General features: G+C 43.0%; 33 protein-coding genes, 1 tRNA gene and 19 pseudogenes (1 of these 53 running past the window's edge). 31 read left to right on the top strand and 22 right to left on the bottom strand.

The window, feature by feature from the left end; genetic code table 11:
* Nucleotides 1-642 precede the first annotated feature (642 nt).
* The 4 genes and pseudogenes from thrS (at nucleotide 643) to rnr (ending at nucleotide 7173) form a co-directional block, all read left to right on the top strand.
* Nucleotides 643-2576: pseudogene (gene thrS, locus TT11_RS09710) on the top strand (threonine--tRNA ligase).
* Nucleotides 2577-2599: 23 nt separating this feature from the next.
* A complete protein-coding gene (infC, locus tag TT11_RS09715; protein ID WP_057762155.1) occupies nucleotides 2600-3103 on the top strand; it encodes a translation initiation factor IF-3 in 504 nt (167 codons plus the stop codon).
* Between the two features lie 406 nt (nucleotides 3104-3509).
* Nucleotides 3510-4756, top strand: a pseudogene (locus tag TT11_RS09725) (toxic anion resistance protein).
* Nucleotides 4757-4895: 139 nt separating this feature from the next.
* Nucleotides 4896-7173, top strand: a pseudogene (rnr, locus tag TT11_RS09730) (ribonuclease R).
* Nucleotides 7174-7291: 118 nt separating this feature from the next.
* Here rnr and TT11_RS09735 read toward each other — a convergent pair.
* From TT11_RS09735 to hisA, 3 genes and pseudogenes are all read right to left on the bottom strand, one after another.
* On the bottom strand, nucleotides 7292-7573 hold the full coding sequence (locus TT11_RS09735) for a hypothetical protein (RefSeq protein ID WP_261870249.1): 282 nt from the start codon (nucleotides 7571-7573) through the stop codon (nucleotides 7292-7294).
* Between the two features lie 81 nt (nucleotides 7574-7654).
* Nucleotides 7655-9281 (bottom strand): annotated as a pseudogene (locus tag TT11_RS09740) (mechanosensitive ion channel domain-containing protein).
* 89 nt (nucleotides 9282-9370) lie between these two features.
* Nucleotides 9371-10105: pseudogene (hisA, locus tag TT11_RS09745) on the bottom strand (1-(5-phosphoribosyl)-5-[(5-phosphoribosylamino)methylideneamino]imidazole-4-carboxamide isomerase).
* A gap of 1098 nt (nucleotides 10106-11203) precedes the next feature.
* Here hisA and TT11_RS09755 point away from each other — a divergent pair.
* From TT11_RS09755 to TT11_RS09840, 18 genes and pseudogenes are all read left to right on the top strand, one after another.
* Nucleotides 11204-12551: pseudogene (locus tag TT11_RS09755) on the top strand (Na(+)-translocating NADH-quinone reductase subunit A); the annotation flags it as partial.
* Nucleotides 12552-12561: 10 nt separating this feature from the next.
* Nucleotides 12562-13797: an NADH:ubiquinone reductase (Na(+)-transporting) subunit B gene (locus TT11_RS09760; protein WP_057762164.1), complete on the top strand. Its 1236-nt coding sequence runs from the start codon at nucleotides 12562-12564 to the stop codon at nucleotides 13795-13797.
* Nucleotides 13778-14681, top strand: a pseudogene (locus TT11_RS09765) (Na(+)-translocating NADH-quinone reductase subunit C). Before TT11_RS09760 ends, TT11_RS09765 begins: the two are co-directional and overlap by 20 nt.
* 1 nt (nucleotide 14682) lies before the next feature.
* On the top strand, nucleotides 14683-15354 hold the full coding sequence (locus tag TT11_RS09770; protein WP_101204727.1) for an NADH:ubiquinone reductase (Na(+)-transporting) subunit D: 672 nt from the start codon (nucleotides 14683-14685) through the stop codon (nucleotides 15352-15354).
* Nucleotides 15354-15962 carry an NADH:ubiquinone reductase (Na(+)-transporting) subunit E gene (gene nqrE / locus TT11_RS09775; protein WP_011281361.1) on the top strand — a complete coding sequence of 203 codons (609 nt, stop codon included), beginning with the start codon at nucleotides 15354-15356 and terminating at the stop codon, nucleotides 15960-15962. Before TT11_RS09770 ends, nqrE begins: the two co-directional genes overlap by 1 nt.
* Nucleotides 15963-16084: 122 nt before the next feature.
* Nucleotides 16085-17319, top strand: a pseudogene (gene nqrF / locus TT11_RS09780) (NADH:ubiquinone reductase (Na(+)-transporting) subunit F).
* Between the two features lie 174 nt (nucleotides 17320-17493).
* Nucleotides 17494-18294: an SDR family NAD(P)-dependent oxidoreductase gene (locus TT11_RS09785; protein ID WP_261870256.1), complete on the top strand. Its 801-nt coding sequence runs from the start codon at nucleotides 17494-17496 to the stop codon at nucleotides 18292-18294.
* Nucleotides 18295-18554: 260 nt separating this feature from the next.
* A complete protein-coding gene (locus tag TT11_RS09790) occupies nucleotides 18555-19571 on the top strand; it encodes an FAD:protein FMN transferase (protein WP_261870258.1) in 1017 nt (338 codons plus the stop codon).
* A gap of 201 nt (nucleotides 19572-19772) precedes the next feature.
* A complete protein-coding gene (gene nqrM, locus TT11_RS09795) occupies nucleotides 19773-20018 on the top strand; it encodes a (Na+)-NQR maturation NqrM (protein ID WP_102091068.1) in 246 nt (81 codons plus the stop codon).
* Between the two features lie 473 nt (nucleotides 20019-20491).
* Nucleotides 20492-20692, top strand: a complete 201-nt coding sequence (locus TT11_RS09800) for a hypothetical protein (RefSeq protein WP_261870260.1) — start codon at nucleotides 20492-20494, stop codon at nucleotides 20690-20692.
* Entirely contained in the window at nucleotides 20689-21531 is an 843-nt protein-coding gene (locus tag TT11_RS09805; RefSeq protein WP_261870262.1) for an MFS transporter, read from the top strand. Before TT11_RS09800 ends, TT11_RS09805 begins: the two co-directional genes overlap by 4 nt.
* Nucleotides 21485-21646, top strand: a complete 162-nt coding sequence (locus TT11_RS09810; protein WP_261870264.1) for a hypothetical protein — start codon at nucleotides 21485-21487, stop codon at nucleotides 21644-21646. The genes TT11_RS09805 and TT11_RS09810 overlap by 47 nt, the downstream gene beginning before the upstream one ends.
* Before the next feature lie 295 nt (nucleotides 21647-21941).
* Nucleotides 21942-22778, top strand: a complete 837-nt coding sequence (locus TT11_RS09815) for an arylesterase (protein WP_261870266.1) — start codon at nucleotides 21942-21944, stop codon at nucleotides 22776-22778.
* Nucleotides 22779-22822: 44 nt separating this feature from the next.
* The gene (locus TT11_RS09820) at nucleotides 22823-23239 is read left to right on the top strand and encodes an ABC transporter ATP-binding protein (RefSeq protein ID WP_261870268.1); all 417 of its coding nucleotides are present in this window, start codon (nucleotides 22823-22825) and stop codon (nucleotides 23237-23239) included.
* Nucleotides 23240-23247: 8 nt separating this feature from the next.
* Nucleotides 23248-23319 (top strand): annotated as a pseudogene (locus TT11_RS09825) (ABC transporter); the annotation flags it as partial.
* Nucleotides 23320-23325: 6 nt separating this feature from the next.
* Nucleotides 23326-23541 (top strand): hypothetical protein, encoded by a 216-nt coding sequence (locus TT11_RS09830; RefSeq protein ID WP_261870269.1) that lies wholly within the window; start codon nucleotides 23326-23328, stop codon nucleotides 23539-23541.
* A gap of 77 nt (nucleotides 23542-23618) precedes the next feature.
* A complete protein-coding gene (locus TT11_RS09835; protein WP_261870270.1) occupies nucleotides 23619-26204 on the top strand; it encodes an ABC transporter permease in 2586 nt (861 codons plus the stop codon).
* 81 nt (nucleotides 26205-26285) lie between these two features.
* Complete coding sequence (locus TT11_RS09840) at nucleotides 26286-26981, top strand: hypothetical protein (protein WP_261870272.1); 696 nt, start codon at nucleotides 26286-26288, stop codon at nucleotides 26979-26981.
* Between the two features lie 44 nt (nucleotides 26982-27025).
* Here TT11_RS09840 and TT11_RS09845 read toward each other — a convergent pair whose 3' ends face one another.
* Nucleotides 27026-27742, bottom strand: a complete 717-nt coding sequence (locus TT11_RS09845) for a hypothetical protein (RefSeq protein WP_261870273.1) — start codon at nucleotides 27740-27742, stop codon at nucleotides 27026-27028.
* A gap of 239 nt (nucleotides 27743-27981) precedes the next feature.
* Here TT11_RS09845 and TT11_RS09850 point away from each other — a divergent pair.
* Nucleotides 27982-29318: pseudogene (locus tag TT11_RS09850) on the top strand (valine--pyruvate transaminase).
* Between the two features lie 631 nt (nucleotides 29319-29949).
* Here TT11_RS09850 and hisH read toward each other — a convergent pair.
* Together hisH and hisB are read right to left on the bottom strand one after the other, a co-directional pair.
* Nucleotides 29950-30584: pseudogene (hisH, locus tag TT11_RS09855) on the bottom strand (imidazole glycerol phosphate synthase subunit HisH).
* Between the two features lie 188 nt (nucleotides 30585-30772).
* Nucleotides 30773-31438 (bottom strand): imidazoleglycerol-phosphate dehydratase HisB, encoded by a 666-nt coding sequence (hisB, locus tag TT11_RS09860; protein WP_057762189.1) that lies wholly within the window; start codon nucleotides 31436-31438, stop codon nucleotides 30773-30775.
* Nucleotides 31439-31859: 421 nt separating this feature from the next.
* Between hisB and TT11_RS09865 the strand changes: the two genes are divergently transcribed.
* Both TT11_RS09865 and TT11_RS09870 read left to right on the top strand, forming a co-directional pair.
* Nucleotides 31860-32249 (top strand): PanM family protein, encoded by a 390-nt coding sequence (locus TT11_RS09865; RefSeq protein ID WP_261870277.1) that lies wholly within the window; start codon nucleotides 31860-31862, stop codon nucleotides 32247-32249.
* A 123-nt stretch (nucleotides 32250-32372) separates the two neighbouring features.
* Nucleotides 32373-32448, top strand: a tRNA-Phe gene (locus TT11_RS09870).
* Between the two features lie 124 nt (nucleotides 32449-32572).
* On the opposite strand, the gene TT11_RS09875 is transcribed toward TT11_RS09870, so the two are convergent.
* The gene (locus TT11_RS09875) at nucleotides 32573-32926 is read right to left on the bottom strand and encodes a hypothetical protein (protein ID WP_261870278.1); all 354 of its coding nucleotides are present in this window, start codon (nucleotides 32924-32926) and stop codon (nucleotides 32573-32575) included.
* Between the two features lie 210 nt (nucleotides 32927-33136).
* Between TT11_RS09875 and TT11_RS09880 the strand changes: the two are divergent.
* Both TT11_RS09880 and TT11_RS09885 read left to right on the top strand, forming a co-directional pair.
* Nucleotides 33137-33638: pseudogene (locus tag TT11_RS09880) on the top strand (DUF4385 domain-containing protein).
* A 117-nt stretch (nucleotides 33639-33755) separates the two neighbouring features.
* The gene (locus TT11_RS09885) at nucleotides 33756-34439 is read left to right on the top strand and encodes a phosphoglycolate phosphatase (protein WP_261870280.1); all 684 of its coding nucleotides are present in this window, start codon (nucleotides 33756-33758) and stop codon (nucleotides 34437-34439) included.
* Between the two features lie 51 nt (nucleotides 34440-34490).
* Here the strand turns inward: TT11_RS09885 and TT11_RS09890 are convergent, their stop codons facing one another.
* Nucleotides 34491-36071, bottom strand: coding sequence for a YifB family Mg chelatase-like AAA ATPase (locus TT11_RS09890; RefSeq protein WP_261870282.1), 1581 nt, complete (start codon nucleotides 36069-36071; stop codon nucleotides 34491-34493).
* 353 nt (nucleotides 36072-36424) lie between these two features.
* Here TT11_RS09890 and hemN point away from each other — a divergent pair.
* Nucleotides 36425-37995, top strand: a pseudogene (gene hemN / locus TT11_RS09895) (oxygen-independent coproporphyrinogen III oxidase).
* A 79-nt stretch (nucleotides 37996-38074) separates the two neighbouring features.
* Here the strand turns inward: hemN and TT11_RS09900 are convergent.
* From TT11_RS09900 to TT11_RS09910, 3 genes are all read right to left on the bottom strand, one after another.
* Nucleotides 38075-38935: an SPFH domain-containing protein gene (locus TT11_RS09900; protein WP_057762202.1), complete on the bottom strand. Its 861-nt coding sequence runs from the start codon at nucleotides 38933-38935 to the stop codon at nucleotides 38075-38077.
* 16 nt (nucleotides 38936-38951) lie between these two features.
* On the bottom strand, nucleotides 38952-39431 hold the full coding sequence (locus tag TT11_RS09905) for an NfeD family protein (protein WP_261870284.1): 480 nt from the start codon (nucleotides 39429-39431) through the stop codon (nucleotides 38952-38954).
* 229 nt (nucleotides 39432-39660) lie between these two features.
* Entirely contained in the window at nucleotides 39661-40179 is a 519-nt protein-coding gene (locus TT11_RS09910) for a porin family protein (RefSeq protein WP_261870327.1), read from the bottom strand.
* 327 nt (nucleotides 40180-40506) lie between these two features.
* Between TT11_RS09910 and TT11_RS09915 the strand changes: the two genes are divergently transcribed.
* Together TT11_RS09915 and TT11_RS09920 are read left to right on the top strand one after the other, a co-directional pair.
* The gene (locus TT11_RS09915) at nucleotides 40507-41739 is read left to right on the top strand and encodes an 8-amino-7-oxononanoate synthase (protein ID WP_261870286.1); all 1233 of its coding nucleotides are present in this window, start codon (nucleotides 40507-40509) and stop codon (nucleotides 41737-41739) included.
* A gap of 70 nt (nucleotides 41740-41809) precedes the next feature.
* Entirely contained in the window at nucleotides 41810-42619 is an 810-nt protein-coding gene (locus tag TT11_RS09920; RefSeq protein WP_261870287.1) for a methyltransferase domain-containing protein, read from the top strand.
* Nucleotides 42620-42737: 118 nt separating this feature from the next.
* Here the strand turns inward: TT11_RS09920 and dnaK are convergent.
* Both dnaK and grpE read right to left on the bottom strand, forming a co-directional pair.
* Nucleotides 42738-44680 (bottom strand): annotated as a pseudogene (gene dnaK / locus TT11_RS09925) (molecular chaperone DnaK).
* Between the two features lie 183 nt (nucleotides 44681-44863).
* Nucleotides 44864-45463, bottom strand: a complete 600-nt coding sequence (gene grpE, locus TT11_RS09930; RefSeq protein WP_057762215.1) for a nucleotide exchange factor GrpE — start codon at nucleotides 45461-45463, stop codon at nucleotides 44864-44866.
* Between the two features lie 486 nt (nucleotides 45464-45949).
* On the opposite strand from grpE, the gene TT11_RS09935 reads away from it, so the two are divergent.
* On the top strand, nucleotides 45950-47311 hold the full coding sequence (locus TT11_RS09935; RefSeq protein WP_261870289.1) for an alpha/beta hydrolase: 1362 nt from the start codon (nucleotides 45950-45952) through the stop codon (nucleotides 47309-47311).
* Nucleotides 47312-47363: 52 nt separating this feature from the next.
* Here TT11_RS09935 and TT11_RS09940 read toward each other — a convergent pair whose 3' ends face one another.
* The 9 genes and pseudogenes from TT11_RS09940 to fmt all read right to left on the bottom strand — a co-directional run.
* Nucleotides 47364-48419 (bottom strand): metallophosphoesterase, encoded by a 1056-nt coding sequence (locus TT11_RS09940; protein WP_261870291.1) that lies wholly within the window; start codon nucleotides 48417-48419, stop codon nucleotides 47364-47366.
* A 163-nt stretch (nucleotides 48420-48582) separates the two neighbouring features.
* Entirely contained in the window at nucleotides 48583-48693 is a 111-nt protein-coding gene (locus TT11_RS09945) for a DUF1731 domain-containing protein (RefSeq protein WP_261870293.1), read from the bottom strand.
* Nucleotides 48694-48704: 11 nt separating this feature from the next.
* Nucleotides 48705-49592, bottom strand: coding sequence for a TIGR01777 family oxidoreductase (locus tag TT11_RS09950; RefSeq protein ID WP_261870295.1), 888 nt, complete (start codon nucleotides 49590-49592; stop codon nucleotides 48705-48707).
* Between the two features lie 1435 nt (nucleotides 49593-51027).
* Nucleotides 51028-51641, bottom strand: a pseudogene (locus TT11_RS09955) (L-threonylcarbamoyladenylate synthase); the annotation flags it as partial.
* A 117-nt stretch (nucleotides 51642-51758) separates the two neighbouring features.
* Nucleotides 51759-53010, bottom strand: a pseudogene (dprA, locus tag TT11_RS09960) (DNA-processing protein DprA).
* Between the two features lie 75 nt (nucleotides 53011-53085).
* Nucleotides 53086-54072: a LysM peptidoglycan-binding domain-containing protein gene (locus TT11_RS09965; RefSeq protein WP_261870296.1), complete on the bottom strand. Its 987-nt coding sequence runs from the start codon at nucleotides 54070-54072 to the stop codon at nucleotides 53086-53088.
* Nucleotides 54073-54509: 437 nt separating this feature from the next.
* A pseudogene (gene thrC, locus TT11_RS09970) lies at nucleotides 54510-55934 on the bottom strand (threonine synthase).
* A gap of 45 nt (nucleotides 55935-55979) precedes the next feature.
* Nucleotides 55980-57553: pseudogene (locus TT11_RS09975) on the bottom strand (transcription antitermination factor NusB).
* A gap of 65 nt (nucleotides 57554-57618) precedes the next feature.
* A pseudogene (gene fmt / locus TT11_RS09980) lies at nucleotides 57619-57671 on the bottom strand (methionyl-tRNA formyltransferase); it runs 1017 nt beyond the window's last position.

The raw sequence follows: 57671 nt of genomic DNA on the forward strand, positions 1-57671 counted from the left end.
AGTAGATAAAGAAATCTGTATTTCTTTCAATGGGTTATAAAATTGAGGTTGTTTATTTTCTTAAATACTAGTGTGCAATATTATTTAGCTCATCAATTTTTAATGAAGATGAGCTTATTTGTTCCTCATAACTGGACTTATTCATCCTATCATTCTTGAGTATTTTCCTTAAACAAATTATCTCTTATATTTTTGAATGTTGATATTCATATAATTACCACTATATAGGAGCTAAGTTATTCGGGGTTATATGACGCTTTCAATATACTGTTCTATATAGTGCAGTATATAACATTACCTTTAATAATAAGATATGGCTCTTATAAATTAGTCGCCGCGCAATCCCTTGATATCTAGTGTTGAGAGACGGTTTTTGCTATAATAGGTATTTTGCTGCATTACTTATATATGTTAGCTGTTATATTACTTCTATAGCGAAATGCATTTTGCTGCAATGCTATTGCTTAACTGGCTTTAAGCCTTATATCAGTTCTAGTATATATAGTCATAGTAACACTCTAGGTAATGCATCCCTTTCACAACATATCACGATGATTAGATATAATTGATGTGGTCTCACGGTTATATGATTGATGGTTGCAATCATCACTGCCAACGGACCCAATAATAGGCGAATAGATTATGGTAGCGATTACTTTACCCGATGGTAGTGTAAAAGACTTTGAAGGTCATACAACAGTCATGGAAGTGGCGCAAAGTATTGGGACAGGACTCGCTAAAGCGACGGTTGCTGGACGTGTAAATGGTCATCTAGTAGATGCACATGATCCTATCGTTGCTGATGCCAATGTTGAAATCGTAACGCCAAAAGACGACGACGGTGTTGATATTATCCGTCACTCATGTGCTCATCTATTAGGTCATGCTGTTAAGCAGCTATACCTGATGTGAAGATGGTCATTGGTCCTGTCATTGATGATGGTTTTTATTACGATATCTTTAGTGAAACGCCATTTACGCCTGAGCATATGGAAGCGATTGAAAAACGCATGATGGAGCTGATCAAGCAAGATTATGACGTTATTAAAAAAATGACGCCACGTGCCGAAGCGATTGAGATATTTAAATCACGTAACGAAGACTATAAGTTAAAACTTATTAATGATATGCCAGGTGAAGAAGCGTTTGGCTTGTATCATCACCAAGAATACGTCGATATGTGCCGTGGTCCGCATGTGCCAAACACGCGCTTTTTGAAAGTATTTAAACTGACCAAAATGTCAGGTGCTTATTGGCGCGGTGATGCCAAAAACGAGCAGTTGCAGCGTATCTATGGTACTGCGTGGGCTGATAAGAAACAGTTGAAAGCTTATATCCAGCGTATTGAAGAAGCAGAAAAACGTGACCATCGCAAAATTGGTAAAGCGCTGAACCTATTTCATATGCAAGAGCAAGCGCCAGGTATGGTGTTCTGGCATGCTAATGGTTGGACGATTTATCAAGTACTTGAGCAATATATGCGCAAAGTACAATACGATAATGGCTACGAGGAGATTAAAACACCTCAAATTGTTGATCGCAGCTTGTGGGAGCGTTCAGGACATTGGGGCAACTATGCGACCAATATGTTCACGACTTCTAGTGAAAACCGTGATTATGCGGTAAAACCGATGAACTGCCCTTGTCACGTGCAAGTGTTTAACCAAGGCTTAAAGTCTTACCGTGACTTGCCATTGCGTATGGCTGAATTTGGTTCTTGTCATCGTAATGAGCCATCTGGTTCTCTACATGGTTTGATGCGCGTACGTGGTTTTACTCAAGATGATGCGCATATCTTCTGTACGCAGGCACAAATTCAACAAGAAGTCGCTGACTTTATTAAGCTAACGCTTGCTGTCTATGAAGACTTCGGTTTTGACAATATTATTATGAAGCTCTCTACCCGTCCTGAAAAACGTGTTGGTAGTGATGAGTCTTGGGACTTTGCAGAAAAAGCGCTAGCAGATGCGCTTGATAGCTCAGGACTAGACTGGGATTACTTACCTGGCGAAGGTGCATTTTATGGTCCAAAGATTGAGTTCAGTCTAAAGGATTCTTTAGGACGTATTTGGCAGTGCGGTACCATTCAGGTTGATCCAAATATGCCTGAGCGTCTCGATGCTGAGTTCGTCAATGAGCAAAACGATCGTGAAGTACCTATTATGTTGCACCGTGCAATCTTAGGTTCATTTGAACGTTTCATCGGTATTTTGATCGAAAACTATGCTGGTTGGATGCCAGTATGGCTAGCACCGCAGCAAGTTGTGGTCATGAATATCACCGATAAGCAAGCTGATGCATGTGAAAACGTGGTTAGCGAGCTCAAAAATGCAGGTTTGCGCGCTATTAGCGACTTGCGTAACGAAAAGATTGGATTTAAGATACGAGAGAAAACATTAGAACGTATTCCCTATATGCTAGTATTAGGGGATAAAGAAGTCGAATCGGGCAGTGTTAACGTCCGAACTCGCGAAGGTGAGAACCTTGGCGTGATGAGTGTTTCTGAATTTATTACATTAGTACAGACCGCTGTCAGTAAAAAAGGCCGACAGACCCCAAAAACAGATGAGGAGTAATACCTATTAAACAGTCCAACCGTTTGAACATCAACGAAGATATCAATGTCAAAGAAGTCCGTCTCGTTAAAGAAGATGGCGAGCAAATGGGCGTGGTTGATATCGCAACCGCGATGAAAGCGGCACGTGATGAAAATCTAGATTTGGTTGAATTAGTTCCTGAAGCTAAGCCGCCAGTATGTAAGATCATGGATTATAAGCATTTCCTCTATGATCAAAAGCAAAAGGCTAAAGAAGCTAAGAAAAACCAAAAGCAGACTCAGCTTAAAGAGATGAAGCTACGTCCTAGTACCGAAGAGGCCGATTATCAGGTTAAACTGAGAAAAATCGTGAGCTTCTTGGAAGATCAAGACAAAGTTAAAATTAGCATCCGTTTCCGCGGACGTGAAATGGCGCACCAAGATATCGGTCGCAAACAACTTGATCGTATCATTGAAGATACTGCTGATATCTCAAACGTCGAACAGTACCCTAAGATGGAAGGTCGTCAGATGGGTATGCTGCTTGGACCCACTAAGAAAAAGTAATCTGTCTATTGGATTGCTTTGAGTGGTGGCTGTTAGTCTATATAGCTATTTATAACTCTAACCATCAATATGCTGCGGGATATTGATGGTTTTTTATTATTTGGACTCAAAAACTGCTGTAATGAACATAGCTATGCTGAACATAAATAGCCTAGCATCATTGACTGACGCTATTTTACAAAATCTACCTTCTCAACTTTCTGATTACACGGTAATCTAAAGATCTAGTTATATTTACTAGTCAGTATTTAGCAGTAACTAGTGATTATTTGATAGAAGCTAGTATGAGCTAAAGATAATTTATAAGTGTAAAAAAGCTAAGTGTATAAATAAAAACAATGTACATCACGACTGTCAGAGTCGTTGACAAAAAACACTTCCCTTCTCCGATATCAGAGGATATTTCATGCAAGAATTGACGCCACCAGAAAACGCTACAACTCCCAGTATCTCTCTAACAGCACCTGAACCTGTCAAAGAAATACAAAAAAAGTGAAGCAGATCAGATGGTCAAATTGGATGAAAGCCAAATTCCTGAGCTCGATGCCAAGGTTGATGCTTTTGTTGATCATGTGATTACCAACTCTGTGCATAGCGATGAGTTTCGACAGAACGTGCAGTCTATTCATAATCTAGGTACAAAAGAGATTCGCGAGTCTGCACAAGTATCTAACCGAATGTTAGATTTGCCCGCAAAAAGTCTTAATGACAGTTTATTCGACAACTCTCCTATTGCTAAATCGCTAACGGAACTACGCGGGATTGTCGAAGACTTAGATCCGAGCAAAAAAAGAGCTGACCAGCTCACGTAAGCTATTCGGTCTGATACCATTCGGTAATAAAGTACAAGATTATTTCCGCCAATATGAATCAGCACAATCACATATCAATGCGGTCGTTACCAGTCTCTATAATGGTAAAGATGAATTGCTCAAAGACAATGCGATGATTGAGCAAGAAAAAGTCAATATGTGGGAGCTGATGCAGTCTATTCGCCAATATGTCTACGTTGGCAAAAAGATTGATGAACAGCTAGAACAAAAAGTTTATGCGATAGAAGCAACAGATCCAGAAAAAGCTCGCATTATTAAAGAAGAGATGTTGTTTTATGTCCGTCAAAAAAACACTGACTTTTTAACTCAGTTAGCAGTGAATGTACAAGGCTATTTGGCGCTTGATACCATTCGCCGCAATAACTTAGAGCTGATTAAAGGGGTCGATCGTGCAACCACGACTACTGTGTCTGCATTACGCACGGCTGTTGTCGTCGCCCAAGCAATGACCAATCAAAAACTGGTACTAGATCAAATCACAGCATTGAACAAGACCACCAGTAGCTTGATTGAGTCAACCTCGGCAATGCTCAAGCGTCAGTCAGGTGAGATTCACGAACAAGCGACTAGCAGTAGTATTGAGCTTGATAAACTGCAAAATGCCTTCAATAATGTCTATGACACTATGGATATGATTAGCAATTATAAAATTGAAGCGCTAGAGAATATGAAGCAAACGGTCAATACACTGACCACTGAAGTAGATAAAGCACAAAAATACTTGGATAAATCAAATCAGACTACGGTATTAGAAGTCTCAAAAGAGTTGGATAGTAAAAAGATCACTAATCAATCAAGTAGTGTCGATATTGATATTTGATTTATCCCTATAGCGGTCGCCAGAAAACTGACTGCTTCCTGCTACCGAATACACATAAGACAATTGACGCAAGATATTGCAACGTCGTTCGTGTTAAGATAGCCACTATTAATAATTTTAAAAATAGATACGGTAATTTATGAGTTGGAATGATCCAAACGCCTCAAGTGAGGCAAAAAAATATGACAACCCGATTCCTAGTCGTGAGCTGATACTCAGCACGATTAATGAGCATGGGGAAGTCACGCATCAACAATTGGCAAAAGCCTTTAACATTGATGATCCTGATCAGTTTGATGCTTTGGGCAATCGCCTAAAAGCAATGGCGCGTGATGGCCAAGTGAATCGTGATGGTCGTCCTTATCGCTATCGTACAGTGACTAAGCAAGATATCGTCTCAGGTACAGTTTCTGCCCATCCAAAAGGTTTTGGTTTTGTAGTGCTAAGTGATATGCCAGATTTGTTTTTACATGAAAAACAAATGCGTTGGGTATTCAATGGCGATACAGTAGCAGCCGTCGGCACTTCGACAGACAATCGTGGACGTACCGAAGGGCGTATCGTTGATGTTGTCGAACGTCGTCAAAACAACTTTATCGGTACACTTGCTCGTGATGAAGACGGTTATTGTGTTGAGCTTGGTAGCCCAAACAATCATCAACCGATTACGGTTACTGATGACAATGTTCAGGCGCTAAATATCAAGCAAGGCGCTCCTGTTAAAGTCGATATCATTGACTGGCCAAACCAGCATGAATTTGCCACTGGTAAAATCACTGAAGTGCTGTCTGATGACAATGATCGTGAATTGATTATTGAGACTACCCTGCTCAACTATGATATTCCATCAGATTTTAGCGAAGCTGCGCTTAAACAAGCTGATGACTATCAAGAGCCAACTGAGAAAGACATAAAAGGTCGTACAGATATACGTCATCTACCGCTTGTCACTATCGATGGTGAAGATGCTCGTGACTTTGATGATGCTGTATTTGCTGAAAAGCGCTCTGGTGGTAACTACCGTGTCGTGGTTGCGATTGCAGATGTCAGCTATTATGTGACACCGAATTCACCACTTGATCAAGATGCCTATGAGCGTGGTACTTCAGTATACTTCCCGCATCGTGTGATTCCGATGCTACCTGAAGTGTTATCTAACGGTCTATGTTCATTGAACCCTAATCTAGATCGCTTATGTATGGTTGCTGATATCAAGATATCGCGCGCCGGTAAAGTGACTGGCTATGAGTTCTATCCGTCAGTGATGCACTCACAAGCCCGTCTCACCTATAATCAAGTAAACGATTATCTTGTGAACCCGAATGACAAGAGATTACCTAAATCACTGACAGGTAATAAAGACGTTAAAAAAATCTGTTGATACGTTACATCAGTTGTATGAGCTACTGCTTAAAAAGCGTGAAGAACGTCATGCAATGGAATTTGAAACAGTTGAAACGTATATCAAGTTTAACGAGAAAGGCGGAATCGAAGCGATTTTACCACGCACTCGTGGCGACTCTCAGAAGCTAATCGAAGAATGTATGCTGCTTGCCAATACTTGTGCGGCAAACTTTGCGCTTAAGCATGAGTTACCAGTTTTATATCGTAACCATGATAAGCCTGATAATGAGAAGTCGATGCGTATTCATGAATATGCGAAAAACTTTGGCTTACCATTTCCAGAAGAGAACCCGACTCAAGCGGACTATCAGCGCATTATTGAAGCGACTAAAGATAGACCAGATGCCATCAGTATTCATAGCATGCTGCTGCGTTCAATGATGCAAGCAAACTATGCACCTGACAATATTGGTCACTTTGGCTTAGCATATGACGAATATAGCCACTTTACCTCGCCGATTCGCCGTTATCCAGATTTGATGCTGCATCGCGCGATTAAGGCAAAAGTTACCAACAGCCCACAGCCTGTTATGGACTTTTCTCTTGAAGGTGCTGGTACACAAACGTCAGATACAGAACGCCGTGCAGAAAAAGCATCACGTTATGTAGAGTCTTGGCTCAAGTGTCACTATATGACCGATCATGTCGGTGAAGAGTTCGAAGGCGTTGTGACTACGGTTACTAGCTTTGGTCTATTCGTCACATTAACTGACTTATATATCGATGGTTTGGTTCATATCTCAAACGTTGGCGATGACTTCTTTGTCTACGATGAGCAGCAACAGCAGCTTATCGGTAAAGATAAAGGCACACTATTTGGATTGGGCGATTCGGTTAAAGTGAAGGTTGCGGGTGTCAACATGGACCTGTTACAAATTGATTTTGATTTGAAGGCTAAATTGCAATCTAGTGCAATGAACCAAAGCAAAAAAGGTCAACCGAAGAAAGAGCAGCCTAAGAAAGCCCCAGCGAAAAGAAGCAGTAACCGCAGAGGCGCTGCCAAAAAAAGCTAAGTTTAGACTGATACTTAGATACTGATGTTGTAATACAATAAAAAAGGCTAACGCAATCGTTAGCCTTTTTTTATGCTGTGTACTTTTCAATCATCAACGATATAGCTATTTATTGTGCCTATTGCGCATCGTCTAATTGGTCTACACGGTCTTGTTCGGCTTGCTGTGCTTGGTCAATTTTACTGGTAGCACTATCTACGATCGCTTTCGGCTGTTGACTAAGGGGCTGGCTAGTAATATCTGTATTAGAAGTAGCTACTGTAGAATCAGGCTGTTCAGCCGCTACACTACTGGTTGCAATCTCTCTGTTTTGTTCGCGACTATTACCATTGATAATGTTAAAGCCGAGTAATGCCACAATACCAATTACTGCAAAGATAATAACGTGTTTCATTTCCATAAAAAGCCCCGTATTTGAATAACCACCAAATATAGATTCTGTTGCACTTTTTATGCCTAAATTTTATTTAACGTCTAGTACCTATTCTTGCGGGCTATTATTATTCAATAAATCGGTCTCATCTGAGCTTTGAGCAATCTCTTGCTCGACTTTTTCCATCAGCTTGTCGTCAGGACGGGCATCGAGAACTTCATTCGCACTGCGACCTTGCAAAATGGTCTTGGCTCGGGCTTGGCTTGTTTTTTATCTTGGTCATCCGTATGACTCTCGCTGACCTGATTTGTTTCAGCAGGTTTAGGAATCGTCGGAGTAATCGTTATATCAGATTGAACATTATTAGCATTGCTGACACTGTTTTGCATGTGCTCAAAGGCTTTTTCTAACTTGTTGTTAAAGCGCAGACGATAGATAGGCTCAGGTAAGCTAAAGCCTTTATCTTCTAGTGCATGCTTGGTCTCACGAATGGCGATACTGCGTGCTTTGGCAAAGTCAGTCTCTGATTGGTCTACCCAAACCTGAAATTCCAAAACAATATTAGAATCGCCCACATTGGTAATAACCGCAATCGCCTTTGGTTCATTCAACACAAACGCCAGCGTATGTATCGCATCCAATCCGACTTTGATTGCTGCTAATGGATCATCATTGGCATCAACGCCCAATTCAAAAGTAAATCGGCGCTCAGGATTTTTGGTATAGTTTAGAATCGTACCTTTAAAGACTTCAGCATTTGGAATACGCAGCTGATTGCCATCTAGCGTCATTAATATCGTCGCACGTGACGTCAGACGAACCACAATCCCCTCTTGACCATTAATCACTACTTGATCACGTGCACGAAAGGGCTGACGGATACTGAGCATTAAAGAAGCAATATAGTTTTCGATAGTGTCTTTGACCGCAAAACCAACAGCGATACCAATGACACCAGCACCGCCGAGCAACGTGCCCAATACCGTTTCTGCACCGATCAAGCTCAGTGCCAGAATAAGACCAAAAATAATAAAGATAACTTTAATGGTCTGCGACAATAGCTCAGCGACAAAAGGATTAGGCGTGAGGCGCTGCCACATTTTTTTGCGTCTAGATAACCAACTACCAAACCATGTCACGAGTGCAAATATGACAATACCAACCAGCAATAAAGGCAGCGCCTTCACTAGGTTTTCCAATTGCGCTTTTAGGCCCTGATAAACTGTCGAGACGTTTTCTTGAACATCTAGTGTGCGGTTTATATTGTCATCAACCGTCACGACGTCTGTCAAACGGTTGGTCAAATTGATGCTTGCTGCGCCTTTTTTTCGTTGGCAGTTTCTCCCGACAAGGTGACGACACCTTGAGTAACACTGACAGTGACGGCTTGTAATCCTTCTATCTCAGAAAAGATTCCATTGATTCGCTGACGGATGTCGTTGTCTTTTTGGAGGGTGGGTGTGGTTTCAATTTGACCATTGTTGGTACTTTCACCATTGATTGCGGGTGGTGGGGCAGGAGTCGGTGTGGAAATATTGGTTTCTGACGTGTCATCATCTGCTGTAGCTGTACTGTCAGGTATTGCGTCCTCTACACCCAATGCCGCTGAGATACTAGAAATTTCTTCACTGGCAGCATGCGCTGAGAACGCAAAAAGGATGCTTAGTAGCAACACCATTTGACCCCACGCTTTTATAGAACTGCGTATTATTGGACTGTCAATGTAAGTGGCCATAAGCATCCTTTATTTTTTACGGATTTTTCTCGCTTAGCTGATTGCTGATAATTAGCTGTCTGATTTTAACCGACTAATTTTTGATTTATTTAGCTATCTAAGTAAAGCTGCGCTTCGCTCAAGTTCAATGTGCCTTCATAGATAGCGCGACCGGTAATGATACCTTCGATACAGTCATCGTAAGGCTTTAGCAGCTCAATATCTTTCATATCGGTAACGCCACCTGATGCAATCACAGGTAGTCCGCCTTCACGCGCCAAATTAACGGTTTGTTCAACGTTAACGCCTTGCATCATGCCATCGCGGGCGATATCAGTATAAACGATTGATGACACGCCTACATCTGCAAAGCGCTTAGCAAGCTCGGTCGCTTTGGTATCTGTCACGTTTGCCCAGCCATGAGTGGCTACCATACCGTCTTTGGCATCGATACCGACGATGATATGCCCTGCAAATTCGCGGCAAGCTTCCGCGACAAAATCAGGATCTTCAACGGCTTTTGTACCGATAATGATATACGTCAAACCTGCGGTAATATACTGCTCGATAGTGTTCATATTACGTACACCGCCACCCAGCTGAATAGGCAGGTTCGGGTAGCTTTGGTGATATCATTGACCACTTGTCTATGTACTGGCACGCCATCAAAAGCACCATTCAAATCGACCAAATGTAAGCGACGCGCGCCTTCATCTACAACGCGCGGCCATAGCAACTGGGTCATCAGAGAATACCGTATCATCTTCCATACGGCCTTGTTTTAAACGTACACACTTACCATCCTTTAAATCAATAGCCGGGATAATGACAGGCACAGCACACATATAGCATTCCTTATAAAGCACAAGATTGGCAATAAATTTAGTAAATTAAAATTTTGAGAATGAAACGTTATCGAAGCGTCAAATAACGAGAGAAAACGCTGCTTAAAAGTAGCATAAATTATGGACAGATCGAAAACCAAGACATCGCTAAGTTAGCAATCTGTTTGAATATAAATAAGAAAGACAGAAACTAGACAATCATAACCATAAGTTTAGTACGTAGAATCACTACCAACAATCGTTAAATTCTATTACTGACTGGCAATTTTAGGTCAATTTAGCGTATAATCCTAGGTAAATTTTTATTTGTTTCTATGTGATAGTAAACATGTGTTACGCTTTTTGTTGAGTTGTTACAACTCACTAATACAGCATGGTGATCAGGATGGATCGAGCAATCGCTCAATACGCCAATAAAATATTGGCTAAAAAAATTGCTAAAAAGGACTATCTGAAAAAAAATCTCAACCAATAGTCTCTAAACCATCGATTCTGCGGTATTTAACCTTAATTAGATGTCTTGCAAGCCCCTATCACTAGCTAACTATATTAAAACCGTTACGATTAAAACTATAGCAGCTTATAATAAGTGAAGTTTGCTTATCAGTTGCTTAGCTAGTTTGTCTTTTAACCAGTATATCATCTACCTTAATAGATCGTTATTTGGCCACACTCTTATTCTATCGAATACTTTTAGACGGTATTAGTGAGCGAGAGATGGTCAAACATACTGGTGTTACAAGTTTTAAATTTCAATGAAACGTGTGATAAAGCCATTTGTATTTAAACCAGTCTCTTTTAGCCATGTGCTGTAGTGATTGATTTCGATGAAGCGGTTTTAGCATACACCTTGGTAGCCAGTCGCCACTTTGGTAATTCGAATAAGACATTAACGTGTTGTTAAGGAGTCTAAGGTCAGCGTTAATACTCTTACTAGTAGTTATGATCATGTATTGTCTTCACAGAGCTTTCATCCCTATTTCACTATAAAGGAAATAGACGATTGAAGGCTTTGTTGAGTGATACAAATGTTCATGCTACCGATATACCAAACAGGACGTCTGGTATCGTTTTAGACTATGGACTAAGTTTTCGCTTATGATTACCATCAAAAAAGGTTTGGATTTGCCCATCACTGGTGAACCCTCCCGCGAGATATCTGAGCACCAACCGACACATGTAGCACTTGTTGGCTATGATTATGTGGGTATGAAGCCCACTATGAATGTCAAAGAAGGTGACATTGTAGCCAAAGGTCAGCCCGTTTATGAAGACAAAAAAACGTGTTGGCGTGATCTACACTGCTCCTGCTGCCGGTAAGGTCGTCGCTGTTAAACGTGGCGAACGTCGAGTGTTTGAGAGTCTTGTGATTGCGGTCGACCCAAATGGTGAAGAAGTAGACTTTGAGCGCTATGACTCACAGCAGCTTGCTGACCTAGACTCTGAAGTCGTTGAAACCCAACTGATTGCCTCTGGCGAATGGACGGCGTTCCGTACGCGTCCTTATAGCCGCGCACCCGAAATCGGCGCTCGTCCACATGCCATCTTTGTCACAGCAATGGATACCAATCCACTTGCCTTTGACCCGATGCTTGTGATCAATGAGCAGCTACAAGCGTTCAATGATGGACTTGCTGTATTATCTACGCTTAGTCCAAAGACCTTTGTCTGCCATCATGGCGATACCCAACTGACGCCAGTTGCAAAGACTGCAGCGAATAACGTCACTGAGTATCATGGTTTTGCTGGTAAGCATCCAGCTGGTCTTGCTGGTACGCACATTCACTTTTTGCATCCTATCAGCCGCGGTGTGACCGTATGGACGATTGGTTATCAAGACGTGATTGCCATCGGTAAATTGTTCACGACAGGCCGTCTATATACGCGCCGCATGGTGAGCTTGGCAGGTCCTGCTGTCACCAACCCGCATTTGGTTATGACTGAGCGCGGTGCTGATATCACTGCATTGACCAAAGGTAAGTTGGCTGCTGGCGAGAACCGTATCATTTCAGGTTCAGTATTGTCTGGTCGCAAAGTGTTTGAAAACATCGCCTATCTGGGTCGTTTTCACAATCAGATCAGCGTATTGACTGAAGGTCGTGAGCGTCCTGCGTTCCATTTCTTTACTCCAGGTAAAAACCGCTTCTCAAAACTGCCTATCTATATTTCGCAGTTCTTTGGTGGCAAAAAGTACAACTTTACTACGACAAGTAACGGCTCACCACGAGCGATGGTACCAATCGGTGTCTATGAAGAAGTCATGCCACAAGATTACCTACCAACTCAATTACTACGTGCATTGATCGTCGAAGACATCATTAGTGCCGTAGATTTGGGTGTGCTTGAACTGGACGAAGAAGATTTGGCACTATGCACCTTTGTATCTCCTGGCAAATATGAATTCGGTGATATTTTGCGTGATAACTTAACGCGCATTGAGCTGGAGGCTAACCACGATGAAATTTTTACACAATATGTTCGATCGTATGGAGCCATCTTTCACCAAAGGCGGCAAACACGAAAAGTACTACGCTATTTTTGAGATGTTTGATACGTTCTTACGTCAACCAAGCTCAACCACTTATGCGTCATCACATGTACGTGACGGGATTGATCTAAAACGTATTATGATTACCGTATGGCTATGTACCTTCCCAGCGATGTTTTGGGGTATGTACAACATTGGTCATCAAGCACTAACCGCTATCGCTCAGCTTGGCTTGCAGCCTGAAGGCTGGCGTACTGTGATCACTAGCATGGCAGGCTATAACCCAGATAGTATCTGGGCAAGTTTCGTGTATGGTGCGATGCAGTTTTTGCCTATTTATATCGTGACGTTTGCGGTAGGTATTCTCTGTGAGATTATCTTTGCTGTCGTCCGTGGACACGAAGTTAACGAAGGTTTCTTTGTGACTTCAGTTCTATTTGCATTATGTCTACCACCTGATATTCCTTTATGGCAAGTTGCTCTAGGTATTATCTTCGGTGTAGTCGTCGCAAAAGAAGTGTTCGGTGGTACTGGTAAAAACTTCCTTAACCCTGCCCTATCGGGTCGTGCATTCTTATACTTTGCTTATCCAGCCTATATGTCTGGTGACTCAGTATGGACAGCAGTAGATGGTTTCTCAGGCGCGACACCACTTGGCCTTGCAGCACTTGGTGTGGTTCCTCAGGACTTCGTCGACGTCTATGGTAATGCCATCACGTGGAGTGATGCATTCTTAGGTAACATGCAAGGTAGTATCGGTGAAGTATCGACGCTAGCTATCCTAATGGGCGCTGCAGTGTTGCTATGGACGCGTATCGCTTCTTGGCGCATTATGGCAGGTTGTGTGGTCGGTCTGATTGCGACGTCTCTTGTATTCAACATGATTGGCTCTGAAGACAACATGATGATGAGCTTGCCGTTCTACTGGCACTTAGTTATCGGTGGCTTTGCTTTCGGTGCTGTATTTATGGCAACCGATCCAGTATCAGCTGCACATACAAACAAAGGCCGCTGGGCTTACGGTATCTTGATTGGTTTTATGACCGTATTGATTCGCGTCATCAATCCTGCTTTCCCAGAAGGCATCATGTTGGCCATTCTATTCGCCAACTTATTTGCTCCATTGTTTGATTACTTTGTGACTCAAGCAAATATCAAACGCCAAACCGCTCGGAGGGTTCGCTATGTCCAAGCCCAAAAGTAATAACGCGAAAACCATCAGTGTGGCTTTGACGCTATGCTTGGTGTGTTCAGTGTTGGTCTCAGCAGTGGCTGTTGGTCTAAAGCCTGCGCAAGTCGAAAACGCACGTTTAGATCGCAACAAAAACATCTTAGTCGCGGCTGATATGTATGACGCTGAGTCTGATACAGCAGATGATGTTGCCGAACGTTTTAAAGATTTTGAAGTAAAAATCATTGATTTAAACGAAGGTACTTATCTCGATGACGATGCGCTAAAAACTGCTGGCATCCCTGATCGTAATGCTTATGACGCCAGTCAAGCGACAAAAAAACCAAGCTCTAAGTGAAGACTTGGGTGACAACGATCCTGCTGGTATTGGTCGTAAGCCAAAATATGCCAAGGTCTATGTCAAAAATGATGACGCCGGTCAACCAGAAACGGTTGTATTGCCAATTCAGGGCTACGGTCTATGGGGCACTATCTATGGTTTCTTAACGCTCGAAAGTGATATGAACACTATCAAAGGTATCAGTTTCTACGAGCATAAAGAAACCCCAGGTCTTGGCGCTCGTATCGAAGAGCCAGAGTGGCGTGCAAAGTGGAGCGGTATCGAGTCTTATGACGAGAATGGTAACGTTGCCACTGGTGTAACCAAAGCTGGTAACCCAAAAGAGAACTGGGTTGATGGCATCAGCGGTGCAACATTGACTAGCCGCGGCGTCAGCAACATGATTCAGTTTTGGTTAGGTGAGCAAGGTTATAAGCCTTATCTAGATACGCTACGCGAAAAGAGCGGCCAAACGGTTGAAGGTGCAGACACGCAAGCAAATCAATCAAAGCCGGCAGCTCAACCTAAAACCGAATTGGCAGCCAAGCTACCAGTAGCAAATGGCAAGGAGGCATAACATGGCTGACACTAAAAGCATTTTAACCACGCCTATCTTTGATAATAACCCTATTGCCCTACAGATCCTTGGTATCTGTTCGGCATTGGCTGTCACCACCAGCATGGCTAACGCTATGGTCATGTGTGTGGCATTGACCTTGGTAACGGCATTTTCAAGCTTCTTTATCTCGATTATCCGTAAGCAGATTCCATCAAGCATTCGTATCATCGTACAGATGACGATTATTGCTTCGTTGGTTATCTTGGTTGATCAGGTACTAAAAGCAGTGGCTTATGACGTCAGTAAAGGTTTGTCAGTTTTCGTTGGTCTGATTATCACTAACTGTATCGTTATGGGCCGTGCTGAAGCATTTGCTATGAGCAACCCACCAGTCCCAAGCTTTTTAGATGGTATTGGTAACGGTCTTGGTTACTCAGCAGTATTACTATTCGTTGCAACTATCCGTGAGCTATTGGGTGCTGGTACTTGGTTCGGTATTACGATTCTACAGCCAGTCACTGATGGCGGTTGGTACATACCAAACGGTCTATTACTGTTACCACCATCAGCGTTCTTTATCATTGGTTTGTTCATCGCTGTTGTCCGTATCTGGAAACCAGAACAAGTTGAAGAAGCTGAGTTTGTAATGAAGCCGCAGTCTAAAGGCATGGCACATGGAGGCGGTCACTAATGGGACATTATGTTAGTTTATTTATAACCTCAGTCTTTATTGAGAACATGGCGCTTGCCTATTTCTTAGGCATGTGTACTTTTTTGGCCGTATCCAAAAAAGTCTCTACAGCGATTGGTCTAGGTGTTGCAGTTGTTGTCGTGATGGCAATTACCGTTCCACTAAATAATTTACTATTCCAGTTCATCCTAAAAGATGGTGCGCTGGCATGGGCAGGTTTCCCTGATATCGACTTGAGCTTCTTAGGATTGCTAAGTTATATCGGTTTGATTGCAGCCACCGTACAGATCCTAGAGATGTTTTTGGACAAGTTTGTACCGAGTCTATATAACGCGCTTGGGGTATTCTTACCATTAATCACTGTAAACTGTGCCATCTTGGGTGGTGTACTGTTTATGGTTGAGCGTGACTATAACTTTGGTGAATCTGTTGTCTATGGTGTGGGTGCAGGCTTCGGTTGGGCACTTGCTATTACAGCATTGGCGGGTATCCGTGAAAAGCTAAAATACTCAGATATTCCAGCACCGCTACGTGGTCTTGGTATTACTTTTATCACGGTTGGTCTTATGTCGCTCGGCTTTATGTCGTTCGGTGGTATGTCCATCTAAACCGCTAAGCTCAAAGCTTTCATTAGCTATTTGACTTATTTAATTCATTTATTCGGTAGAGGTTTGGGTACAGCATAGATTATGCCCCCACACCCCTACCCCATAGATTAAGGATACCTACCATGGATTACGCTACGGCGATTGGTGGCGTTGCTATGTTTACCTTGATCATCATGGGCCTCGTCGCTATTATTTTGGCGGCACGCTCAAGACTGGTCAGTTCAGGCGATGTCACTATCCATATTAATGATAATCCCGATAATGATGTGGTGACACCAGCTGGCGGCAAACTACTACAAACGCTAGCGGGCGAAGGTATATTTTTATCTTCAGCTTGTGGTGGTGGTGGTACTTGTGCGCAGTGTCGTTGCCGCGTTATTGAAGGTGGTGGTTCTATTTTGCCCACCGAAGAAGGCTACTTTACTCAAGGTGAAATCCGCAATCACATGCGCTTAGCTTGTCAGGTAGCTGTTAAGCAAGACATGAAAATTGAGATTGATCCTGAGTTCTTTGATGTACAGAAATGGGAATGTGAAGTTATTTCTAACGATAACGTTGCCACTTTCATTAAAGAGCTGGTACTAAAAATTCCAGAAGGCGAAGAAGTAAACTTCCGCGCTGGTGGTTATGTACAGTTGGAAGCGCCACCGCATGAAGTGCACTACAAAGACTTTGTGGTTGATGAAGAATATAGAGAAGACTGGGAAAAATTCGGTATCTTCAACTATGTCTCAAAAGTTGATGAGCCTGTTATCCGTGCTTACTCAATGGCCAACTATCCTGAAGAGAAAGGCTCATCAAATTTAACATCCGTATCGCAAGTCCACCGCCACGTGGTCCTGACGGTATACCACCAGGCAAAATGTCTTCATGGGTATTTAGCTTAGTACCTGGTGACAAAGTGACAGTTTCAGGTCCTTATGGTGAGTTCTTTGCCAAGAAGACCGAAGCTGAAATGATTTTTGTTGGTGGTGGTGCTGGTATGGCCCCAATGCGCTCGCATATCTTTGATCAGCTCAAACGCTTGAACACTGATCGTAAGATTAGCTTCTGGTATGGTGCTCGTTCTATTCGTGAGATGTTCTACGTTGAAGACTATGATCAGCTAGAAGAAGAGTTCGATAACTTTGAGTGGCATGTTGCACTGTCTGACCCATTACCAGAAGATAACTGGGAAGGTCCAACAGGCTTTATCCATAACGTATTGCTCGAAAACTATCTGAAAGATCATCCAAACCCAGAAGACTGTGAATACTACATGTGTGGGCCACCGATGATGAACGCTGCCGTAATCGACATGCTACACAGCATGGGCGTGGAAGACGAAAACATCATGCTTGATGATTTCGGTGGTTAAGTTAGAGACTTAATCTGACAGCACAAATCTAAGAATAAAAAAAGAGTCTCAATTGAGGCTCTTTTTTGTGCGATTTTTACACATAGTAGTGCCTTTGCAGGCTACAAATCTAGCTAGTAGAGTCGCTTTATTATCCTATATTATGGACTATCTAAACTTTGAGAAAGGACTCTTATGAAAACGAAATACAAAGATTTGACCATTTGGATTACTGGTGCTTCTAGCGGTATTGGACAAGCATTAGCCGTTGCCTTCGCCAAGCGCGGAGCTAGAATTATTCTAAGTGGACGTGACAGTGATAAGTTAGATGCGGTCAAAAGCAGCTGCAAACGTGCTAACAAGCATATCGTCGTTCCTTTTGATATCAGTGATGCCAATCAAGCCAAAGAAGCTTATGACACTGCTAAAGCTCAGGCGGGGAAAATCGACTGGCTCATCAATAACGCTGGTATCAGTCAACGTTCGCTCATCATGGACACGGCTGAAGAAGTTGAGCGTCAAATCATGGAAATAGATTACTTTGCTCAGACGCGCCTTACTAGACTGGTATTGCCTGACATGATTGCACAAGGTGGCGGTAAAGTTGTGATGATATCCAGTGTCGCAGGTTTGCTCGGCACCCAATATCGCGGTGCTTACGGCGCAGCCAAAGCAGCGCTGCATATGTGGGCAAACAGCTTGCGTGCTGAGTTACATGATCAAGGTATCGAAGTAGCCACGATATTCCCCGGGTTTATTCAGACTAATATCTCTATCAATGCGTTGACTGGCGACGGTAGCGCACAAGGTACGATGGATGAGGCAACCAATAATGGTCTGACTGCGACTGAGTTTGCCAAACAAGTCGTGAAGGCGCTCACCAAGGGAGAGGAATATATTATCGTCGCTGGTCGCAAAGAAAAGCTAGCCACACGAGTCAACCGCGTCTCTCCGCCAAAACTCTATAAGCTCATACGTGAGTCACAAGTAAAATAATCCGCTCAACCGAACGAATTGTCGCTGAATGGTGCCTTCATTAGTATTTTTGGGTTCAAGGGGTGTAAAATAAGCGTGGCTTGTTTTACACCCTACTCATTTCTACGCCATACCGAAAATATTATGAAAAACACTATATCCAGCTTATCTTCCAAAAAACCTCCGCACCTTACCTTAGCAGGCGTCATCAGCTTGCTAGTATTTTAGGTCTCAGCGCTTGCCAGCAAACCCCAGACTATAACTATCTGATCGGTGAGACGATGGGAACGAGCTATCATATTAGCTATCAGTTGCCTGATGATGCGGACGAAGCTGCCATACAAGCTGCGGTAGACGAGCGCCTAAAACAAATTAACGATAGCATGTCTACTTATCAAAACGACTCAACGATATCTACATTCAATCGTTTGGGCAAAGACAAACCTATCACTATCGATGCTGATTTTAGTCGTGTGCTAGATGTCTCGCAAATTGTCTATCAGCAATCAGGCGGTGCTTTTGACCCTACCGTTATGCCACTCGTAAACACCTGGGGCTTTGGAAGTACCATGACGGTCGAGCGTTTACAAAGTCCACCGACCGCAGTAGAGATTGCTCAAGCCAAAGCATTGGTCGATTTTGAGAGCATCATAAAGAAAGACGACACCATCTATAAGACCAAAGACGGCGTTGGTTTAGATTTTTCTGCCGTTGCCAAAGGCTATGGCGTCGATGTCATCGCTGATGTGTTGAGAGATGATTACCAGATTCGTAACTATATGGTTGAGATCGGCGGTGAAATTGCCACCTCTGGTGTGAACAACCAGCAGCAGCCATGGCAAATTGCGATTGACGCTCCTATTGAAGGCAGCACGGTCAGCGAACGCCAAACCGTATCTGCTATTCGCCAGCCCAAGAATACGGCTAGTCAAATGCATTTAGCGACCTCTGGCAACTATCGTAACTCTGTCATATTCGATGGCAAACGCTATAGCCATACTATCGATCCGACAACGGGCAACCCTATTGCAGGCGGCGCACCTTCAGTCACTGTCGCAGCTGATTCGGTTGCATTAGCGGATGCGTGGGCAACTGCCCTTACCGCGATGCCTTATCACAAAGCACTAGACCTCGCTAAAACGCAAAATCTGGCGGCCATGTTTGTGGTACTAGCTGACGATGTAAAGGCAAAAGGTTCTAATGATATGTCCAACGAAGCTGCTGACGATGATATTGACGACTGGCAGGTGGTACAGACACCAGCGATGAAAGCGTTACGTGCTGATAAAAAGCTTTAAACGTTCTCCAAGCTCTAGATGGCACACTCTAAAAGCCACTGGTAAGTGATAGATGTGAAACAAGAGAATACGTTAACGCTCAACGAGCCGCACTAAAATTTGCTATACTATTATACAGTTGTTATTAACGGTGCTTAGCTGCCATAAACTTAGGTAACACCACTAATAACTGCCCTATTTTTTTAAAATGAGGTTTCCTCTATGCTTAGCCAACTGCTTCCTATGCTTGCCATTACTTTCACCGTATTTGTCCTATTCTTCATTTTTATGGGCATCGGTTATATGGTCAAAAAAAAGCCGCTTAGAGGATCTTGTGGCGGTGTTGCCAAATTGATGGGCGATGAAAATTGCTCGTTTTGTGGTAATGATCCCAATAAGTGCGATTCACTAATCGCTGAACAGCAAGAGAATGCATTGAGAGCTGCTCAATTGGGTAAATCGGTTTAATAGCCTATTGGTTACCATACGCTGGTAGCATTTACCTGACATATGTTCTTATAATAGCGTCAAGTCATTCAAAAGTGACTTGGCGCTATTTTTATTGTGCGATAAGACTATTTATTTAAGATTACTAATTATCGCCATCTCTTATTATCACTGTTCTATAGCCGTAACTCGAAGTAACCACACATACATTTTGACTAAGCTGCCTGCCAATTCAGCAAAGTCAGTTCAGTAGATTGTATGTCTTACGCGCTACATATATTTTTCGGTCTAACTTACGATATCGATTACCGTTTAGGTACGTGTCTGGGTAAATGCTCTCTGGTGTTATTTTATAAGCCGCAGTTTTTTGGCGCTGTTTAATAACGTGTTCTTTTTCGCTGTCATCGTTGTGCTGCTATGTCTACCTCGTCCAATCTATCTGCTTCATCCAACCTGCCTCCTCACGCTTTACCTTTTGGTTGGTTCTGTGTGCCATGATTCTGCTAGCCACCAATATGCGTGCACCTATCGTCGCACTAGGTTCTATCGCCCCAGTGGTAAAGGACGCGCTTGATATCTCTGAGTTTCAGATAGGCTGGCTAGGAGCAGTGCCTATGCTGAGCTTTGCCGTTGGTGCGCTGATTTCCCCAGCAATTGGTAAGCGATTCGGGCTAGAAAACACACTGATTGCATGATTGGGCTATTGACGGTAGGGATGATTATCCGTACCGCTATCCCGACGTGGAGTGGGTTTTTAATTGGTACTTTATTGCTTACCCTCGCTATCGGCTTTGCTAATACTTTGGCAGCACCTGTCATTAAGCAGCGTACCCCGCAACATATTCCGCTGATTACAGGGTTATTTAGTCTGACGATGACCACGGCAGCAGGTATCGTTGCAGGCGTCGTATTACCGTTATCTGAGCAAGTAGGTTGGCAGTGGGCATTAGGCGGTTGGACAATACTGGGCGTATTTGCCTTTGTCATTTGGCTGTTCTTACGTGTGCGTTTGGGTTCATCTAACCATCAAGCGGTTATCCCTGCGGCCTTAGGTTCTTCTGAGATCTCTATGTGGCGAACCACCTTTGCGTGGCAGATTGCTATTTTTATGGGATTACAGTCATTATTGTTTTATACCGTCGCCAGTTTTTTACCATCGATTTGGGTTAGTAAAGGACTATCTGCCGTCAGTGCTGGACAAATGGGCTCTGTATTTCAGTTTATGGCACCGGTTTCTATATTAAGTTTAACTTGGCTAGTCAATCGTGGCCGCCCTATTCAAGCGCTGGCGGTATTTGCTGCTGTGCTAAATGTCGTTGGCATATTAGGCGTCAGTTATCTATCGACTGACTTGGCATGGCTATGGTCAGGCATGATGGGCATGGGCTGTTCAGCAATTTTTACCTTGAGCATGATGCTGTTCTCGATGCGTACTTATACGACCAATCAAGCCAGTGAGCTGTCTGGTATGGCTCAAGCAGTGGGTTATGTCATTGCGTTTTTTTGGCCCATTGGGCACAGGCTGGCTCCATGAAACAACGGGCAGTTGGAGTGTGCCACTTTTTATTATGCTGATACTGATGATTGTCAACGTCGTGATTGCTTGGCTTGTTAGTCGTCCAGTGATGGTCGATGGCAAATATATTTGATTGCTATCAGCCTTTGTTATTCATAAGGCCATAATTGCTAACACGCAATAAAGCGGCTTTAAATTAACCTTAGGGCAATATAGGTCACTGTCTTATTTTGCTATAGTCAGTTCAATATAACTTAGATACTTAATATAAGCTGGATACTCAATATAATCTGGATAAAAGGAAGGTGATTGACAGTACTACCAATAGTAGACTGAGCGAGCCTGACGACTCATCCGACTGATACCGTATCTGATTTAGATAGGATTTGACTATACCTTGGTTTGATTGCATATAGGACATAACACCCATGATGAATTTCCCTTCTCGTTTTGCTCAGCGCTTGCCTGCTATCGCCATGCTCGCAGCTGCAATGGCTATCAGTGGCTGTCAGAAAGATGCTGAAACGACATCTGCTGATGATACGCAGAGTACCAGTACTGAAGCGACTAACAGTCAAGCTAGCACTGCTTCAGTAGCCACTGAAACCGCAGCAACAACTGATCAACAGGTCAAATCCTCATCACTTACTATTTTAGCGCTTGGTGACTCACTGACAGAAGGTCTGGGAGTGGACAAAGACGACAACTATCCTGCTCAGTTAGAAGATCGTCTGCAAGAGATGGGCTACGCTAATGCCAAGGTTATTAACTCAGGCTTGAGCGGTGAAACCAGTACTGGGTTGGTCAATCGACTGGACTGGGTGTCGCAAACCAAACCCGACATCACCATATTGACTATTGGTGCTAACGACGCCATACGTGGTATCGATGTAGCGACAATTGAAGCCAATATTCGTACTGCGGTTAAACATCTGCAAGACAATGGCAGTGTCGTCATCTTGGGCGGTATGTCGATCTATGACAATCTAGGCAGTGAATACGTTGCGGCATTCTCAGACATTTATCCTCGTATTGCGAAAGACATGAACCTGACGCTTATTCCGTTTTTCTTAGAGGGCGTCGGCGGTGACCGAGAGCTTAACCAAGCAGATGCGATTCATCCAACCAAAGAAGGCTATGAGATTATCGTTAATAACAATATTCTGCCCATTTTAGAGCCGAAGTTAGAAGAGCTAAAAGAGTTAAAAACAGCCGATACCGATAACACAGCTACGACTGCTCAAAACAATACGACAAAAAAATAAGACAAACGAGACTACTTAACAAGACCATTAAACGAGACACTGTAATGACATTATCATCTTCGACTGCCACAGCAACGCCACAAGCAGACGCTAAGACACAAGCACTACTGACCGCCTCACAGTTAAATAAAACCGTACAAGTCGGTGAGCAAAAGCTGTCCATCATCAAAGACGTGGATATCTATGTTAATGCTGGCGAGTTTGTGGTCATTATGGGCAAATCAGGCTCGGGTAAATCTACTCTGTTAGGGTTACTCGCAGCATTAGACTATCCCGATAGCGGTACGGTGTCGCTGGCAGGTCAAATGCTTAGCAGTCTTGACGAAGATGCTCTGGCGGTGATACGTCAACAGGATATGGGCTTTGTCTTTCAGTCGTTTCATCTACTGCCCACACTGACCGTCGCCGAAAATATCGCCTTTCCACTTGATATTGCCAGAGTCCAAACCCATCACAGGTAGACGAGCTGATAGATGCGGTCGACTTAGGTCATAGACGTAACAGCTTACCCAATCAATTATCAGGTGGTGAGCAGCAGCGTACAGCGGTGGCGCGAGCACTGGTATCGCACCCAAAAATTGTATTCGCTGATGAGCCAACGGGTAACTTGGATGAGCAAAACGCCGATCAAGTCATGCAGCTGCTATTGGATTTACGCCAACAGGTTGGCTCGGCACTGGTGGTCGTAACTCATGATCCTGCACTTGCCGAGATGGCAGATCGCGTCATCACCATGCATGACGGCCGCATTGTACCTACATGAATAACTGGATTGTATCTTAATGAATAGTAAGCCTACAGACAATAAATCGACTGATACAAAAAAAGACTGCTACCAGTATGCATCAAGAGTCCAGTTATCCTAGCGGCATCCTTAATCAACTATTTACCCGTACCCTAGGTTTTCAAACACTAGGCTCGCAAGCACTTAGCCGTAGCTGGTGGCAGCGCTGGGTATATCCCGTGCTGTTTCTACTGACCTTGACCTTGTCGCTTGCAACCTACCTGACCCTCGACTCGGTGCAGCAGTCTGTCGATAGCTATATTAATGACAATCAGCGCGCACTCGTTGGTGGGGATCTAATCCTAAACAGTAAGCAAGACTGGCCAAGCGAAGTATTGTCACAGGTAGAAACTATCCCTAATACACAGACGGTGTATGACTATCAGTTTAGCGCCATGCTGGTCAATGATGAGCAAACCTTGCTTGCCAGCGTCAAAGCCGTCTCGCCGTCGTATCCCCTATACGGTACAGCGGAGCTTGCCTCAGGACAGCCGCTGTGGGATCAGCTAACATCTGACAGTGTGATCGTCGCGCCAGAAGTGCTCAGTAGTCTACAGGCCGATATCGGCGACCGTATCACCATTGGCGATGCGCAGTTTACGATCAGTGATGTACTGACCAAAGAGCCTGACCGTCCGCTGACTACCTTTGGTTTTGGTGGGCGTGTGTTGATGAAACAAGATGCACTTCCGTCAACCAACCTGTTGGGTCAACGTAGCCGCATAAACTATCGTATCGAGATGGCAGGCGATCCAGAGCTGATAACCACGCAGCGTGAACAGCTTACAGATATCCTGACCAATTATCCTGATATCGAGCTCTCTGACGCAGAGTCTGCAGATACCTCGGTCTCGCGTATCTCTGATAATGTTCTAATGTTCTTAAAACTGCTAGTCATCGCGGTGTTGCTACTATCTGCGGTCGCCATGTATGGCGTCATTAGTGCGTTTGTCAGCAAGCAGCAGTCCAATAACGCCATTCGATTGGCGCTCGGCGAGCCACTTGGCTCACTCAAACGCAGCTACTATCAGCTGCTTATCATCACGACCGTCATTGCTTGTGTCGCAGCGGTTGCCCTTAGTCTGGGCTTACTTAAAATCGGTCAGCCGTATCTGGTGGCTATCTTGCCTGCCGATGTCGGTCTAGCCATCAATCCAATCAGTGCCATCAAAACCATTGTGATTGCCTTAGCCCTGACGCTACTGATTGCGCAGCGTGGTCTAAGCGCGCTTAGCACGACCAAACCCGCTACCCTACTCAATCAAGGAGCGAATACGCAAACACAAAATTTGCCTTGGTATAGACGCGTACCGTTACTATGGTATGGCTTGGTGCTGGCAGGGCTGTATGCCTTCTTTGCCTATGAAGTGGGCTCACTGTCATTAGGAGCGCAGTTATTGGGCGGCTTGATTGGCTTTGTGGCGATATTTTGGTTATTAGCCCGTGGGTGGCTCTGGCTGCTTAACAAATTGGCAAGCAATACCAAGGTCAGTTGGATGCAGCGTATCGCCATTCATAACCTTGCGCGTAAAGGCAACCAATCAGCGTTATTCTTTGTCACCTTATCGCTATCGGTGGCGGTGCTGACGCTCATTACGACGCTCAATCACAGTATCAATGCGCAGTTTATCAATGCCTATCCTGAAGACGCGCCCAATCTGTTTTTGCTCGACGTGCAGAGCGATCAGCATGATGATATTGATGCGATCATTGAGGCGCCTGTCACTTATTATCCCGTCATTCGTGCCCGTGTGGAGACGGCCAATGATGTGGCGGCAAAAGATATCGAGCCTGCTGATGGGTTTGATGATCCCACGCGTGTCTTTAACTTGAGCTATGCCGATACGGTCATGGAGACCGAATACATCACTGAATCGCTCACAGACGACGCGCTATACACCCCTATCGATGCGACAAATGAGCAAATCAAACCATTGTCTATCTTGGACACTGCTGCAGGTATGCTCAATGTCGGAATGGGCGATCAGGTGCGTTTTAACATTCAAGGTATCGAAATCATCGGGCAAATTACCAGTATTCGCACACGCTATGAGCGTGGCCCAAGTCCGTATTTCTATTTCTTATTTGAGCCGTCCGTGCTGTCCGCTGCCCCACAGATTCAATTTGCTACTGCGCACGTGTCAGAAAGTGCCATTCCAGAACTACAAGGCAAACTGGTACGCGAGTTCCCTGCGGTAACCACAATCGATGGGACTGCTATTGCGAAGCAAATCCAAGAGCTGGTGGTACAAATGAGCCGCTTAGTCTATGTGTTCACCTTGCTTGCCCTGCTCACTGGAGTCATGGTGCTGATCAGCTCGCTGCTGTCTACCTCGCAAGATCGTATGAAAGACAGCGCGTCATTTAGACTGCTCGGTATGCAAAAGCGTGACTTGTATATGCTCAATATTTTAGAGTTGGGTGTGCTTGGTATTAGCGCGGCGACCTTTGCCGTTGTGATCGCCAGCGTTGGTGCATGGGCAGCAATCACTAAGTGGTTTAATTTACAATTTAGTGTGCCGTGGACGAGCTTGGCCATTGGCGGTGCGGCGTTAATCGTATTGCTGTTTGCCATTGCTATTATTTATGTGAGATTGGTGATTGGACGCGGGATTATGGCAAGGGTCAGGGCAATGATTTAGGCGTATACAATTTTAGCTTTGCAAAGAAAAACCCCTTAATTGGGGTTTTTCAATAAACATAAGCTTAATTAGGAGAAGAAAATGTTACAACAAAAATTGTTTGAGCGTTATATGAGTATTTCCGAAGAGCATAAGGATTTTTTAGATAAATCTTTATCTTATGAAGGCTTAGCAAAACTACTTTTGGGAAGTGTACCCGATGAATACGAACAAGCACCTAATAAAATACTGATTGTTGGTAGAGAAACTAGAGATTGGTTAGAAAGTTGGAGTGATCTCCAATATAATGAAGATGGAATCAAGCGGTTAATGGCTAAAAGTAAAAGTTTTATAGGCAATCAATTAGAAGATGAGAAAAAAAATACTCAAGGAAAATTATTCTTTAATTTTGTGCGTGATATTGCAAACAAGAGCGGTAAAAACGGTATCTTATGGGCTAATATCTATGCCTTTGACTATAAGGGTGGGCATATTAATCACATAAAAGATAAGGAAATGATAAAAGAGATAGAAACTATTTCTAAAAAGATTATTGTCGCTCAAATTGAGGTGCTAAATCCTGACATCGTCATATTCGCTACAGGTAATCAGGGCATTGATGCAAGACGTAGATACTTTCCAAATTCAGAGTTGAGAGAATGTACAGCTATTGAGGGCTATCCCTCAAAGGATTTATGGTCTTTCAAATTACCTAAGTATGAAGCACAATGTTACCGCATACATCACCCTAGCTCATTCCGTAGGGAGAAAAAGCACGCAAGAAAAAAAATTGATTAACTTATTGCCAAGTCTGTAAGTACATTGAAGCGAGTCATCATTTATTAACTTTGTGCTGGTTCTATAGGATACATTACGCTGATATAAGCATAGTCTAATGTATTCGTCAGCGCCATTCCATGTAAGAACATGTCAGAATCATCAACTTTCCGCTCAACCGTTTTTACGATTTCACTAAACTGTTCTAGACTTGTAGATTCAATTGAATGAGCATACAGCAGTAAATTTTTAACATTTCTTATCGGTAATTTATCTATAAACTCATCTACTTCTTGTTTATTTTGCTTGGTAAGGTCGTCTGACAAATAGAGTTTTGATTCAGCATATTGAGTATATGGACATTCATCAAACAAACTGATTACGTCATTTAGATCCATAGCAGTATAGCTACCATGTACACTTAACATAGCTTGGAGCTGATGCACAATCCTATCAACTTGCTCAACATTACAACAAATCGTACCGTCTATGACATTATTAGCTGCCATAAATTTATCACTAGTTTGTATGCCAATTAATAAATCTGCACCTGTCTGTTGTTTTAATACACCAAGGTCTTTTTTAACCCACTCGCCATCAACCAAAAAGAAAGCACAGCAACAAGATACGCTGAAGTCATCTTCGGGATGGTATATCTTAAATTGTGTGCTAAGTTTCCAGTTATTGATAGTATCATCTGATATGGAATACTTTGAGCTTGCCGGTTTGATGGGTTTAGTTTTGAAATTAACTTCATTAATTGAATGTTGGACGCTATTCATTGTCACTCCTTTTATAATCTAAAACTGAATGAACGGTTTTCTTATGAGATTGAAAATAACAATATCACGTTACCTGATAAAATATTTTAGAGGTTGCTACAAATTGTTTAGCATTCAAACACCGATATGTATAGAGCCACCTGATTACTTATATAATTGACATACCATTTGCTATACTAGCCCAACTTTATCGGTTAAATACCCACTTATAACACCCTCCCAAACAGCATGGTAGCCTTATGAAATTCTCAAAGTTCGGTCAAAAATTTACCCAACCCACTGGCATCTCACAATTGATGGATGATCTGGCGATGCGCTAAAAAGCGATCAGCCAGTCAACATGCTGGGCGGTGGTAACCCTGCCAAAATTGATGCCGTCAATGAGCTGTTTTTAGAAACTTATAAGGTGCTAGGTGTTGATAACGATACAGGCGTACCCAACAGTAGCGCGATTACTAGCATGGCGAATTACTCTAATCCGCAAGGTGATGCAGGCTTTATCGATGCGTTGGTTGGCTTCTTTAACCGTCATTATGATTGGAACCTCACCTCAGAAAACATCGCCCTGACCAATGGCTCACAGAATGCGTTTTTCTATCTGTTTAATCTGTTTGGCGGTGCTTTCGTTGATGAAAACAGTCAAGATGAGAATAGCGAGTCTGTCGACAAGTCCATTCTACTGCCACTGACCCCTGAGTATATTGGCTATAGTGATGTGCATGTGGAAGGTCAGCATTTCACCGCCGTATTACCGCATATCGATGAAGTGACGCATGATGGCGAGGAAGGCTTCTTTAAATATCGTGTGGATTTTGAGGCGTTAGAGAACTTGCCAGCGCTAAAAGAAGGTCGTATCGGCGCGATTTGCTGCTCACGCCCGACCAATCCAACGGGCAATGTGCTCACCGATGACGAAATGGCGCATTTGGCCGAGATTGCCAAACGCTATGACATTCCACTGATCATCGATAACGCCTACGGTATGCCCTTCCCCAATATCATCTACTCTGACGCGCACCTGAATTGGGATAACAATACGATTCTGTGCTTTAGCCTGTCGAAGATTGGTTTGCCTGGTATGCGTACGGGTATTATTGTTGCCGATGCCAAAGTAATTGAAGCGGTCAGCGCAATGAATGCGGTGGTGAACCTTGCACCGACACGCTTTGGTGCAGCGATTGCCACGCCATTGGTAGAAAACGATCGTATTAAGCAATTATCTGATAACGACATCAAGCCGTTTTATCAAAAGCAGTCGACCCTTGCTGTGAAACTATTAAAAGAAGCCTTGGGCGATTATCCGTTGGTCATTCATAAGCCTGAAGGCGCGATTTTCTTATGGTTATGGTTTAAAGACTTGCCGATTAGCACGCTGGATCTATACGAGCGCCTAAAAGAAAAAGGTACGCTTATTGTGCCAAGTGAGTACTTCTTCCCTGGTGTCGATGTTAGCGATTATCAGCATGCGCACGAATGTATCCGTATGAGTATCGCCGCGGATGAGCAGACACTGACTGATGGTATCAAAGCGATTGGTGAAGTCGTACGTGAGTTGTATGATGAAGCCAAAAAATAAATGAGCTACTAAAACTATAAATTCAAATAGCAAAATGAAAAAACGGACTTTAATAGTCCGTTTTTTATGGCGCTTGGTCAATGAAGTCGATTTATTGGTTGGTCGAAATATAGTCGTCCACTTATTCAGTGCAAAGAGCACATACGGTAGCATACAAGTATTGATCAAATCACGGATACTCGCGAGTATCTGCTCACGGCTTAAGCCTGTCAAGCCAAGCGCTTCAATCGTATCTCGATTGTCCAAATACTCACCCAACAGCGCAATGCAAGTCACGACAATCAGAGCAATAAATGACCGAATACCTTGGCTTTTGATAATAGGTCGCAGCGCAACCAGACACAGCAGATAAACACCGACACCGACATAGATATGTAAGGCATCTTTGGCAAGGCCCGTTGTTTCCACAACATTCATTTTAAAGGCAGTAAAATCCACTGAGATATTCCAGATATAAGCGAGTAGAAAATAACTGAGCGTATCACTAAACCATGATGGCTAAGCTATAGTAGCTAAAGGATAGCAGCTACAAGCAGCTACAAAGTGATGGCTGAGCATAAAAAAGGCAGATTATACAATTGATAATCTACCTTCTACTAAATTAAATATTCACTTCACGTTTATCAACTACTTACACATTCCACTCTACGAAGTTCTTGAGCAGTTGCAAGCCAGCGGTGTGGCTCTTTTCTGGATGGAACTGGGTGGCAAATAGATTGTCTTGGATCACACTGGCACAGAACGGTTGACCATAGTCACATACCGCCGCTACTTGTGAGCTATCAGCAGGTTCACAGTAATAACTATGCACAAAGTAAAAATGTGCATTGTCTTCAATACCGTGCCAGAGCGGATGGTCAACATCCATACCGCTAATGGTATTCCAGCCCATATGCGGTACTTTTATCGTCGCACCCTGCTTGTCTTTCCACGTAGGGTCAAACGCTTCTACAGTGCCGTTTAAGATGCCTAGCAGTCCGTGCCACCATTTTCAGCTGACTGCTCAAACAACGCCTGCATGCCCACACAGATGGCCATAACGGGCTTGTTAAACACTGCATGGCGTATGACGTCATCAATGCCTGCATCACACATGCCAGCGATACAGTCACGCATCGCACCCACACCAGGGAAGACGATTTTATCAGCCGCTGCCACGACTTTTGGATCATTGGTGATAGAGACTTCTGCCCCGACTACCGATAGGGCTTTGCTAGCAGAGTGCAGGTTGCCCATACCATAATCTAATAGTGCTACTTTAGTCATCGATTGGTTCTCGTTTTCAAATATTTTGACTACTGTACTATTTATATTATTGACCATTTATATTGTTGGCTATTACTAAGGTGTAGATAAGGTTTTGCTACAAGGAAGTCAAGCGCAGGCTGTACAACTAGTACGCCAAGCTTGACTGGCCCTTTTGAGTAATCTTGTAGAACAGCCTTAAATGCGCCTTAGAAAGCTTCTTTGGTCGATGGCAAGGTGTTCAATGCACGCTCATCGTACTCACAAGCCATACGTAACGCACGAGCAAAAGCTTTAAAGGTTGATTCGATCTGGTGATGGCTGTTTTTACCTTTAAGATTATCTAAGTGCACCGTCATCCATGAGTGATTGACGAACCCGTAAAAGAACTCACTAAATAAATCTACATCGAAACGGCCGACGTGCGAACGTGTAAAAGGAATGTCCATATGCAAACCAGGACGCCCCGACAGATCGACGACAGCACGGGTCAATGACTCATCTAGCGGCGCATAAAAGTGCCCATAACGACGAATACCTTTTTTGTCACCCAATGCTTTGTTAAATGCTTGACCAAGGGTAATACCAGTGTCTTCTACGCTATGATGGTCATCAATAAACGTATCACCTGTACATTTGATGTCTAAGTCAAATAAACCGTGACGCTTGATTTGATCAATCATATGATCCAAAAATGGTACACCAGTGTCTACCACACCTTTACCTGTACCATCCAGATTAACGGTACAGGTGATTTGCGTTTCGGCAGTTATACGCTCAACGGTCGCGATACGTTCAGGACGACCATATAGGTTTACGTTTTTTGACTCAGTTTGCTCAGGTGTGGCAGCAGTCGTCGTTGCATTGGCTGTCATGGCTACTCTCTATCAGTTTTTATCAGTGAAAAGCGGTCAATAAATAAGGCAAAAACCTGCCCAAAATGTTTTACTAGTGTCTGTGTCAGACCTTGGCAAAAAAATGTATTAGAAAATGATATATACAAAAGATATCAACATATTAGGGTTGATACATACTAAATATTATATAGCCTCATCATAGCAAACCCTAACATTTACTGCCACGACCAAGCGGTAAACCACGCACAAAATCACGTCATTCTGCTAAAATAGTGTGTTCAGTATTATCAATCATGACTTGCGCTGACTTCGAAGACCCTTATTTACGGCACTACACGCTATGACATCGTGCTGTCTCATATTGCTAATTTATACTATAGAAACCCTCTATTTATAGGAACTGCTATGCCTTTAGAAGCGATCGCCATTAATAGTTTGGATGCGCCACTTATCAAAAAAACCTGCTCGCGACAATGAGCTAGCAGAGCGTTTGCAGGCGTTGTACGATAGCGATGATGCACAGCCTGACGGTCTCGAGGTATTAAATATCGTTGAGCAAGGGTTTAAACGTGGACAGTATCTCTATGTCGGTATGTTCAATGATAAGCCTATCGCTGCGGTCGCCTGCTTTGATGATGGGCAGACCAATGCTAAACGCCTACAATATCTCACGGTGCATCCAGAGAACCGTAAACGTGCTATCGATGCCAAGTTTATTAAACTGGTCTATGATTGCGAAGTTAGAAAAGGCGTACGTGAATTTGTCCCTGCTGACGCTGATATTCACCGTATCATGAGTGAGTACGAACTGTTGCGTGTAAAAGACTAAACCGAGCGCTAAAATGGTTAATTTTGCCAATATCTAATTATTTATCGTCTTTTATCAGATATAATGCAAAAACAGCTTGACAGAAGCGCGTATATTTAGTTTAATAGCGACCTCAACGAAGACGGCTCGATAGCTCAGTAGGTAGAGCAACGGATTGAAAATCCGTGTGTCGGCAGTTCGATCCTGCCTCGAGCCACCATTCGTTAATAGAATTCTAAAAAGCCCTGAACAGCAATGTTCGGGGCTTTTTTTATGTTTAAATTTTACCGTATTCTTTAGCGTTCATTCTATTCATGCGTTGCTTTGATTTGTAGAGCCGACCACTATTCGTACAACCGACCACGCAGTAGTAAATTACAGCGCTCACGCGAATCCAAGTCGTATATAGTTGCGCGGTAATCAATGCCGTGACGCCCCTCAAAAAATATCACTCGGTCGCCTACTGCCAAAAAACAAGACGTGCGCGCATCGTAGATAAAGCCATCTATCACAAATGCTAAATCGCGATCTATCTCGCGTACCGTATACGTCTCACCTTGCGGAATCAAACGTTCAAACCACGCGCTGTGGGCAGCCGTAGTAGCTAGTATGCTTGTCGTTAGCAATAGCCACGCTACCAGTATGTTTTTGGTCAATCGCAAACGGCTCAGCTCATTTACACTTATTTTATTTCTCAACATAGTATCTCTCGTGGCATTGCACTCATCATATTTGTAGCCTTCATACGTCCCACAGCTGACTTTACCATAACCATTTCTACTTAACGCTCTTGATGTTAAATACCTACTGTCACGGTTGCATAACATTTTTGTGCTTTTTTTCTAAACAGCTTGGCTAAGTATACTCAATAACCATATACGAATAGATAAAAATAATAGGTCATAGATATGAGAGAGTTTGATTACGACTTGGATTATAAGAGTTTGGATTTGCGCGCTCAGCCTGAGTTGTACCGTGTCGGTCGCGGTGAGCAAGGCGTATTACTGGTAGAGCCTTATAAGTCTGAGATTTTACCCCATTGGCGTTTTGCGACTCCCGACATCGCCCGCGAAAGTAGTGAAGCTATCTATCAGATGTTTTTAGATTACTTGGCTGATGATGACTTCGTCGGCGCAGATATGGCGCGCAAGTTTATCCAAATGGGCTATACCCGTGCTCGTCGCTATGCCAATCATAAAGGTGGTAAAAAATATAAAGGCGCAGTACTGATGATAAAAAAAAGGTCAAAGCGGCGCCCATGGCCGCGAAGAGTTGCCACGACAAGAGGAAGACCCAGTCAAGGCGGAGTCCGCACGAATCTTTAAAGTGAAATGGGATGAATGCCGTGAGAACGAAGATTATTTAAGAATGAAAAAAGAGCATCGTGAACGCTATAAAGATGTCGAATAGTTGCTAGTGCTCAAGACATTAAGCACAACAGGTAACTAAATTGACTGGCCTCAGAACGCTACTGTGCTAAGGTATGGCCAATATAATAAATATAACGATTTTCAATAGTGAGGAATAATGAATAAGCAGCTTTTAATTTTTGATTTTGATGGAACACTTATTGATAGCGTACCCGATTTGGCCGACGCCACCAACGCCATGCTAACCACATTGGGCAAAGACACCCATCCTATCGAGACAATACGCAATTGGATAGGAAATGGCTCACGCCTGCTCGTAGAGCGCGCTTTGGTTGGTAAAGTGGAAGTAGCAGATGGCGAGCTAACGGTCGAGGAAGCCGATCACGCAGAGCAAATATTTTTTGAGGCTTATAAAAACCTCAGTGGTAGCAAAACCGTTGCCTATCCAGATGTCGATGACGGACTAAAACAACTGCACGCAGCTGGCTATACGCTTGCTTTAGTCACCAATAAGCCCATTCGATTTGTACCGAAGATATTGCACTCATTTGGCTGGCAAGATTTGTTTAGTGAAGTGATGGGCGGCGACAGTTTATCTGTCAAAAAACCAGATCCAGCGCCCCTACTGCATGTCTGTGAGACTCTCAATGTCAGTGTTGATCAGGCAGTGATGATTGGCGACTCTAGGAACGATATGTTGGCTGGACAGAACGCCAATATGGACACGCTCGGTCTGTCTTATGGTTATAACTACGGCCAAGATATTCGCGAATTAAATCCGACCGAAGCATTTGACCATTTCGCGGACTTGGTCGCTTGGGTTATGAAAGATAGAGTTTAGTCTATAAAAAAACCTATCAAATCATCATGATGTAACTTGCTCAAACATAGATTACGCTTTGCTGCGATAGCTCAGCGCCTCAGATACGTGGGCGCTGTTGATATCGGTACTATTAGCCAAATCCGCGATTGTACGCGCTACTCGTAATACTCGGTGGTAGCCACGTGCTGATAAATTCAGACGCTGCTGAGCAAGTTGCAATAACTGCTTTTCATTGTCGCCTAACTGGATATACTCATCGATTTCGCTAGGGCTAAGCTCATTATTAACCTTTTGCTGACGCTGCATTTGATGCTGATGCGCGACCACTACGCGAGCCCGTACTTGCTTGGAGGTTTCACCTACCTGACTATTCTGCAGATCGGCAATCGGTAACGCAGGCACGGTGATATGCAAATCAATACGATCTAAGAGAGGACCAGATAACTTATCTTGATAGCGTTTGATCTGCTCAGGTCGACAGCGACAACGTCCTGATGTATCGCCATCATAGCCACATGGGCAAGGGTTCATCGCGGCAACCAGTTGAAAATTCGCCGGGAAGGTCATCTGAGAGTTAGCGCGGCTAATAGTGATTTGTTTGGCTTCTAGCGGCTGACGCAATACTTCCAGCACGCTTCGATCAAACTCAGGTAACTCATCTAAAAACAACACGCCTTTATTAGCTAGCGTAATTTCACCTGGTTTTGGCCGTGAGCCACCACCGACTAGTGCCACAGCTGATATCGTATGATGCACTTGTCTGAATGGCCGCGTCCCATAGTCATAATCGCTGTCTGCCACCGAATAGGTACTGGCAACTTCTAGCGCATCCTCATCACTCAAGTCTGGCAATATCGTCGGCAAACGTGAGGCCATGAGCGTTTTGCCAGAACCCGGTGGCCCTGTAAATAACAATGAATGACCACCAGCGGCGGCAATCTCTAACGCGCGTCTGGCATGATGCTGTCCTTTGACATCAGCTAAATCCACTTGATAGCCAACATGCTGCTGTGCAGGACTTGGCTGTACCACGGCTAAACTCTCATAGCTTGCACTTGGGTCAACGAGCGACTGCAGATGGTCGCAAACTGCTTTTAGACTCTGAGCAGCTAGTATCGTTACGCCATCAACGCGGCTGGCCTCATGACCATTATCAATCGGTACGATCAGTTGCGGTGTCATCGGCGGCGAGGTATCTGAATTATTTTGCTCTTGGTCACTCGCTGCTACCTGAGACAACGCTATTGCCAATTTCTCAGCTTTGATTGCCCGTGCGACTGCCAAACTACCAGTTACTTGTCGCAATTGACCATTGAGCGCTAATTCGCCAATAAATTCAAATCCTGATAGCACCTCTGGCTCAAGCTGTCCGCTTGCTGCCAGTATACCAATAGCAATTGGTAAGTCTAAACGCGCGCCATCTTTAGGTAGATCAGCAGGGGCTAAATTGATCGTGAGGCGGCGATTAGGAAACTGGAAACCTGAATTGAGAATGGCGGAGCGCACCCTGTCTTTACTCTCACGCACGGCGGCCTCAGGTAGCCCAACGATGGTCAATGCAGGCAGTCCTTGCGATAGATGCACCTCAATGATGACCTTGGGAGCATGCAGACCAACCACCGAACGGGTATAGACTTGGGCAAACGACATCAGCATCTTCCTAATACAGAGTGTCATTGATAATAAAGTATTATTTATCAACGCGCAAACGTCGTGTTTTATTGCTGGTGTAGAGAGAATCATCAAAACCTCAGCGTCGTTCTGAGGTTTTTTTATGTATAAATAACGCTCTACTTCAATAATTAAGAATACTCACCGACCACCCCACTGCTAACAAGGATTTGTTATACTATCTATTATACATTTAGCGATACATACTGCTGCCAATGATGTATTCGAATCTTATTATTAATCGTTGATACAAGCGAAAAATAAACACCAAATCCGAAATCATTGATCATATAAAAATCAGCAGTATCTAGAGTAAAAACGAGGAATATCGCATGACAGACTATTTAGAACAGAACACTCAGCAGCCCTACAACCGTGCGGAAGAGCCGCCCACGACTGTGCGCCCTGTTATGCAACCTGACAACCTTATGCCAGTACACGCGGCAGCATTACTAGCAAGCAGCTACCAGCATTTGATGAGGCAATCATCAATAAGTACAATCGCTCAGGGCCACGTTATACCTCTTATCCGACTGCTTTAGAGTTCGCGCCAATACCAGATAACCTTGAAACAAACAGCTTTGAAGATATTGGTCTTGAGACAAAAATCCTGCAAAATCGTGAAGCGCGTGCTCCCTTATCATTATATTTTCACATACCGTTTTGCCGCCACCTTTGCTACTACTGTGCTTGCAACAAGATCATTACCAAAAAAAATAGCGATTCTGGCGATTACTTACAGTATTTGATTGCTGAAATTACCCATAAACGCCGCTTGTTATCTACGCCAGAAGGCAGCGACAAACCATTAGTCAAACAGCTACATTTGGGTGGTGGTACACCAACGTTTTTGCGTGACGAAGAGATGGTGCAGTTGTGGGAGTTTTTACAAGCTCAGTTTGAGTTTTTGCCAGAAGATGAAGGTGACTATTCTATCGAAATTGACCCTCGCGAACTGAGTAAAAACACTCTAAAGATATTGCGTAATCTCGGTTTCAATCGTATCAGCTTAGGTGTGCAGGACTTGGATGAAACGGTGCAAATTGCCGTTAATCGTGTGCATTCAGCAGAGCTTATTGAAAGCGTGATAACAGAAGCACGTGAGCTTGGTTTTCGCTCTATCAATATTGATTTGATTTATGGTTTACCGCATCAAACGCCTGATACGTTGGACAAAACCGTAAATCGTATCATCGAGATGTCGCCAGATCGCCTGTCGGTCTTTAACTATGCGCATTTGCCTGAGCGATTTAAAGCCCAGCGTCAGATAAAAGATGAATATTTGCCTAGCCCAATTGCCAAACTGACGATGCTCGGCAGTACTGTTAACACATTGACCGAAGCTGGCTATCAATATATCGGTATCGATCATTTTGCCAAACCTGATGATGAATTGGCTGTCGCACAGCGTGAAGGCAAATTACATCGTAATTTTCAGGGTTACACCATCATGGGTGACTGTGACTTATTAGGTTTTGGTGTCTCATCAATCAGTCAGATTTCTAATGCCAATACACGCTATATTTTGCAAAACGATACTGATCTACAGAGCTATCAAGCCAAGATTGATATGGCGAAAATCAATCCGACTGTCATGCCTGCGGTAAAGTATATAAAAACCTCTATCAAAGACCGCTTGCGTGAGTACGTCATCATGAACCTACTATGTCATGACTATCTCGATTTTAAAGATGTGAATCAAAAATTTGGTATCGATGCCATCACCTACTTTATTAATGAGATTCAGCAGTTGGGCGCTATGCAAGACGACAGACTGATTGATATGGATGCAGCAGGTATTCGCGTCTTACCTAGAGGTCGCTTGCTTGGTCGCAACGTCGCTATGGTATTTGATGAATACTTGGACAAGAAACATCAAAACCGCTTTTCAAAAGTTATCTAAGCTAGCGAAACTTTAGTCCAATTAATACACATAAAAAAAAGACCTCAAGCGAGGTCTTTTTTAATATTGCTATGACTTTTTACACTTTTAATTTATCACCGACCATACCTTTTACAGTGCTTAAGATATCTGCTGGTAATACCACCATTTTGGAGTTATCAGATTCAGCCAACTCTCGTATCGCTTTGATATACTGTTCACCCAGCAAGTATACGATCGGCATCTCTTCCTCGCCCATCGCACTAGTAATCAAACGAATCGACTCTTCAGAACCTCTGGCTAGTACCACCTGCGCTTCAGCATCACGGCGTGAAGCTTCCAAGCGACCATCCGCTTCTAAGATAGCAGCTTGCTTTTGACCATCAGCACGGGTCACGGTCGCACGGCGCAAACGTTCTGCTGCTGCCTGCTCTTCCATGGATGCTTGCATGGTCTGCGAAGGATTAATATCTTGAATCTCTACTGTCTTAAGGGTAATACCCCAATCCGCAATATCTTCTGAAATTGCATGTTTTAGCTTGGTTTTGATCTCGTCGCGACTAGACAATGCGCTATCAAGATCCATCTCACCAATGATCGAACGTAGCGATGTTTGCACCAGATTACGGATACCGTATTCATAATCTTCAATACCATAGACCGCTTTATCAGGACGCACGATATTAATATAAGCGACAGCGTTTGCAATGATAACGACGTTGTCACGAGTAATGACTTCTTGTGACGGAATATCGAGTACGATGTCTTTGGTCGTTACCTTATAAGCCACATCATCTACATAAGGGATGATGAGGTTGAGTCCAGGCTCTAGCGTTTGGCTATATTTGCCCAGTCTCTGCACTACCCATTTATAACCTTGCGGTACAATACGTACGCCTTTAAACACGGTGAATACCACCAGTGCAATCAATACCACCATGACAATACTAAAGCTTTCCATAACTCATCCCTTATTATTATACCTGCATACTTTTATGCATCGCTGCCTGCGCTTTTGTACTGCTCACAATCAGCTCGTTACCCACGATATCCGTCACTACCACTCTATCGCCGATTGCCACCTGCTCCCCTCTCGTACGGCACATCCATTCAGCCGCACCAACGATAGGAACACTAAATCTAACTGTGCCAGCTTTATCTAGCTGCGGTGACACGATAATCATCCCCACCTCACCGACTATGACACTACCGCCTAGCCCAGCTTTGGTACGATCTACTGACAACGGTTTGATAAACTTGAACCAAGCCAGTAAGAACACAGAAGAGAGCACTAACCAGACGATAATCTGAATAGAAACAGAAATAGGTAGCAGCCATGATAGCGCTGCAACGATGATGGCAGCGGCGCCAAACCACAAACTGGCAAACGTCGGTACAAACATCTCAACAATTAATAATAAGAAGCCTAATACTAACCAATGCCAAGGTTCAATCATCCAAAGTATCTCCATCCTTGCCACCATTCCTATCTTTATCAATCCAGTTTTTAATGTAGCACATTTTTAAGGATAACAACGCTTTAACGATAATGATATATTACTTATTGGATGCTTATAAATTACTAACTTAAAGGCCTTAACATAAATTTTAAGCGAAAAAAAACGACCACTTAAAGTGATCGTTTCTTTATTATAGCTGTTTGCTAAAAGCTTGTTTTCTAAATAATTAGAATTTTAGCTGTGCGCCAACAGTCATAAGGTCTGCATCGCTACCTAGCATGTCGTATTCAGCTTCGACACTGAAATCAGAGTTTACTGCGTAACCAAGACCTACACCACCAGCGATGTTAGTATCGTCGTCTGAGAAATCAGAAGCACCAGCAAAATTAGTATTGTTAGCTTCTACTTCAGTTTTTGCAACACCTAGCTTACCTTTTGCGTATAAGCCGCTGTTTGGGAATGCATAACGGTAAGTACCATAAGCGCCGTATGTTTTAGCATCGATGTCGCCGCCTCTATAGTCAGCATCATCTGAACCTACGTATTCTGCTTCAATACCGAAGTTAGGATCAAAGTTATAACCAGCAGTTACACCGTATGCAGTTGGGTCATCAGCACCATCGATATCTAGATCGAACTGACCAACTTTAGCAGCAACGTATGGCTGACCTGTGTAGCCATTGCCATAGTTAACAGCGGCTTGTGCGCCTACAGAAAGTAAAGAACCAGTTGCTAGTGCAAGTATTGTTTTTTTGTAGAGTTTTCATTATTAGCTCCTTGAAAGAAATTTGGACAAACAAGTTATTTATTTATATTGGCCTTGTGGCCCTATCGCCTTGTCTGCTAACGATGAATACATAGTAACAAACTATTTCAGACACTCTGTCAGTGTTTAATGGTACGAAAGTTAAGATTTGAAAGCGTTTATCAGTGTGTGGGTTACAAAGGCTTAGATATGAAACCTTTTGTTACATCCACTCAGTTTATGCAATAATCCGTACTCATTTCACAGTTTTCTTGCTAGATAGATCGGCTAAATATGGCTGATATAACAATAATTAGAGAGAAAAAAATGCAAAATTCTATCACTGAGCGCTTACAAACTGCACTTGCAGACTTAAAAGCAAAGCAGCAGTACCGCCAATTACCAAACTTGCAGCACGATGGAAGATATGTGATTAGCAATAGTAAAGCTCTGCTTAATATTGCGAGTAATGATTATCTTGGCTTAGGCGGCGATACTGAGCTACAAGCTGAATTTCTAGCTCAAGTGGGACAGCTATCTACTACACACACTCCTAAAATGAGTGCCACTTCCTCACGCCTACTGACAGGCAACGATATACAGTTAGAAGCTCTAGAAGAGGAACTGCAAAGCTGGTATCAAAGCGCCATAGAAAAACAGAGTTTAACCGATTCAAAGTCAGTGTTGATCTTAAACAGTGGCTATCACGCCAACCTAGGTATCTTGCCAGCATTGACAGCTTTACCAGTCAAAACACTCATTTTGGCTGACAAGCTAGTACATGCCAGCATTATCGATGGTATGCGCCTGAGCCAAAGCAAACTTGTTACCTATCGTCGTTACCGTCATAACGATTACGAGCATTTAGCCAAATTTATTGAACAAGCAGACGAGACGGTTGAACGCATCATTATTGTCACCGAGAGTATATTTAGTATGGATGGTGACCGTGCTGACTTACTTCAGTTAATACAACTCAAATCCAGAGATGCTCGTATTGAGCTGTATGTCGATGAAGCACATGCTGTTGGAGTGCTTGGCGATACAGGTCTAGGGTTGGCGGAAGAAACGCATACTTTGGCCGATATTGACTACTTGGTGGGTACCTTTGGTAAAGCATTTGCTTCGATGGGTGCTTATATAATGTGTGATGAAGTCGTCAAACAATGGCTAATTAATGCCATGCGTCCGCTGATTTTTAGTACCGCACTCCCTCCGATAAACCATGCATGGACACGATTTATTTTAGCAAAAATGCCGACCTTAACTGACCAACGTGTGCATCTAGCACAGTTATCTACCACGCTTAGTCAAGCCATTGACCCACGGCACCGTGTATCGCCAACCTTGCAAGAGATACATTACCAATCCCCTATCGTTCCTTATATATTGGGCGATAATGCGAGTACCCTTGCCAAAGCACAACAGCTACAAGCCGCTGGTTTTTATGCATTACCTATCAGGCCGCCTACTGTGCCTACTAATACTGCTCGCATTCGCTTAGTTATGAATGCCAAACTGACTAACGAAGACTGCGAGCGACTAATACAGCAGTTGTAATTTTATCGTTTGATACAGAATTTACTCCTAATATTGATAGATAACTGGCGTACTTGGATATAATGAAGCTATGACAACACTCGACACAGCCGATGATCTTAGTGTTAGAAAACAAACCATCGCTCGCCACTTTGCCAATGCAAGCGACTATGATCAGCATGCCAATATTCAGCAGACCGTTTGTCAGTATTTATTAGACAGTATTGCTCATACCAAGCAAAGCAGTGTGTTAGAAGTGGGTGCCGGTACAGGTCAAATGACGCGCCTACTCGCTGATCATATCCAAGGCCAGTACTGGCTCATTAATGAGTTATGTACTGAGCAGACTGCTACATTGCAATCAATACTGCCAACTGCTGAGATCATTATCGGTGATGCTGAAACCATAGATTTAGCAGAAAATCATAGCTTAATAGTCAGTGCTAATGCCGTGCAATGGTTTGATAGTCCGTTGAGTTTCGTCACGCAATCAGCGCAGCGTTTACAATCTGGAGGCCAGCTAGTCTTTAGTACTTTTACGCCAAATAACTTTTTGCAAATTAAGACTCTCACGGGTCAAGGACTTTACTATCCAGATATTAATGAATGGCAATTGGCATTAGATAGTGCTGGCTTTGAGAATATCAAACTCTCAATTCAGCGCTTTGATTTACCATTTCCAACCCCCTACGCTATCTTGAAGCATATGAAACTCACTGGCGTATCGACCAATCAAACGCAAATACAATCAGACGATACTCAAACCTTTATATGGACAAAATCCCGTCTACAGCAATTTGAGTCAGACTATTGGCAACATTTTTCAAGAAAGGATGAAACAGGACAGCTCGTGGTTAATTTAACCTATGAAGTTCTCATAGTAAGCGCGTTTAAACCATAAGCACGCATCTTATCAAGAAAAACAATAGCTAGCAGAAACAGTAGCCGATAGGAAAAACAGCCATAAAAAAAACGCACCCCAAAGGATGCGTTTTTAATTTAACTAGTTAATAGCCGTATTATTTTTTGTCTTCGTCTACTTCAGTGAACTCAGCATCAACGACGTCGTCATCAGCTTTGTTGCTACCAGCATCGTCTGCACCTTGTTGGAACTGGCTAGGATCCATACCTTCTGCACCAGCGCCGCTATCAGCATAGATTTTTTTGGCTGATTGGCAAGAATGCATTGTCTAATGCTTCAAGCTTAGCTTTGATTTCATCATGGTCATCTTCTTTCGCTGCTGCTTCAAGCTCAGTGATCGCAGATTCTACTGTTGATTTTTCTTCATCAGTGACTTTATCTTCTGCTTCTTTTAGCGCTTTTTGTACAGCATGAATACGACCATCTGCTTCGTTACGAACTTGCGCTAGGTTAGCGAATTTCTCATCTTCAGCAGCATTGGCTTCTGCATCGCGAACCATTTGTTCGACTTCTTCGTCCGACAAACCAGAATCCGCTTTGATTTGGATACTTTGTGCTTTACCAGTACCTTTATCGGTTGCAGAGATGTTCATGATACCATCAGCATTGATGTCAAAAGACACTTCGATTTGTGGCAGACCACGTGGTGCTGGTGGGATATCCGTCAAGTCAAAACGACCAAGCATTTTGTTTTGGTTAGCGATTTTACGCTCACCTTGATATACCTGAATCGTTACTGCTGGTTGGTTATCTTCAGCTGTTGAGAATACCTGTGATTTCTTAGTAGGAATCATGGTGTTCTTCTCGATAACTGGCGTCATGACACCGCCCATAGTTTCGATACCTAGAGTCAATGGCGTTACATCAAGTAGCAATACGTCAGTTTTGTCACCAGACAATACGGCACCTTGAATCGCTGCACCAGCTGCAACTGCTTCATCAGGGTTCACGTCTTTACGTGGCTCTTGACCGAAGAAGTCTTGTACTTTTTGCTGTACTAGTGGCATACGAGTCTGACCACCAACCAAGATTACATCGTTGATGTCGCCAATTTTTAGGCCAGCATCTTCAAGTGCAGTCTTACAAGGACCCATTGTACGTTGTACTAATTCTTCAGTTAGGCTCTCTAGTTTCGAGCGGCTGATAGTAACAACCAAATGCTTAGGACCACTGCTATCAGCAGTGATATATGGCAAGTTTACTTCAGTGCTTTGTGCACTTGATAGCTCAATCTTCGCTTTTTCTGCCGCTTCTTTTAGACGCTGCATCGCAAGAGAGTCACCTTTTAGGTTAACGTCTTGCTCTTTTTTTGAATTCAGCAACTAAGAAATCAATCAATGCTGAGTCAAAGTCTTCACCACCTAGAAAAGTATCACCGTTGGTCGCTAGTACTTCGAACTGTTGCTCGCCGTCTACGTCTGCGATTTCGATGATTGAGATATCGAAAGTACCACCGCCCAAGTCATATACAGCAACAGTGCTATCGCCTTGCTTCTTGTCCATACCATAAGCAAGTGCAGCAGCAGTTGGCTCATTGATGATACGTTTTACATCAAGACCAGCGATTTTACCCGCATCTTTAGTTGCTTGACGCTGTGAATCATTGAAGTAAGCAGGTACAGTTACAACTGCTTCAGTCACGCTCTCACCAAGATAGTCTTCTGCTGTTTTCTTCATTTTTTTCAAGATTTCAGCAGAAACCTGTGGTGGCGCAAGCTTTTTACCGTTGATTTCTACCCATGCATCGCCGTTGTCTGCTTTAGCGATTTTGTAAGGAACCATGCCGATATCTTTTTGCACGACTTTGTCATCAAAACGACGACCGATCAAACGCTTAATCGCAAACAAAGTGTTGCTTGGATTAGTTACTGCTTGACGCTTGGCTGACTGACCAACAAGCGTTTCGTCATCTTTATAAGCGACGATCGATGGTGTTGTACGCGTACCTTCAGCATTTTCGATGACTTTAACTTTGTCACCTTCCATTACTGCTACACACGAGTTAGTAGTACCTAAATCAATACCAATTACTTTACCCATAATCAATTGCTCCTAATTTGTTTTTAACTATAAATACTTATTTATCCAGACCGTAGTCGGTCACTTGTTGCTATATATCGGTTTACCCGTCGTATTTTTCAAGGCAATAATCACGCAAAAACTATGTTTCATGTCATTTTTCGTGAAAAACCTTCATATTAGTAGGGTTTAGCCCTAAAAATATTACTGACCAACACGAACCATGGCCGGACGCAATAGACGACCGTTTAGGCTATAGCCTTTTTGTAAGACCGTACCAACTGTATCTGCCGCTGCTTCTGGATCAATACCCACTGCTTCATGGAAGTCAGCGTTAAATTTTTCGCCTTGTGGATCGACCACTTCTACGCCGTTTTTGGTCAATACCGCAACCAATGCTTTGTGCGTTAATTGCACACCCTCAGCGACTGGATCATTGGCATCGGCATTTTCGATAGCGCGCTCTAAGTTGTCAACGATGTCTAACAATTCTTTAGCAAATTTCTGTAGTGCAAACTTTTTGCTCTTATCCGCTTCTTGCTCCATGCGTTTTTGCGCATTGTAAGCTTCAGCATTAGCACGTGCAGTACCTTCTTTGGCTTGTTTTACTTCGCCTTCTAGCTCAGCAATACGCGCTTTGAAAGTATCAAGGTTGATTTCGTTTTCGATAGTCGTTTCTTCACCTGAATTATTCTGTGGATCAAACTCTTTCATGGTTTCTTCTAAGATACTGTCATTGTGATCAATATTCTCATGTGCCACATTTTGGTCAAGATTTTCGTGGTTCGGGTTTTGCTCGCTCATGATAGCTCCTTGGAATTTCAATAATGAAGATTAAGAGACAGCACAGTAGACCGAATAATTATTGATCCTACTATGCCATTATTAAATACTCGATGTTTCTAACTCATTGTTTTTTTAATACGCTTCAATAGCTGCTTGATAAAGGTGATAAGGACAAATTTCAAGCCTAGAGCAAAGGAATTTTTACCATTTATGACAAATATTCGTGAAGTGTCATTAATACGATGCGTCAAACATTTTTGTTCCATGTCAATAAATCTCAATATTTACTCACAAAAAGAACAAAAAAACCGCTATTTATTCCCATTGCTTTACGCTTATTAATCAAGCTATTACCAAACGATACGCTATTACTCTGCTGTCTATTTTATCATTGCTATAAATATTATCGCCCACACTCAAATGCACGCTAAAAATCATTTATGAGAGCTGTTATGTCTAATTCAAAAAAATTTATCTATCAATACTTTGCTTAATAAAGCATTGATGACATTACATCTAGCGTCAAAAGAACATCCAGCGTCAAAAGAGCTATCGAACCAAGATGTAGAAGCGTATGACTCATTAGAAAAACGTCTGAGCGTTAAAGAGAAAATACTCGCTTATAACCCTGTGGCAAACTACCAGCCGCACACATTGCACTACGCAATGAAAAGTCTCGGCTACTTACCAGACCCTATTTTAGAAGGGGTGATTGGTTACCTTAAAGGTCCCAACTCAAAACAGTATCTGCATGCAAACGCTCACCTGCGTCTTATCCTTGCAGTAAATAGCTACCTCAAAACACCGTTAGAACTAACTCCCATGCCGGAATTGCGTGAGAGATTTACTGCTGATGCGGTAGCCATGCAATCACCTAGAGTATGGCAACAAGCCAATACGACTATGCTAAGTAATATAAAGCCCTTCACTAAAAAAAGTGATTCACCTGTTAGCTGGAAAGATGAAACGATTGCCAATGCTGATGATGGCGACATGACTGTCCGTTGTTATAAAGCAGGCGGCAAAAAATCTAGTTTTAGAAGAAAACGTATCCATAATCCCGATGAAACAGTCATGCTGTTCTTTCATGGTGGCGGGTTCTGCATTGGTGATGTCGATACACATCATGAATTCTGTCATGCGGTCTGTGAGCAGACTGGTTGGTCTGTGGTTAGTGTCGATTATCGCTTAGCGCCTGAATGTCCTGCTCCCGCAGCCTTAAAAGACTGTATCACTGCGTATGCTTGGTTAGTTGATCACTGTCACACATTGGGCGCGTTACCTTCTCGTATAGTCTTGGCAGGTGATAGCGCAGGTGGTGGTCTATCAACTTTAATTGCGCAGCAGCTGACCGCACCGAGCAAAAGCGCATGGGCAGACTTAGGGATAGATGGACAGAAAATGTTTAATCTATTAGAAAAACTACCCGAACCTCTAGCGCAGATGCCTTTGTATCCAGTCACTGATATTGAGACAGATTATCCAAGTTGGGAGCTATATGGTGAGGGTCTACTATTAGATCATGCTGATGTAGCAGTATTTGATGCTGCTTGCCTAGAGAATAGCCCACTGCCTCGCCTACATATATTGAACTCACCTATGCTCGGTGATAATAGTAAAGTTTGCCCAACTTACATCGTAGCTTCCGAGCTCGATGTATTACGTGATGAGGCATTTGCTTATGCAAAGCAGCTGAGAGGTTACGGCGTTGCGACAAAGACCTATACTGTGCTTGGTGCACCGCATGGCTTTATTCACTTTATGAGTGTTCACCAAGGTCTTGGACAAGAGACAAACAATATCATTCATGGGTTTAGTAGCTTTGTACGTGAGATCATCAGTACCCAATCCCAGTTAGCTGCATAGACCGTTAGTTAGTTAGTTAGTTAGCCAGCTAATTATTGATTTGTATAACTAACTAATTTGTATTGCCAGATAGTGTAATTAACCAAATTTCTGAGCGCGAGCCCAATCGAAAGGGAATGCCCCAAAAACCATAACCAGAGGATACGACGAAGTGTCCTTTACCCATCTGCTCATAGCCATAGCCCAATCTATTAATAGCATTCACGATGAAATTAGCGGGGAATACTTGACCGTTGTGAGTATGTCCCGAGACTTGTAAATCTATAGGTAATTGACTGTGATTATCTATATCACTCGGTCTATGATCTAACAATATCACTGGCTGCGACGTATCTACTTGCGCAAGCAGAACAGTAGTCGCTACACGTTGACGTTTATGGTTATCAAAACGTCCAACTAGCCATACTGGTTGACCCTCGTGCTCGATACAGAGCACCTCATCGTTTAACAACTGTATACCTGCATTTTGCAGCGCTTCGCTAATAGGTCGCTCATGACCATACAAATCATGATTACCCAATGTCGCATAGACACCACGTGGTAGACTACTGCACAATTCTGCTAAGTTCTGCTCCATATGATAATCATTAAAGGCATCTGTATTATCATCCATGATATCCCCTGGCATCAGCAGCATATCTGCACCAGAGCGAATCATAAGTTGATGCAATCTATCTATAGCTTTTACACCAAATAATCGCCCTATGTGCAAGTCACTAGCGACTGCAATGCGTAATGGCTTGGTCAAAGGCTTATCTATATTAATAGTCAGCTTGCGTATGACAGGCGCATAGGCGCTATATACTGAATGAATAAATAGTCCTATAAATAGGAATAGCGCTAGTACTCTTAGCCCTATAGCCATCTCATTCGATTGGTGCAACGTACTGTCTGATAAAGAAATTACTAGTAGATACCCTCCGTAGAGTAGACTCACTGCCAACGCCGTCAGTATCATAAAATGCATGATCAGCATCCAGCCACTAACCCAGCGATAACTGTTGGCAAATGCTCTTTTTACGCTCAATGCTAATAGGCCATTAGTAATAATAAATACACTCGCCCATATCATTGTCTGTAATGCTGGCGTCATCCAAGCTGGAGCCACCACTGTATACTTAATACTGTACCTAAGCTAAATAACTGTAATAGCAGAAAGATAGTGAAGAAAAATGCGTAACGCATGGACTGCCCTTAGACATAAATACGGTTAGATAAGCGATTATCAGAAAACAAGTTCCAATGTTTCACATGAAACATCTGTAATACAGCTACTTTTGGTTTTCTAATGCTTGCTGCAGAGTTGAGTGTTTAAACGAATAACCTGTATCCAATAGCGCTTGTGGCAGCACCTTTTGACCATCGATAAGCAGTGTCGACATTTCGCCGAACATCAGCTTGAGCAAAAACTCTGGTAAAGTAAAAAACGTGGGGCGATGTAGCCATGAGCAAGTGCTTTGGTAAAAGTATGATTGGTCACAGGATTCGGAGCAGTAAGGTTATATACGACTGCATCTCTATTATTTACGGTACTGTTTGCAGTCTTGATAGTACTGTCACTAATAGGTGTATTATCTTGGGCTAAGCTATTGAGGTGATTGACATCTGAGTCGCTAGTAAGTTTAAGCTGCTGCTCGATAATAAAGATGACTGCATTGACCCAATCTTCACGGCTGATCCAGCTCATTACTTGTTGTCCATCACCCAACTGCCCTCCGACACCAAATTTAAATGGTAGCAACAATTTAGCCACCATTCCGCCTTCAGGGTGAATAACCACACCTGTTCTGACAATAGCTACAGGAACAGCATGGTTGGTTGCTTTAAGTGCTAGTTGTTCCCATTCATCACATAATGTATGAGCAAAATCCGTCTCATAATCGCTATTTTCAGTCAGTGGCTTGTCGCCCTGCGTGCCATACCAACCGATTGCTGAGCCGCTTACCAGTAACTTGGGTTTTATACTAGCACGTGCGATAAAATCCAATATTGACTGAGTAGGTTTGATACGGCTCGCCATCAACTGTTCTTTTCGCTCATCGCTCCAACGAGAGTCAGCAATCCCAGCACCTGCCAAATTCAATATGACATCAAAGCTCATATCAGAATTCGCAAGTTCATCATAAGTAATCATATTGATATCATCGGGATGTGGTTGACTGCTATCACGAGTTAGCCAAGTAATCGTTACGTCGTTATTTTTCGCGCGAGACCGTGCCATTAGCTCTCGACTAAAAGCACTTCCCAAAAACCCTGAACCGCCACTAATCAAAACATTCATACCCTACTCCCTATATGCCTCAAATATCACCACTATGACTTATCTTTGAGTTACTTATTGCTGAAGTACTTATCGTTCAATAAAAACTAGACTGTTATAACCATCGTCTACTTTTTTTGTGGTTTTTATCAAAACGACTTTTACATGCTTTTGGTAAAGGAAGGTGAGGAATGAAAGGTTTACGAGGTCAAACATTGCACTTTGATAATTACTGTCAAAGATAGAAGTTTTTTTTATTAAAAAAAGTATCTTAATTTTTTTGGCTAATATTGCAGACTTTGTTTAGGTTTAGGTAATGCGGACATACCCACAATCAAAGCACTTATACCTCCTACTAAGCTAATCGCCAACCATGTACGAGCATCTTGACCAATAAAAAAATGTGGCATTAATAGAAAAACCAACAAAAAAAACTCTTACCCACCATCTTTTGGACTTATATGTTTGTTTGGAAGCAAGCCATATACCGCACAATAGTGTAGGCATTCCAATAAGAAATACACCTGCAATAAGGTAAAAAGGTATGGCTACAGCGTATGCCAGACCTATATCCTTATTCCACATTATCAGCGATACTAAAATAGGGAATAAGATCAACTGATATAGCGTACCTAAAGTTAAAAATAAAAATATCACCATTTTTTTTGGATAGTGGCTGTTGTTATCTAACATTAGTTTTAACTCATAAGTTGGTCAATTTGTGAATGGAAATAATATAGCTGTTATAACCCGTTTCGAACTTTCTTGACCATCCAAACGCATCATAATATTTCAGAAATAGTTTGATCAGCTCTTTATTTAATGGCTCAGCCTACGTCTTCAACATTTTCTTTTAATACTGGTAAAGCTGACATACCTGCTAATACGGCACTTACTCCTCCAGTTAACTGATAGAGAACCATATCACCAAACCAAATTTAGAAAATATAAACCAAACAAAAAAATAAAGCATTAATAAGAACTCCCATAAAAAAACGTTCTTATCCACCACCCATCTTGTATGTATATTTCTTTATACGAATGCCACTTTCCCATCATTAATGTAGTTGGCATCGCAAACAAGCCACCTGCAATAAGATAAACTGGAAAAAAACAGTATGAACAATAGACCTATGCTGTTATCTGAGCTAAGAAGTGTCGCTATCCATGGAAAGATAATGAGCTCATACAGCGCACCTACGAATAAAAATAACTTAGTAACCTTCATTTTTGGATATTCAGCCAAACTTTCGTTCAAACTATGACTTGGCTGATTTAATTTATTTTTCATATGACCGCCTAAATCCTATTCAGGGCTACCGTCAGTATGTGATAAACAGTATTTGTGCCAGAACTACTGTAAAAATGTAGCTCATACAATAGAAAACATGTTGAGTAAGGCAAACAGGTAGCAAAAAAAACGTCTACATCTTTCTTGTCCACTAACGAATAACCAACCTGTCGTTGCGTCACGAATCTGGCTAGGTAAGGTATAACCTAAAGTATCACCCTGCAAATAACCAATTTGCTCTTCGAAATAAGCATAGGCGGCTTCAAAGGTGCTAGCAGGCGTTTGTCCTGATCGGTTGCAGCTTGTAGAAACCAATAGACCAAATGGATTCTGCTCACTGACCATCTGCTGGCAAAGCTGACGAACTGTAGGATGCGAGATAACTCGAACAGCAATAGTCTGATGCTGACCGGTAATCCAAGTGGCACAGTGCTTGCAAGCGGCTGAGGAATCGGTAATAACCAAGTATGTGCTTGGCGATTGTGCTGTTCATCTCTACTATCGTCTGTCTGCCAGCTATCAATAACCTGCTGGCGCTGAACATCATCTAAAGAGGCTAGTAAGGGGGGTAAGCGAGACACACTATCAGTAACGACTATCATGCCTTTGGCTTGTGGACGTTGTTTGATATCCAAGATACGCTGAACAGCTGCTTGGTCATAAGGGTCGCAACCAATACCCCAAACGCTTTCTGTAGGATACGCGAGCAGTTGCCCTTCTTTTAGCCACTTAGCAGCTTGGATAGCAGAATCAGTAATAAGAGGTGTAGGTTGGCTCATGACTTAAATGGTTCGTAGAAGTAAATTCTAATAATACCACAAGAGGGATATTGTCTAGGAGAGTCTATAATTAAGTGCTATCTATGCCAGTGTCTAATACGGAACATTTACGATACTTTACACGCGTAAATATCGTCCACCTTGTTCGCTGATAAGACCCATTAACTCAAGCTCCATTAGCTGTCCGATCAACTGCGGCGGTGTAAGCTTGGTTGCACTAATAAGCGCATCTAAATCTTGCCCATGCCAGTCAAGCTGCTTATAGATTGCAGTTAAATGCTCAGGCACAACGACTGTACTGCGCGCAGGCTTTATTTCAGAAGATGGTTGCTGGCTAGTAGATTTGATTGAGTTTTTTTCTATCTCAAACGCATCGGAAGTCTGAGTGATATTCGAGTGATTACTATTAGAGTTGGTAGCGTTCGCTGTTCTATAAGCGCCTTTATCATAATCAAGCTGACCATTGACGTCTTCTAGTACTTGCTGCGGATGATAAATCAAGGTCGCACCTTCACGTATCAAATGATGGCAACCCTCTGCATTACTATTATCAATATGACTGGGAATAGCAAAGACCTGTTTACCTTGTTCAGACGTGAGACGTGCTGTTATAAGCGAGCCGCTTTTGATGGTCGCTTCCGTTACAATGGTCGCGAGACTCAGCCCAGCTACCAAACGATTGCGACGCGGAAAAGTATGTTTATGTGGCTGCGTATGCGGTAGTAGCTCACTAATAATGCAGCCACCTTGCTCGATAATTTGAGTAAATAACTGATCTCGATGATTGGGATAGTTCACATCGATCCCTGTACCCATGACACCAACCGTCCGTCCCTGATAGTCAGGGTCTGCTTGTGCTAGCGCGCCTAAATGTGCGCGTTTATCTACACCCATAGCCAGACCGCTAGTCACGATATAACCTGCTTGCGCTAAGTACTGTGCCATATCAAACGTGATTTTTTTGCGCATGCGCGGTGGGTTTGCGGCTACCTACTATAGCGATTTGTGCTTGATGTAGGCGCGCGCTATTCCCACGATAAAACAATAATGGCGGCGGGTCGTATATTTGTGAGAGTTGAGCAGGATAATCGGCGTCATCAGCGAATAGCAAACCATAGCGCCCCTCTATCAATGCTTGCTGAATCTTATCGATATTGGCGAGTGTTTGCTCTGGCTGATCATGACGTTTGAGATGGGTGTGGTGAATACCGAGCTGCTTCCATGCCTCTACTTTGGCTTGCCAAGCAAGCTGCGGATAACCGAAAGAAGTGATCAATTTGTGATAAGCAGATAATGATGCATTCACCTCGTACCACAGCGCTAGGATAGCGCGCTGATCGTCGGATAAAGAAGAGGTGACTGCCGTCATTGTCATCTGTCTCGTATAGGCAAACTTAGATTAGTATTTAGTTTAATATATTGCTTAATAGAGCCTTATAGCTATTTATAAATAAGGGGGTGGTAACAGCTGATCGCCAATATTAAGTGGTAACTCAGAGTCAAGTACGTAAGCATAACTGATGTGGTCAAAGCTATTAAAAACCATCACCATACCACTTGGCTCATTTGGTAGACGTACAGGCGTGTCGTTGTCTTTAGTATCACGTACCAAAGGCCCTTTTTGATAAACCGTCAGCACATCACCTGGTTTAGCACCTTGTAAGCTACCCAAATTGATGGCAACCACACTACCCTTCGCAGCCGAGCTGATAGAGTCCATCACACGTACGATCATACCACCGCGACTGACACTTGCAGGCGTTGGATAAAAGACAGGAGGAATAGCGTTATCTAACTCTACGAATACGCGATCCCCTTCACGCACTTCTTTGCCATAGCTATCGATAAGCTGCAAGCTAGTCACACCATTGCTTTCTGTAGAAGTTGCTAGTCCTGTCGCTACCTGCGTAACTTCTAAGCCGATCACTTCTTGCGTTTTGGGGTCTACATATAGCTCACCCTCACGGTAAACGCCGTAACGCTGGCCTACGATAAGCGGTACGCCTTTAGCATAGACCTTATCACCGCGCGCAGTAATTAAGTTACGGTTTTTAGAAGCTAAAATATAAGGTGTGGTATTAAAGTCTTGAGGATTCACGATAAGCGTTTTATCAAGCCAATGCTGAATAGCTGACCACGGAATAGGAGGAATACTATTGGCCGTCGAGGTAATCGCGACCGTACTCGTACTTACATTTCCAGTAAGTTGCTTTTCAACGCCAGCACAGCCTTCACCAGTATCAACGCCAATCAGTGTTTTTCCTTGAATCACACAAAGGATAAGAACGTCATTAGGGTAAATAAGGTTTGGATTTTTGATTTGCTTATTGGTTGCCCAAATTTCTTTCCAGCGCCATGGGCTGTCTAGGTAGCGACCTGAGATATCCCATAAGGTATCGCCTTTTTTTGACGATATAACGATTGGGCGCATCAGCTTTGATAGTTGGCGGCGGATTGTTAGCTTGAGCCGTGCTCATCAACATGGCACTACTAAACGTCGTCATTAACAGTGCTTTTGCTATCTTTTTTAAGCTCATCTTCATCGTTATATCCACAATATGTACCACTGTGATCGACACAAAGAACCGTACTTAATTTATCACTGCAAAAACCTCTAAGATTAATAAAAGTTTAATTATATCAGTAACTTGTTAATAAAATTCTCATGGCGATTATAGGGTAACTGTTCAGTGTAATTGGCTAGAATAATTCCTAAAAAAGCGCCTAGCACAATGATGACTTGCTGACGCCGTTTCTAATATTACAATTATATCTACCATAACACAATCATAAACACTTTATTACAATGGTGTAACTTTTACGTGGATATTTTTCCTTGCTGATGATAACCCTAAAGACCGTAGTTACTTAAGCAGGATTCGGTGCGACATGTTGGCGGATTTGTTCAGCAACCAGTTCAGCCTTGTTATCCAGTACCACTACGTGCTGTGATAAATCTTCTAACCCTTCAGTATGCGCTGGACGAGCGATATCTATCTGACCAATAGCTTCAACAATAGTGTCCGCAAACTTAACGGGTAATGCTGTCTCTGCACAAACGATGATTTCGCCATCCAGCTGTAGCTCTTTAGCGACTTTAATGCCGTCTGCAGTATGTGGATCAACCAATTCACTATGCTGTTCATAGAGCGCTTTGATAGTCTGCAAGCGGTCGCTATGAGTAGATTTACCAGCAGCAAATCCATAACGCGTATTAACCGCTTCCATCAAGTCAGATAAGTCAAAGCCCCGACCTGATTTTACGCCGTCAAATAACTCATGAACACGTGCGCTGTCTTTTTCTAATAGTAAATAAACAAAACGCTCAAAGTTAGATGCCTTTGAAATATCCATCGACGGACTAGAGGTAACATAAGTTTTTTCAGTTGGACGTGGCTGATAAGCGCCTTGATTAAAGAAGTCATTCAAAACGTCATTTTCATTGGTTGCAACAATCAGACGGTCAATTGGTAATCCCATTTCGCGGGCAATGTGTCCAGCACAGATATTACCGAAGTTGCCTGATGGTACGCTAAAGCTGACTTTTTTTTATCGTTACTCGTCGTGACCGCAAAGTAAGCTTTAAAGTAGTAAACAATCTGCGCTAGGATACGACCCCAGTTGATAGAGTTTACCGTGCCTAAATTATAAGCTGCCTTGAACTCAGCATCTTGCTGTAGCGCTTTAACGATGTCCTGACAGTCATCAAACATCCCATTGATAGCGATATTGTGAATATTAGCATCCGTCAAACTATACATCTGCGCACGTTGGAATTCACTCATTTTGCCATGTGGAGATAGCATAAAGACTTCGATATTTTCTTTGCCACGCAATGCATACTCTGCTGCACTACCCGTGTCACCACTGGTTGCACCAATGATCGTAATACGTGCATCTTTTTTTCTTAAGCACATACTCAAAAGCATTGCCCAAAAACTGCATGGCAACATCTTTAAATGCCAATGTCGGACCGTTTGATAATCCTAGAATATATAAGTTATCTTCAAGCTTGCGGACAGGAACAATCTCGTCAGAGCCAAACACATCAGCAGTGTAAGTACGCTCAATGATATCTTGCAAATCAGCCACAGGAATATCAGTGGCAAAACGCTGCATAATAGCCATCGCAAGCTGTGGATAGCTAAGCGTACGCCATTCATCAAGCGTTGCACTATCAATGTTTGGATAATGCTCAGGCAACATCAAACCACCATCTGGGGCAAGACCCATCAAAAGCACATCACTAAAATCCATCGGCGCTGTCTGACCACGGGTACTGATATATTTCATTAGATTGTCCTGTCTACAATAATGTTATTCAATAATTAAAACGGTTTATTCAGCAGTTTTTTGTAGCAATGCATAATAAAAACCATCGCCACTCGCGCTATCGATTGGCAAGCACTGACGACCGATTGCTTGTTCGATACCCCAACTGCAATCGTCAGTAAACTCAATCACTACTGCATCATTATGATGAGTGATAAAGTCCTGCATTTGCTCGACGTTCTCTTGCTTTAAGATAGAACATGTCACATACAACAGATAACCACCAACCTTGAGTTGTGGCCATAGATTATGCAAGATGTCTGCTTGTAGCAGCGCCGTTTGCTCGATGTCTTCTTCAGTACGCAAGATGCTGATATCTGGATGACGGCGAATCACGCCAGTCGCAGTACAAGGAGAATCTAATAATATCGCATCAAATACCGGCTCATTTGTCGCCGCCTTTTTATTCTTGCCATGCTGCCATCTGGTTGCATCTGCACAGACAATATTCAATGCGATGCTGTTATTTGCTTGCTGCAAATCATGCTGACTTAGATTTAAACGCTGTAAATTCTCGCGAATACGCTCGATACGTGGTGCTTCATTATCGATAGCCGTTACCTTGATATCAGTAATCGCAGGTGACGTTTCAGCATCGTCTTGTTTCACGTGAAACAACGATGATTCATCGTTAGCGCTTATAAGCTCTAACCAATGAGCAAGCTTGCCACCAGGTGCCGCACAAGCATCTAGAATATGTATCTCATTATTCGTATTTTCCGTATCAGATTCTTCAGCACTGAGCTTAGCCATTAATGCTTTATTGATAATCGGTGCAGCTAACTGAGCATGCATATCTTGAACGCTAGCTGTTCCTAAAGCAAAATCAGGCAAAGCGTTAACGGCAGTGCTTTGATGTAGTCTAAGACCTTTGGTTGATAGCGTGGTGGAAGTGGCAGACCCTGATGAGTTTGCTACCTTAAAACCAGTCGTTAGCTCAACGATATCTGCATCAATTTCTGCGCCATCCAATGCATGCTGATAATCCTCTACCGAAGTAACCGCCGAATTCACTCGTAAAAACATCGGGGCTGGTTGGCGCAAGCCTTGTGTCAGCTCATCATACTGTTCGCTCCAATCTTGTTTAAGCTGATAAGCGAGCCAATTCGGTAGACTATGCTTTTTATCGCATTTCTTACGGAATTTGCTTGGATTCTTGGCGACTTTACGCAAAATAGCATTCACCAAACCAGTCGAATGAGCGAACTCAATTTCTTTGGCTGCTTCAACGGTTTCATGAATGGCAGCATGGTCAGCCACTTCTAAATATAGCAACTGTACTAAGCCGACTTGAATGGTGGTACGCACTTCAACTTCGTCGACAGGGTTGTCTGCTAAGCTATCGAGCAAACGTGCCAGCGCATGCCATTGACGCAATGTCGTGAGCAGTAATGCATGAGCAAAGCCTTTATCGCCATCGTGCAGACTATTCAGTAACGGATCAAGGAGCTTGAGAGCGACTGACCATTTTGAATAGCCAGTAAGGTACGAATCACACGCACGCGTACGCTGCCATTCATAATAAGATTGCTTGATGGTTTGAGCTTATTGTTTCTAGGCGCAGTACTGTTTTGTCTCATTAAATTTCATTTCCTTGACGTATGATCGATAGCGTCTTGTGCAAGTAGGTTAAATATAAGTAACGTTATTTTGTTTCTGACGTAAATTGATCGCCGTCATTTAATTGGTTGCCATGGC

Origin of the sequence: Psychrobacter sp. JCM 18901, assembly GCF_000586435.1 — a bacterium.
Classification (GTDB): domain Bacteria; phylum Pseudomonadota; class Gammaproteobacteria; order Pseudomonadales; family Moraxellaceae; genus Psychrobacter.

Excerpts from the sequence above, each read along its gene's own strand:
- TT11_RS09920 (WP_261870287.1), top strand. The coding sequence starts at position 41,810 with ATGACAACACTCGACACAGCCGATGATCTTAGTGTTAGAAAACAAACC.
- TT11_RS09790 (WP_261870258.1), top strand. The coding sequence starts at position 18,555 with ATGGGAACGAGCTATCATATTAGCTATCAGTTGCCTGATGATGCGGAC.
- TT11_RS09890 (WP_261870282.1), bottom strand. The coding sequence starts at position 36,071 with ATGTCGTTTGCCCAAGTCTATACCCGTTCGGTGGTTGGTCTGCATGCT.
- TT11_RS09900 (WP_057762202.1), bottom strand. The coding sequence starts at position 38,935 with ATGGAAAGCTTTAGTATTGTCATGGTGGTATTGATTGCACTGGTGGTA.
- TT11_RS09760 (WP_057762164.1), top strand. The coding sequence starts at position 12,562 with ATGAAATTTTTACACAATATGTTCGATCGTATGGAGCCATCTTTCACC.
- TT11_RS09840 (WP_261870272.1), top strand. The coding sequence starts at position 26,286 with ATGTTACAACAAAAATTGTTTGAGCGTTATATGAGTATTTCCGAAGAG.
- TT11_RS09815 (WP_261870266.1), top strand. The coding sequence starts at position 21,942 with ATGATGAATTTCCCTTCTCGTTTTGCTCAGCGCTTGCCTGCTATCGCC.
- TT11_RS09965 (WP_261870296.1), bottom strand. The coding sequence starts at position 54,072 with ATGCGCCCAATCGTTATATCGTCAAAAAAAGGCGATACCTTATGGGAT.
- TT11_RS09950 (WP_261870295.1), bottom strand. The coding sequence starts at position 49,592 with ATGAATGTTTTGATTAGTGGCGGTTCAGGGTTTTTGGGAAGTGCTTTT.
- TT11_RS09865 (WP_261870277.1), top strand. The coding sequence starts at position 31,860 with ATGCGCCACTTATCAAAAAAACCTGCTCGCGACAATGAGCTAGCAGAG.
- grpE (WP_057762215.1), bottom strand. The coding sequence starts at position 45,463 with ATGAGCGAGCAAAACCCGAACCACGAAAATCTTGACCAAAATGTGGCA.
- TT11_RS09845 (WP_261870273.1), bottom strand. The coding sequence starts at position 27,742 with ATGAATAGCGTCCAACATTCAATTAATGAAGTTAATTTCAAAACTAAA.
- nqrE (WP_011281361.1), top strand. The coding sequence starts at position 15,354 with ATGGGACATTATGTTAGTTTATTTATAACCTCAGTCTTTATTGAGAAC.
- TT11_RS09770 (WP_101204727.1), top strand. The coding sequence starts at position 14,683 with ATGGCTGACACTAAAAGCATTTTAACCACGCCTATCTTTGATAATAAC.
- TT11_RS09810 (WP_261870264.1), top strand. The coding sequence starts at position 21,485 with ATGTCATTGCGTTTTTTTGGCCCATTGGGCACAGGCTGGCTCCATGAA.
- TT11_RS09800 (WP_261870260.1), top strand. The coding sequence starts at position 20,492 with ATGATTCTGCTAGCCACCAATATGCGTGCACCTATCGTCGCACTAGGT.
- hisB (WP_057762189.1), bottom strand. The coding sequence starts at position 31,438 with ATGACAGCCAATGCAACGACGACTGCTGCCACACCTGAGCAAACTGAG.
- TT11_RS09885 (WP_261870280.1), top strand. The coding sequence starts at position 33,756 with ATGAATAAGCAGCTTTTAATTTTTGATTTTGATGGAACACTTATTGAT.
- TT11_RS09935 (WP_261870289.1), top strand. The coding sequence starts at position 45,950 with ATGACATTACATCTAGCGTCAAAAGAACATCCAGCGTCAAAAGAGCTA.
- TT11_RS09915 (WP_261870286.1), top strand. The coding sequence starts at position 40,507 with ATGCAAAATTCTATCACTGAGCGCTTACAAACTGCACTTGCAGACTTA.
- TT11_RS09945 (WP_261870293.1), bottom strand. The coding sequence starts at position 48,693 with ATGTCGACACTGCTTATCGATGGTCAAAAGGTGCTGCCACAAGCGCTA.
- TT11_RS09805 (WP_261870262.1), top strand. The coding sequence starts at position 20,689 with ATGATTGGGCTATTGACGGTAGGGATGATTATCCGTACCGCTATCCCG.
- TT11_RS09835 (WP_261870270.1), top strand. The coding sequence starts at position 23,619 with ATGCATCAAGAGTCCAGTTATCCTAGCGGCATCCTTAATCAACTATTT.
- TT11_RS09820 (WP_261870268.1), top strand. The coding sequence starts at position 22,823 with ATGACATTATCATCTTCGACTGCCACAGCAACGCCACAAGCAGACGCT.
- TT11_RS09735 (WP_261870249.1), bottom strand. The coding sequence starts at position 7,573 with ATGGAAATGAAACACGTTATTATCTTTGCAGTAATTGGTATTGTGGCA.
- TT11_RS09785 (WP_261870256.1), top strand. The coding sequence starts at position 17,494 with ATGAAAACGAAATACAAAGATTTGACCATTTGGATTACTGGTGCTTCT.
- TT11_RS09905 (WP_261870284.1), bottom strand. The coding sequence starts at position 39,431 with ATGATTGAACCTTGGCATTGGTTAGTATTAGGCTTCTTATTATTAATT.
- nqrM (WP_102091068.1), top strand. The coding sequence starts at position 19,773 with ATGCTTAGCCAACTGCTTCCTATGCTTGCCATTACTTTCACCGTATTT.